Source organism: Microbacterium aurantiacum (genome assembly GCF_002872075.1).
Lineage (GTDB): Bacteria > Actinomycetota > Actinomycetes > Actinomycetales > Microbacteriaceae > Microbacterium > Microbacterium aurantiacum_A.
Genome location: NZ_PGGU01000016.1, coordinates 604,216 through 661,393, shown reverse-complemented (window position 1 = coordinate 661,393; position 57,178 = coordinate 604,216). Strand labels below are relative to the sequence as shown.

Here is a 57,178-nt window from a genome sequence, read left to right as displayed (position 1 = left end):
CAGACTTGCGGCGGCTGCCGTCGCCACGACCGCCCTGAGCGCCCTCGTGCTCGCCCCGCCGGCATGGGCTGCCGATACGCCCCCGAACCCGGTCGACAAGCCGGGCTTCACCCTGGACTTCAGCGAGGAGTTCAGCGGAACGACGCTCGACACCGACAAGTGGCTGCCCAACTACCTCCCGCACTGGGTACCGGCTTCCGACATCGCCGACACGGCGGCGCGGTACACGATCTCGAACGGCACCATCAAACTCCGCGTCGATCAAGATCAGCCGCCGTGGAACCCCGACCAGGACGGCACCGTCGTATCTTCGGCGATTCAGACGTACAACCAGAACAACTGGCATCCCTTCAACGGCAGTGCCGTGAACCGGAACAATCTTCCGACCTTCAACGGCTACTCGACGAAGTACGGATACTTCGAGGTCAGAGCGAAGAAGTCGAACGCGGGCGGCGGCGGCCATCAGGCCGTGTGGCTCGTGGGCACCAACACGACCGGCGGCCAGGCCGAGATCGACTTCATCGAGACGTTCTTCAGCACCCCGACCAATTGGCGCATCGCGGCCTACGGCTGGGGCGACCCGAACTTCCTGAGCTCGTGGCACCTGTCCAACGTGCCGGTCTCAGGCTCACCCACGACCGAGTTCCACATCTACTCGATGGACTGGACGCCCACCGAATTGAAGTTCTACTACGACGGCCAGCTGGTGAAGACGATCAACGACGCCCCGAACACGGCGATGGGCATCATCATGAACATCTACACCGGTGCCGGCTCCGGCCAGCCGAACGACGTGTGGCCGAAGCAGTGGGAGGTCGACTACCTGCGCGTCTACAAGAACAACGCCGGGTACACCGAGGCGGTTTCTCCTACTTGGAAGCTCATCAACAACCGGCACAGAGCAGGAGCCGTCAACGTCGAACCGAACGACGGCCTCGTCTGGTTCGGTGAAGTGCCCAGCACCTATTGGAGCGCGCAGTGGGTTCCGGAGACGACCGCATCCGGCGCGATCAAGTACCGCAACCGGTGGACCAACCAGTATCTCTACGTGAGCGGCACGACCGTGCGCCACGGCACCGCCGCCACCGCGGGAACGGCGGCCGAGTGGTCGGCGCCGTCCGCGGGCAGCGGCTACGTCCGCATCCAGAACGCGTCCGGCGCCCTGCATGTCGAGAACGGCAACGGCAAGGTCGAGTTCGGCAGCGTGCCGAGCACGTGGTGGTCCTCCCACTGGCAGCTGAACGCCGCACCCGCCAACTGACCGTCCACGAACCGGGAGGAGGGCTGACGGCCCTCCTCCCGTGAGGAGCACATCATGAAGAGCATCCGTTCGAGGAGAGCCGTCTCGATCACCATCGCCCTGGCGATCGCCTCGGTCAGCGCCGCAGGACTGTCGGGGTGCACCGACGCACCGCCGGCGGCATCCGCGTCCGCCGCGTCGAGTCCGATCCCGGAGTTCGATCCTGATGACACGCTGTGGACAGTCGATTCCACCGGTGAACAACTCGAACTCGAGGATGCGGACGTGCAGGCGCTGCAGCAGGTCGTCGCGCTCCACTCCGCCGCATCGGACAACCGCTCGCCGAGCACGATCGTCGACTCCGTCGATGCCGAACTGCGCAGCTTCTCCGAGCTGTTCACCGAGAAGCTCACGGCACAGGGATATCGCGAAGGCGTGATCGCACTCTACGTCGACAACGATCTCAGCATCGAACAGACGGGCGTCGCATGGTTGGTTTCGACGCTCGACGAGGAGCGCGAGCACGCGACCGTGGGATTCGAGTCGATCTTTCGCATCGTCGGAGCGTCGGAGGGCTATCTCCATCAGATCGGCGTCGCCGCCGGTGAGGAGCTCGCCCAGCCGCGCGAGTACTCCCTCACGAAGATCGACGGCACATGGCTGATCGACGACATCAAGAAGGGACCGCTCCGGAAGTCCGCGGCGCCCGGGAACGGTTAGAACAGCCGCACCCGGGCGCGGAGCGTCGACGCACTAGCGTTGTCGGCATGCGCATCCCCGCCACGATCCGAGCCTCGAAGCGGGCGCCGCTGCTGCAGGTGGTGAAATCCGCCGCGGCGACGATCGCCGCGTGGCTCATCGCAGGCTGGGCGTTCCCCGGGCAGCTTCCGGTCTTCGCAGCCATTGCCGCGCTCCTGGTCGTGCAGCCGAGCGTGAACCAGTCCCTCTCGAAGGCCCTGGAGCGCAGCGTCGGCGTCATCGCCGGCGTCGTGATCGCCGTCGCGCTCGGTCTGCTCCTGGGCTCGCCGAGCTGGATCGTGCTGCTCGCGATCGTCGTCTCGATGCTCGTCGCCTGGGTACTGCGGGCGACGCCCGGTACCGGAAACCAGGTCGCGATCTCGGCGATGCTCGTGCTGGCCCTGGGTTCGTCGAGCCCCGAGTACGCCGTCGCCCGCATCGCGGAGACGCTCATCGGCGTGGTCATCGGTATCGTCGTCAACGCCCTCATCGTGCCGCCGGTTCTCGTGGCGCCGGCGCGGCGCGACCTCGGCCTGCTCGGCGCCGAACTCGCCGCGAGCCTGGACCGTCTGGCCGCCGCGCTCCCCTCACCGCAGACCTCGGCGACGCTGCAGGAGCTCATGCTCGAGGTGCGGCTGCTACGTCCGATGAAGGATGCCGCCGAGGCATCCATCGCCGCCGGCGAGGAGTCCCTCACGCTGAACCCGCGACGCTCCACCCACCGTGCCGACCTGCAGGAGATGCGCTCCCTGCTCGAGAAGCTGTCGCCGATCGTCACGCAGGTGATCGGGATGACCCGCGCCTACTTCGATCACTATGACGACACGATCGGCGAGGAGGCGGCCGTCGCCGCCATCGCCGAGCAGCTGCGGCGCGCCGGGCACGACGTCCGCCTCGCCGTGCAGATCGCGGAAGTCTCCCCCGAGCCGGACACTCTGACCTCGGTGATCCCCGCACTGACGGCGCCGCTGGTGATCACGCCCCCGACGTCGGCGCACTGGATCCTCATCGGATCGCTGATGGAGGACCTGCGGCGCATTCGCGGCGTGCTCGTCGGCGAGGACTGATCGCCCGGTTCAGAGAGCGCAAACGGCTCGGTCTCGGGCCGAAATGGAGCCGTTTGCGCTCTCCGAACGCAAAGCCGGCGAAGGGCCGTCAGCCGAAGGAATCGCCCTCGGCGCGCTTGTCGTCGTACATCGCCTGATCCGCCCGGGCCAGCGCCGCATCGACGCTCTCATCGGGCTGCGCCTGAACGACTCCCCACGACCACGGGTGCGTCGCGAACGCGCGCAGACGGCGCATCAGCGCGCGCGCCTCATCGGCGTCGGTCTCCGGCAGCACCATCGCGAACTCGTCACCGCCGAGCCGGCCGACGACGTCGGTGTCGCGTGACAGCGACATCCACTGCGAGGAGAGCGATTTGAGCACGAAGTCGCCCGCAGCATGACCTGCTTCATCGTTGACCGCCTTGAACTTGTCGAGATCGAGTACGGCGATGCTGACCGGCCTGCCGTGCCGGGCTGCGCGCCGGAACTCCATGCCTGCCTTGGCGACGAACCCGCGCCGGTTCAGGGCGCCGGTGAGGACGTCGGTGTGCGACTCCAGCCGGATGCGGTGGCGCACGAACAGTCCGGCCTCCAGGCACAGCCAGGTGAACAGGGCCGCACCGAGCAGGTTGACGGGTCCCAGGAGAGCGCTGATGCCTGCTCCCGGCGTCGTGAAGGGGCCGAATGCGGTCGCGACGCCGACGGTCGCGAGGATGACCAGTTCGCCCAGCCTCGCTATCCGCGCCCCGTAGAACCAGGAGAAGTACATGGCCATCAGCGGCAACTCCTGCAGAGCGGCGATCGCGTTCTGCCGCTCATCCGAATATCCGAGGTAGTACGCCGAGACGCCGGCATGCGCGACCACCAGGGCCAGACCGGTCCAGCGCGCGAGCTCGACGCCGAACAGCGCGACCATCGCCACGACGGTCAGTGAGACGCCGAGGATGCCCCAGGAGAGCACGACCTCGAACACGGTGAGATCCTGCTCGAAGAGCTCGAACAACCCGAGAGCCGCGAAGAGCAGCATGATGCCGGCGGTCACGACGGAATAGGTCGAGGTGCGCTCCCGCACGCTCTTCAGCCAGCCGGCGCGCAACCAGCGCAGGTCCTCCGCGTCGGACGCGCGGATGTCCTGGACGACCATGCGGAACTCCCCCCTGGGGGAACGAGTCCCGGTGTGCGAACTCGCTCCGATCTACCAGGCTACGTCGTTCTGAGGGCACTTCCGGCGCGGAGCTACACTGAACCGTGATTATTCGCGGACCTATCGACGATGATGGCGGCGCGGGCACCGAGATCACCATCGTCTTCCAGCCGATCGTCGACCTGGAGACCTGGAGCGTCGTCGGGTTCGAAGCCCTGGCACGGTTCTCCGACGGCGAGCCGCCGCCCGTGCACCTGGCGCGTGCCGATGCCGCCGGCTCTCGCGAGGAGCTCGAACTCGACCTCATCCGCGACGCGATCGCCGAGTCGGCGTCGCTTCCCGACGGCATGTTCGTGACGCTCAACGCCTCCGGCTCGACGATCCTGCGCCCCGAGTTGGAGGACGTGCTCGGCGCCTGCATCCGGCCCTGGGGATTGGAGCTGTACGAAGGCGCGACCAGTGCCGACCTGGGAGCGGTCCGCGAGCGGGTCACCCGGCTCGGTGGCCAGCTCCTCGTCGACGACGCGGGGGCCGCGAGTGCCGACGAGTCGCGCATCACGACGCTGCGCCCCGACGTCGTCAAGATCGATCGCGCACTTTTCTGGCAGATCGCCGACGACGCCACAGCGCGTGCTCGCCTGAAACGGCTTCTCGATGCCGCCAGGGGAGCCGGTGCCACCGTGCTCGTCGAGGGCGTCTCGGACGATCTTCACCTCGAGCGTGCGCGCGGTCTGGGTGCGGACTTCGCCCAGGGATTCCACCTGGGCATGCCGACGGTCGCCGAGCACATGACGGCCGCGCTGTCCGAGCTACACCGGCGCGTCGGGGTGGATGCTCCGGGTCTCTGACCGCCGGCTCGCGCCGCTGTGCCTGCGCAGCCGCACCTTCGGCAGGACCTTGATGATGCCGAGCACGAGGTAGATGATCGTGTTGATCGCCACGAAGGTGGCCAGCACGCTGAACCAGTCGGACTGCAGCACCGACTCGGGCAGCAGGAACCCCGTGGGGGCGATCACGACGCGACCGCCTTCGCCGCGCCGTGGTCCACGTGCTTCCACGTGGCGCTGCGGCCGAATGCGATCTCGAACACCCCGCGCAGGAACGCGAGGTTCAGGAAGCAGTCGTAGACCAGCTCCGGGAAGACGAGCAGTGCGACGACGCGGGCACGCCAGCCGCCGCGCCAGACGGTGATCGTGCGCTCGATCGCGAAGAGAAGGCCGACGACGAGCCAGAACGGGAACCACACCCAGGTGTCCATCGAGACGATCATCAGGATGATCAGCGCGAAGTACGTGAACAGGGCGAGCACGCCGTAGCCGATGCCGATCTGCTGCGCCCAGTACCGCAGCGTCTGCGGCGTCACTCCGTAGGCGCCGAGGTTCTCGAGAGCACCGCGCTGCCAGCGCAGGCGCTGGGCCCACAGCATCCGCCAGCTCGGCATCAGCTCGGTCACCACCGAGCACGCCGTCGGTGAGATGGTCAGCCCGCCCAGCGACTTGATCGCGATGGTGAGCTCGTTGTCCTCGGTGAGCGCGAAGGTGTCGTACACCTCTCCGCGGGTGCCGGGAAGTTCCGAGCCGCGTGCGGCGGCGACGGCGCGGAGCGCCGCGGAGCGGAACACCGAGGCCGTACCGGTGAGGACGAAGACCCGCCCGTCACGACGACGGATCTCCCGCTGGTACCGCGTGTACTCGTTCCGCTGGAACTGTCCGAGCAGGCCGTGCCCTTCCTCGCCCTCGAACAGACCGCCGACGGCCATCAGCGCTCGGTCGACGGTGAAGCGGCGCACCGCCTCGGTGAGGAAGTCCTCGCCGATCTGACTGTCGGCATCCATCACCATCACCGTGTCGTTGTCGCCGAGCGTCGGGAGCAGATCCTCCAGCGCCTGGTTGAGCGCCCCGCCCTTCTTGTGCGTGTTCCCGACGGTCTCGAAGACGTCGGCTCCATGCGCCCTGGCGACCGCGACCGTGCGGTCGGTGCAGTTGTCGGCGACGACGAGCACCCTGGTCGGAGGCGAGCTCTGCGCCTTCAACGACTCGAGCGTCAACGGCAGCGAGGCCTCCTCGTTGTGCGCGGGGATCAGCACCGTCACCGTGACCGGACCGGCGAACTCTCCCCGGGTGCGAGCCATGACGACCCGCGGCGCGAGCGCGAGCTTCGTCACCTCGGCATCGGCTCGGCGGTAGCGCCAGGCGACCATCCGCTCGCTGATGATCACGAACAGTACGAGGAAGAGCGCGATGCCGAGCGCAGTGGCGAGCACGCCGAGGTGCGGCAGCTCGGTGCTGTAGAGCACGCGCCACACGCCGGCGAGAGTCACGTGCGCGGGTTCCCACAGGACCGGCGGGTCGGTCACCGCGATGCCCCACCAGAGCAGCCCGGCCGCGAGCAGCACGATGACGATCACCGCGAGCCCGACGGTTCGCTGGAAGAATCTGTTCACGTTCCGCACCCTCCTGTCGAGCGCATGCGCTCGCCCCCCTGGCCACCATGCCATGCTCCGCCGACCACCGCGAATCGCCCCGCGGAACTAGCCTTGTCCCATGACCCCTGCCGAAGCCCTCGCCGAGCTGGCCGCCCTCGAGGATCCGAAGATGCGCGCCGCGAACGAGAAGCGCGGCGACGACCACGGCATCAATCTGAGCCGCATGCGGGCACTCGCGAAACGCATCAAGACCGATCAGCCGCTCGCGCGGGAGCTCTGGGCGACCGGTGAGACGCCGGCCCAGCTCCTCGCCCTCCTGATCTGCAAGCCACGCGACTTCACCGCGGACGAACTCGACGGGATGCTGCGTGAGACCCGCGCGCCGAAGGTGAACGACTGGTTCGTGAACTACGTCGCCAAGAAGACGCCGCTCGCCGAAGAGCTCCGCCTGCGCTGGTTCGGCGACGCCGATCCGACCGTCGCGGCCGCCGCCTGGTCGCTCACCACAGAGCGCGTCATCAGGAACCCCGACGATCTCGACCTCGAACACCTGCTCGACCTCATCGAGCGCGATATGAAGGATGCTGCGAAGCGCCCGCAGTGGTCGATGAACGAGACGCTCGCCAACATCGGCATCCACCACCCGGCGTTGCGCGCCCGCGCGCTGGAGATCGGCGAACGCCTGCAGGTGCTCGCCGATTACCCGACCGCGCCCGGATGCACCTCGCCGTTCGCGCCGGCATGGATCGGCGAGATCGTGCGTCGCCGGGAGGGGTGAACCCCGGGGCCCGGCTCGGACGGATGCTGTGATCGTTGACTCGTCCGCGCCGACGCCCGCACAATGAGGATTATGACTTCTGCGGCGTCGACGACGATGACAACGACCGACGACCCGAGACTGCTCGACTACAACGCCTGGCTCTTCCCGTCCCAGGCGACCGATGAGCAGCGCGCCCGCCAGACGGAGCGGCACGCGGCGATCCTCGCCGGAGCCGACGGTGCAATCGGTGCGGACTGCTTCATCTCCGACCTGGCGATGGTCCAGCCCACTCGATTCCGGCTCGGCGACCGCAGCTACGTCGCGGCCCACGCCTACGTCACCGGCAACATCGAGATCGGCGCCGACTGCACCGTCAACGCCTTCACCGTCGTGCGCGGAACCGTGACGCTCGGCGACGCCGTGCGGATCGGCGCCCACACCTCGATCCTGGGCTTCAACCATTCGATGGCGCCCGACCGGCCGGTGCACAAGCAGCCGGGAACGGAGATCGGCATCACGATCGGCGACGACGTCTGGATCGGCTCCAACGTGGTCATCGTCGACGGCGCGACCATCGGCAGCCATGCCGTGATCGGCGCCGGATCCGTGGTGACCAAGGATGTCGCGGAATGGGCCGTCGTCGCAGGCAACCCGGCACGGTTCATCCGGGATCGCCGCCAGACGAAACCGGCCCGTGGAACGGCACGCCTGGAGACGGCCGGGCGGCTGGGCGAGTTCTCCGCGCGTGCTCGGGATCAGCGGGAGCGACTGCTCGAGCGCTACTGGCAACCCGAGGCGCTCGCTCCCGACGGCACCTCGACGGGCCGCTACCTCGACCCGCAGGCGGGCCAGCCGACACTGCGGGCGCACGCCGACGCGATCGAGATCTCCTTCCTGCTCGGCGATGCGCCGCCGTCTCAGCTCAGCGCGCGCGATCACGTCGCGCGTCTCCGGCAGAACCAGGATCCGCTGACCGGACTCATCCCGCTCCTCACCGACGACGGCCTGCACGGACCGGCCCCCACGGGCTGGGAGCAGGGGGAGGCGCACTATCACGTGCTCAGTCAGGGGTATGCCCTCGATCTGCTCGGCGCCGAGTTCGAGCATCCGATCCGCGTGGTCGAACTGCTGACCGCGGACGACGTGATCGAAGCGGCGAACGGCCTGCCGTGGCGCGATCAGGGGTGGAGCGCTGGGTCCACGATCGACGCCCTCGGCACGGCTGTTCTGCGCAACATCAGCCGCGACGGCCACCGTCCGGCGCAGAGCACAACCGCCTTGGACGCACTGATCGGCTGGCTGGTCACGCACGCTCACCGCGAGACCGGAATGTGGACGCGCGCCCGCGAGTCCGACGGGCTGCTGCAGTCGGTCAACGGCTACTACCGGGCCAGCCGCGGTACGTTCGCGCAGTTCGGCATTCCGGTGCCGCATCCCGACCGTGTCATCGACACGGTTCTCGCGCACTCCGCCGACAGACGTCATTTCGGACCGGGGCGGACGACGGCCTGCAACGTGCTCGACGTGGCGCACCCGCTCTGGCTGGCCGGTCGCCAGTCCGGGCATCGCCACGCCGAGGTCGAGGCCTGGGCTCTGGCTCAGATCGCGGTCGTCATCGACCAGTGGCACGACGGCGAGGGATTCGCGTTCGCCCACGCGCCGATCGGCGGCCCGTCCCGCCCGACGCACCGTCCCGGACTGCAGGGAACGGAGATGTGGCTGGCGACCCTCTGGTACCTCGCCGACCTGTGCGACCTGGCCGAATCCCTGGACTACCGTCCGCGCGGCGTGCACCGGCCGGAGCCGGCCGTCGACCTCTACGCCTGAGCGCGAGGACGAGCCGGATGCCGGGTCAGGGCGTGTCCCCCACAGCGTGCGGTCGCGGCAGCGCCATCACGCCGGTGTCGGTGAACTCCCGGGTGTCGGTGAACTCCTGCTGGATCTCGGCGTTGTGCTTGTAGGTGAGCAGGCTGACCACGTAGGCGGCGACGAACGCGAGCACGAAAGCGGGGAGCAGCTCGTACAGCCCGGTGTTCAGGGCCTTCCAGATGAAGACCGTGGCGGCTCCCACGAACATGCCGGCCAGTGCCCCCCAGTTGGTGAGCTTGCGCCAGAACAGGCTCAGCAGGATGATCGGCCCGAAGGCCGCCCCGAATCCCGCCCACGCGAACGAGACCAGTCCGAGGATCGAATCGTTGGGGCTGATCGCGAGGATGATCGCGACGATCGCCACGACCAGCACGGCGAGACGGCCCATCAGCACGAGCCTCTTCTGCGACGGCGGGGTCTTGCGTACGACCTTGTAGAGGTCCTCGACCAGCGCGGAGGAGCAGACCACGAGCTGGCTCGACACGGTGCTCATGATCGCCGCGAGCACCGCGGCCAGCACGAGCCCGGCGACGAACGGATGCAGCAGCGTCTGCGACATCAGGAGCACGACCGTCTCCGGGTTGTCCAGGGTGATGCCGCGCTGTGCCATGTACGCGATGCCGACCAGGCCCGAGACGACCGCCCCGAACATCGACAGGACCATCCACGAGATGCCGATGCGCCGGGCGCTCTTCGCCTCCTGCGGATTGCGCAGCGCCATGAAGCGCACGATGATGTGCGGCTGGCCGAAGTAGCCCAGCCCCCAGGCGAGCGCCGAGACGATCGCGAGGATCGTGCCGCCGGTGACGGCGGTGCCACCCAGCAGGGAGAGATGCCCCGCTCCGGCCGTCGCCGCGATCAGCGTGGAGGTCTCATCGAGGCCGCCGATGGCGATCACCGCGGCGACCGGCACGACGATGAGGGCGATGACCATCATCAGCCCCTGCACCACATCGGTCAGGGACGCGCCGAGGAAGCCGCCGAACAGCGTGTACAGCAGCGTGATGCCGCCGACCAGCAGCATCCCGAACATGTAGTCGCCGTTGAAGGAGCTCTCGAAGAAGACGCCGGCGGCGACCATGCCGGACGAGATGTACAGCGTGAAGAAGATGAGGATGATGAGGCCCGAGACCACCCGCAGCGAACGGCTCTTGTCACGGAGCCGGTTCTCGAAGTAGCTGGGGATCGTGATCGAGTTGCGCGACACCTCGGTGTAGGCCCGCAGCCTCGGCGCGACCAGCCGCCAGTTCAGGTAGGCGCCGATCGTCAGCCCGATCGCGATCCACGCCTCGATGAGACCGGCGGCGTAGATGGCGCCGGGAAGGCCCATCACCAGCCAGCCCGACATGTCGGCGGCTCCCGCGCTGATCGCCGCGACCCACGGCGGCAGGTTGCGGCCGCCGAGCATGTAGTCCTCATGGTCGTCGGTCCGTTTGAAGGCGATGTAGCCGATGAGGAGCATCCCGGCGAAGTACACCCCGAGCGCCACGTACATGAAGATCTGATCAGACATCATCGTCCTTCCCGGCGGTGTGGTTCACCGCATCCGGTCGCCTCCGATGATGTCAAAGACGTCTGCCGCCGCCAAATGCCGCTGCGGCGCGGCGGAGAGCCGCCCTCACTACGCTGGACGGATGAGCACCCACATCGCAGCCGCCCCCGGCGAGATCGCCCCGATCGTCCTGTTCCCGGGAGACCCGCTGCGGGCGAAGTGGATCGCCTCCGAGTTCCTCACCGACGCGGTCTGCTACTCGGAGGTGCGCGGGATGCTCGGCTTCACCGGAACCTGGGAGGGCCATCGCGTCTCGGTGCAGGGCTCCGGCATGGGGCAGCCGTCGATGTCGATCTACGCGAACGAGCTCTTCGAGTCGTACGACGTGCAGACGATCGTGCGGGTCGGGTCGTGCGGCGCCCTGACCGAGCGCGTCGGGATGCGCGACATCATCATCGCGAACGGCGCCTGCACGGACTCAGGCATCAACCGGGTGCGGTTCCACGGCCTGGACTACGCACCGGTCGCCGACTTCGGCCTGCTGCGCGCCGCCGTCGAGGCGAGCGAGCGGATGCCGCTGGAGAGCGCGGTGCACGTCGGCCTGCTGTTCTCCAGCGACCAGTTCTACAGCACCCGTCCGGAGCTCAACGATCCCTTCGTCCGGCATGGCGCGCTCGCCGTGGAGATGGAGACCAGCGCGCTGTACACGCTCGCCGCGTTCCACGGCCGCCGCGCGCTCAGCATCTGCACCGTCTCGGATCACCTCGTCACGCACGAGGAGACGACGGCGCTGGAGCGCGAGCAGACGTTCGGCGACATGGTGCGCATCGCGCTGGGCGCGGCGACCTCGGTCTGAGCCTCCGCCTGTTCACAACTCCGGAGAATCTGCCCCGAAAGGCCCCGATACGGCCGTGTGATCGTCATCACCGGCGATTCTTCCGGAGTTATGGACACCGGTGGTAGGGGATGATCGAAGGACCATGACTTCCCCTTCGCGGCTCGATCCCGCAGCCGTCCCCGATGCCGCCGACCCGGATGCCGTGTACCTGGCGTTCGCGGAATGGGTGGAGTCGACCGGCATCAGCATGTACCCGGCGCAGGACGAGGCGGTCATCGAGATCGTCTCGGGCAACAACCTGATCCTGAGCACGCCGACCGGCACCGGCAAGTCGCTCGTCGCCGTCGGCGCGCACTTCGCGGCCCTCGCGGCCGGACGCCGCAGCTACTACACGGCGCCGATCAAGGCGCTGGTGAGCGAGAAGTTCTTCTCCCTCGTCGACGTGTTCGGCGCCGAGAACGTCGGCATGGTCACGGGCGACTCCGCCGTCAACGCCGATGCCCCGATCATCTGCTGCACCGCCGAGATCCTCGCGAACCTCGCCCTGCGCCAGGGGCCGGCAGCAGATGTCGGCCAGGTCGTGATGGACGAGTTCCACTTCTATGCCGACCCCGACCGCGGCTGGGCGTGGCAGGTACCGCTGCTGACCCTCCCCCATGCGCAGTTCATCCTGATGTCGGCCACGCTCGGCGACGTGAGCACGCTGGCCGAGGACCTCACGCGGCGCACCGGCCGCGAGACGGCGACGGTCACCGGCGTGGAGCGGCCGGTGCCGCTGCACTTCTTCTACGAGATGACGCCGATCCACGAGACGATCGACGATCTGCTGAACACCGGCCAGGCCCCCGTCTACATCGTGCACTTCTCGCAGGCCGCCGCGATGGAGCGGGCGCAGTCCCTGTCGAGCACGAAGATCGCGACGCGGGAGCAGCGCGACGTGATCGCCGAGCTGATCGCCGGCTTCCGGTTCACGACGGCGTTCGGCAAGACGCTGTCGCGGTTCCTGCGCGCCGGCATCGGCGTGCACCACGCGGGGATGCTGCCGAAGTACCGCCGCCTCGTCGAGCAGCTCGCGCAGCGCGGACTGCTGCGCGTGATCTGCGGCACCGACACACTCGGCGTCGGGATCAACGTGCCGATCCGCACGGTGCTGCTCACGGCGCTGACGAAGTACGACGGCACCCGGATGCGGCAGCTCAACGCACGCGAGTTCCATCAGATCGCCGGCCGCGCCGGCCGCGCCGGGTACGACACCGCCGGCACCGTGGTCGCGCAGGCTCCGGAGCACGAGACCGAGAACGCCGCCGCGATCCGCAAGGCCGGCGACGATCCGAAGAAGAAGCGCAAGCTGATCCGCAAGAAGGCGCCGGACGGATTCGTGTCTTGGGGCGAGCCGTCGTTCCGCAAGCTGATCGACGCCACCCCCGAGACGCTGACCTCGCACATGCAGATCACCAGCAGCATGATCCTCAACGTGATCGGCCGAGGCGGCGACGTCTTCGCCAATATGCGCTCGCTGGTATACGACAACCACGAGCCGCGCTCCCGGCAGCGCGAACTCGCCATCCGCGCCATCGGCATCTACCGCACGCTCCGCGAATCCGGCATCGTCGAGCGCACCGCCGAGGGCGACATCCGCCTCACCGTCGACCTGCAGCCGAACTTCGCGCTGAACCAGCCGCTCTCCCCGTTCGCCCTGGCGGCGTTCGAGCTGCTGGATCCGGAATCACCCGGTTTCGCGCTCGACATGGTCTCGATCGTCGAGTCGACGCTGGATGACCCGCGCGCCGTGCTCAGCCAGCAGGAGTTCCTCGGCCGGGGCGAGGCCGTGGCCGAGATGAAGCGCGAGGGCATCGAGTACGACGAGCGCATGGAGCTGCTCGAGCAGATCACCTATCCGAAGCCTCTCGACGAGTTGCTGACCGCCGCCTTCGAGACCTTCAGCGCCGCGCAGCCGTGGATCCGCGACTTCGAACTGCACCCGAAGTCCGTGGTCCGCGACATGTACGAGCGTGCCATGTCGTTCGGGGAATATGTCGCGTACTACAAGATCGCCCGGTCCGAAGGCGTGGTGCTGCGCTACCTCTCCGACGCCTACCGCGCGGCATCGCAGACCATCCCGGAGGAGCTGAAGACCGAGGACCTGCGCGACCTCATCGAGTGGCTCGGCGAACTCGTGCGCCAGGTCGATTCGAGTCTGCTCGACGAGTGGGAGGAGCTCATCGCCGGGCACATCCCGCCGCACGGCTCCGACGAGCCGATCGTCCCACCGGCACCCAAGCGCCTCACGAGCAACACCCGGGCCTTCCGCATCCTCGTGCGCAACGAGCTGTTCCGCCGGGTGCAGCTGGCCGCGCGCGAGAACGTCGACGCGCTGGCCGAGCTGGACTCCGACTTCGGCGCAGACGGGTGGGATGCCGCCCTCGACGCCTACTTCGCCGAGCACGACGAGATCCTCACCGGCCCCGACGCCCGCAGCTCGAAACTGCTGCTGCTCGAGGAGGGCGCGACCGCCTGGACCGCCGTCCAGATCATCGACGACCCGGCCGGCGATCACGACTGGCGCATCACCGCCACCGTCGACCTCGCGGCGTCCGACGAAGCCGGCGAAGCGGTCGTCAGCGTCACCGGAGTCGAGCGGCTGTAGGCGACCGTCAGACCGGTCGCGACGCCTCCCACCGCTCGCGCGTGAGGAAGCCCAGCTGCCCGGTCTTCTCGGGGAGCTGCACCTGCGGGCCGAGCAAGAAACCGGACTTCTGCGCGCGGGCGACGGCTCGTGCATTGCGGATGTCCGGCTCGATCACCACGCGGTCGACCTCGGGGCGGGAGAACAGGAACTCGGCGATCACGTCGGAGAAGTACGTCGAGAATCCGGGCAACGGCGCGCCTCGATCGCCGAGGAGGAAGTGGATGCCGGCATCGCCGGGCTGCACCTCATAGACCTCGCCGAGCGGATCGTGCTCGGGCTCGTACGTCTGCAGCAGCACGATCGGCAGGCCGTCGCGGCGCACCAGGAACGCGTGGTGGCTCGGCAGGGAGTCGACGAACAGGTACACGTCACGCAGGTCGTCGCGGGAGAGTTCCCCCAGCCCCCAGAACCGTGACGTCGGACGCGTCACCCACTCGTGGATGAGGTCGAGATCCTGCACCGGATCGAGGACCGTGAACTCGATCCGCCCCAGCGCCGGGGAGTCGGTCGTGAACACGGTCGCGCCGGCTGCGCCGCTCACCAGCCGGGCGTTTCGGGTGGCTGTCATGCTGCTCCTGTCGGGCGATCGATCGTGAGGCGGCGCCAGTCGGTGACGACCGGCACAGGCCGAGCATCGACCCAGCCGCCGAACTGGTCCGCGAAGTGCGGGGAGTCCGGATCGCCGGAGGCACCGAAGGGTACGCTCCACAGGCTCGCGTCCCGGTCGGCGAGATCCCAGGCCCAGCGGGCGACCGATCCGCGCCAGCTGCGGTCGGTGAGGCCGGGCGTCGAACCGGTGCAGCGCACGGCGTCTCCGTCTCCGGAGAGCCCGGCGTCGAATCCCGCCCCGGGCGCAGTGACACCCGAGACGTCGGCGAGAACGTGCAGCGGCAGCATCCGGTGGCTCGCACCCCAGGAGATTGCCGTGGCCGCCTGCCCCAGCGCCGCCTCGATCATCTCGCCGGCATCCGTCCGCAGCAGCGGGTGGCGCAGCAGTCGCGGAAGTGCCGCGGCCACCTGCCCTTCGATGCCCATCCAGGGGTCGAAGACCGCCCCGAACCCGTGCGGTGCGTGCAGTGCGACGAGCGCCGGATGCGCCGAGACGGCCTGCACCAGGGCGTTGCGCCAGGCGGCGAGAACCCCGGCCTCGCGTGATCCCGCATCCATCCGGCCGTCCCATCCGGCGAGCAGATCCCGCGCCTCCGCCGCGGAGCCCGGGAGTTCTCCCAAGGGGAGCAGCGCCAGCAGCGCCGACGCGGAACCGCTCACGGCATCGCCCCAGATCTCGGGGAGATCGGTCGCGCGGCGCGGGCGCACCTCGTCGAGCAGCCGCGCGATCCGCTCGGCACGGTGGCCCGAGGGATACGCCCAGCCCAGGTCGATGTCCACCCGCGAGGGACGCTCATTGGCATCGACGGCGGCATCGGAGACGGCCACGGCCGGCACGGGGACACGGTCCGGAGCGACCGCTGCGGCCGAGGAATCCAGCGCACGGCGACGTTCCCTCCTGTCTCGCTGCGGCACGGCGCCGACCGTCGCCGACAGCACAGCGCCCGCGCGATCGGCGGCGAGGACGCGGTTCACCGGATCGACCCACGACGCGAACGCGGCCACCACATCGACGGCGGTGCGGGCGCGCAGCAGGGGGAGCAGAGTGGCGGCCCCGAGATCGGCGTTCGTCCGCGCGGGGTGGCGGATGCTCCATGCCCGCAGCTCGTCACCGTGCGGTCGCACGTCGGTGACGATGCATCCGCGTGCGGTCTCCAGCGCCTCGACCTCGACATCCACCCCGCCGCGCACCCGGACCACGGATCGCTGCACGTCGACGGGTTCCCATCCGTCGATGCCGAACGCCTCGTAGCCGTCGTCGCGCGCTCGAAGCCGCTCCCGGAACACGTCGACGCTGTGCGCGATCGCGTTCGTGATGCCCCACGCGGCCGATCCCGTGTGACCGAAATGCGGCACGCCCGGCACTCCGGGGAAGGCGAAGCCGATCACGTCGAACTCATCGCAGGCGAGGCGGATCTGCTGGTAGACGCCCGGCAGCTCGAAGATCCGGTGCGGGTCTCCCGCGAGCAGCGGCATGCCGCTCTCGGTCCGTGAGCCGTGCAGCGCCCACGCGTTGCTGCCCGCCGTGGGGGTAGTCTCGTCGCCGCCGGCGAAGACGTCGATCCAGTCGTCGCCGAGCGTCGCGGCGATGTGCTCCCGCCACAGCACGTTCGGGAACGACGAGAACAGGGCGTGCGCGACATGCAGCACACCGAGAGGATCGTGGTCCTCCCACGGGGTCAGCGGCCGGGTGTCGCCGAAGGCCTCGTCGAGCGCGCCGAACTCGGCGGCACGCTGCCCGACCGCATCCATCCCGCGCCGCACCCCGTCCGCGTAGTCACCGACGAACGTGCGCGTGGCATCGTCGAGGTGCGCGAAGGCACGGCGGGCGGTGTCGTCGAGCCGGGCGCGACGGGCGAACACATCCCAGACGATGCCCGCCTCGCCGATGAGTTCCGAAAGACGACCGGAGGACCGCAACCGGTCGACCTCGATCTGCCACCCGCGGTCACGGGCGGTGACCTCTCCCTGCGCGGCTGCCAGGTCGCGCACGTCCGTCGCGCGGATGTGGGGGATGCCGAGATGATCGCGGTGAACCTCTGCCATCCCGTCAGCCTCCCACGGGAGCGAGCTGCGGGATCCGTGCCCGCCCGATCGGGTTCGCCAGGGTGCCCGCGTACATCAGCGATGCCGACTGGTCGGCGAGGTCGACCATGCGCAGGGTGTTGCGCAGCTGGAGCCGGTTGAGGCACGAGTGCGCGAACGAGTCGGCCCGCAGATCGACGAGAGAGTCCAGGCCCGGGTGGTCGGCGGCATGCTCGTCGACGGTCTCGGCGACGATGCGCCAGAAGTCGGTCTCGGGCAGCGTCCCGTCGACGTGCAGGATGCCCGCGAGGTGGCGCAGCACGCCGTCGAAGACATCGGTGAAGATCGCGAGCGCCTTCTCCTGGTCATCGACCGGCGACACGGTCCGGCGGATGGCGTCGGGAACCGCCCGCTCGGCGAGCAGGGCGATCTCCTCGCCGATGTCCTTCATGAAGACACCGGTGGGCACATGGTCGTCGAGGATGAGGATGAGGTTCTCGCCGTGCGGCATGAACGCGAGGTCGTGCGCGAGCAGGCAGTGCACGATCGGGCGCAGGTACGCGCGGAGATAGGCCCGCACCCACTCCGCCGCCGGACGGCCGGATGCCCGGATGAGCGACGTGACCATGGAGGCGCCCTGGTGGTCGCGGTGCAGCAGCGCGGCCATCGTGGCCAGCTGCTGCGATCCGGTGATCAGCGGCATCGGGCTCTCCCGCCAGAGGGCCGCGAGCATCTTGCGGTGCGCCGACGGCTCCGGGGTGCGGTGATAGGCGTCGCCGGTGTAGCCGATCGACGCGCGCTCCCGCAGTACGCGGAACCCGGCGTCGCGCAGCGTCGCGTCGCCCGCGACGAGATCGGCGACCCAGTCGTTGATCGCCGGCGTCACCCGCATGTAGGCGGGCGACAGCCCGCGGAGGAACCCCATGTTCTGCACCGCGAGTGCGGTCTTCACATAGTGCCGCTTCAGATGCGTGGCGTTGAACATCGTCCGCACCGACTGCTGCGCGCGGTACTCGTCGTCGCTCTCGCCGATCAGCACGAGGTCGCGGCGCGCCAGGTCGGGAGCGAACGTGATCGCCACCCGGTTCTCCCACTGCCACGGATGCACCGGCAGCAGATGGAAGTCGCCCGGATCCTCGCCGACGTCGGCAAGCCGAGAGGCGAAACGCTCACGCTCGCCGGAGCTCAGCTCACCGGCGAGCAGCGTCTCCTCATCGAGCCCCGCACCGAGGGCCAGGTGCGAAGCCGACCGGCGCGCGGCGACCCAGACCAGACGGAACGGGCGACCCGCCTCGGGGGCGAACGCCGCATGGTCGGCGACGCCGAAGCCGATGCGGCCGTTGTTGGCGACGAAGCCCGGGTGCCCCTCGGTCATCGCCGCCTCGACGGTCTGGAAGTCGGCGTCGGCCAGAGCATCCGCCGTCGGCCCTCCCTGCGCGATCTTGAACATCGCGCCGGCCAGGGTCGAGGCGATCTCCTCGAGGTAGAGCGGCAGCAGCTCGTCGGACAGGCCGAGCAGCGGCTGGAGCTCGAGGATGAGCATCTGCGCGTCCAGAGCCGTGACACTCCCGCCGACGACGCGGCGGATGCTGTCCTCGTCGATGATCCAGTGCTCCAGCGCCGTGCGGACGGCCTCGAACCGGTACTCGACGTCTCCGGCGGGAACCGGCAGTCGCCATCCCCCGTCGTGCGCCTCCGGGGTGATCAGCCGCTCATGGCTGAACTCGGCGATGGCCTTGGCGACGAGATGGCGCTGCGCGCGCTCGAGCGCGTGGGGGGTCAGGTGGTCGGCGGGGGCGCTCATGCGCGGCCTCCTCTTTCGGGTCGTTCACGGTGTGCCGGCTGGAGGGAGCCGAGGTCGGATGCGGCGAAGGCGGCGCGCGTGCACACCGACAGCATCGCGGTCTTGGTGTGGCCGCCGTCGTCGACGGTCACCAGGCGCAGCTCGGTGAAACCGGCGCGCACGTTCTTCCGGCGGATGCGATCGTTGCGCGCATCCGGTTCCACGACCACTCGCTGCGCACCGAGCTCGTCGAAGCACCAGGCCATCACGGCCGCGAAGACGGCATCGGTGAGACCGTGCCGGGGTTCGCCCACCGGTGGTGAGATCAGCACGTGCATGCCGAGGTCGCCGGGGAGCGCATCGTGGACGTCGGTCAGCAGCACGCGGGACGGATCGTAGGTCTCGGCGTAGAAGGCGGAGATGCCGTCGACCAGGCCGAGCCAGGCGTCCTGTGCCGGATGCGCCAGGATGCCGTCGAGATAGGCGACGACCGCGACGGTGTCGAGGTCGGCCATGCCCCAGAACGCCGAGTGCGGATCGGCGAGCCATGCGCGCAGCACCGCCGCGTCGCGTCTCGGATCGGCGGCGATGAGCGCGACGGACAAATCCGTGGCGACGGTCATCGTGCCGCTTCCGCTTCCGGTCGTGCCGCGAGCGTCGCATCCTGGGGGATCCCGAACTCCTGGAACGCGATGCGCCGCTCGATCGGATAGACCTCACGCCCGATGATCGACGCGAGGATCGAGGAGTTGCGCCACGCCCCGAATCCGAGGTCCGGCGCGGTCAGACCGTGGGTGTGCTCCTCGCCGTTCTGCACGAAGATCCGGCCACGGCCGCCGTCGACGCTGTAGTCGCGGGCGACGTCGAGCCGGCCGAGTGCGTCCCAGTCGAGACGGTCGGCGACGCCGGCCAGGAACGGCGGCGTCTCGGCCGCATACCCGGTCGCGAGGATCAGCGATGCGGTCTCGCGCTCGTGATCCTGGCCGAGCTGGGCATGCCGCAGGCTGAGCCGGTAGCGACTGCCGTCCCACTCGGCAGCGGTCACCTCGGTGTCGGTCAGCAGCGTCGTCGGCACCGGGCCGTCGACACTGAGCCGGTACAGCGTGTCGTAGATGTCGTCGACGAGGTCGGCGGAGATGCCCTTGTACAGGCTCCGCTGCTCGCGGCCGAGGTGCTGACGCAGCCCGATCGGGAGTGCGTGGAAGTGGTCGGTGTACTCGGGAGAGGTCATCTCCAGCGTGAGCTTGGTGTACTCCATCGGGAAGAACCGCGGCGAGCGCGTGATCCAGTCGAGGCGGTAGCCGCCGTCGCGGGCCCCGTCGAGCAGGTCACGGTAGATCTCCGCCGCCGACTGCCCGCTGCCGACCACGGTGATCGAGTCCGTGGAGCGCAGCTCGTCGCGGCGCTCCATGTACTCCGAGCTGTGCACGGCGTGGCCTGCGACGTCGCGCAGCTCCTTGGGCACGGAGGGGCGGGTGCCGACTCCGACCACGACGTGCCGGGCGCGGAGCGTGCGCTCCTCGCCCGTGTCGGTGCGCATCGCGCGCACGGTGTACACGTCTTCGGTCTCATCGTGCTCGATCGCGACCACCTCGTGGTTCCACCACAGATCGGGCAGCCGGCTCGCGGCCCAGCGGCAATACGCGTCGTACTCGGCGCGCAGGGCGTAGAAGCTCTCGCGAATGTAGAAGGGGTAGAGCCGTCCGGTGTGCTTGAGCCAGTTGAGGAACGAGAACTCCGACGTCGGATCGGCCATCGTCACGAGATCGGCGAGGAACGGCACCTGGATGGTCGCACCCTCGATCATCATGCCGTGATGCCACCGGAATCCGTCTTCCCGGTCGAGGAACACAGCGTCGAGCCCGGTCGGATGCGCGAGGCACGCGAGTCCCAGGTTGAACGGACCGATGCCGACGCCGACGAGATCGTGGATGTGGCCGCTGTCGTGGACGTGGCCGCTCATGCGTCCGCTCCGACCAGCTCGAGTTCGTCGTCGATGCTCGCCAGCGTCGAGGCGGCATCCTTCACCATCGCGAGGATCGCACGCACGTCGTCGAGCGTGGTCTCGGGGTTGAGCAGCGTCAGCTTGAGGCACGGCCGCCCGTCGATGACCGTCTTCGCGACCAGCGCGCGCCCCGATTCGAAGAGCACGCGACGCACCCCGGCGACGAGGGCATCCTGTTCCGCAGGAGACGCGCCGTCGGGACGGACGCGGAACAGCACAGTGCTCAGCTGCGATCGGCCGATGAGCTCGAACTCCGGGTCGTCGTCGACGACGTCGCCGACCTCGGCCGCGAGATCGATGACGGTGTCGAACATCTCACCGATGCGGTCGGGCCCGATCGCGCGCAGCGACACCCACAGCTTCAGCGCGTCGAAGCGCCGAGTGGTCTGCAGCGACTTGTCGACCTGGTTCGGCTCGTCGTTCTCGAGCGGGTTGAGGTAGTCGGCGTGCCACGCCCCCGCCGCGAGGTCGCGGGGTTCACGCACCAGGAGCGCGCTCGAGGAGACCGGCTGGAAGAAGCTCTTGTGGAAGTCGACGGTCACCGACCTCGCCCGGTCGATCCCGGTGAGCAGGTGCCGGCGGCGCTGCGAGACGAGGAGCCCGCAGCCGTAGGCCGCGTCGACGTGGAGCCAGACGCCGTGCGCGTCGCACACCTCTGCGATCCGCGCGATCGGGTCGATAACTCCGCGGTCGGTCGTGCCGCCGGTGGCGACGACGGCCATCGGCACGCGCCCTTCCGCCGTGGCTGCGGCTATGGCGGCGTCGAGAGCTGTCGGGAGCATCCGTCCGTCGCCGTCGTCCGCGACCTCGATCACCGCATCGTCTGCGAGACCGAGCAGCAGCGCCGATTTGCCCACGCTGAAATGACTGGATGCGGTCGCGAACACGACCATGCGCGAGAGAGCGATCGATCGCGGCTCGTCGAGCTGAGCGACGGCCGCCTCACGGGCGAGGAACAGCGCGTGCATGTTCGACTGCGTGCCACCTGAGGTGAAGACCCCGTCGCCGGCGGCGAAGCCCACCCATCCGGCGGCCACCTCGATGAGCCGGCGCTCCATCAGGGTTCCGACGGTCGACTGGTCGTAGGTGTCGACGGAGGTGTTCACCGCCGCGAGGACGCTCTCGGCGGCCACCGCCGGCAGCGCCACGGGGCAGTTCAGGTGCGCCGCGTACGCGGGGTGATGGAACCACACCGCGTGGGCGAGGAACAGCTCGTCGATCTCCTCGATCGCCGATGAGCCGCCGACTCCGGACCCCGCCAGATCGACCGCGTCGACCAGGCGCTGCAGGTCGGCGCGAGACGCCCCCGAGGCCGGCTTTGCGGTCTCGGCGAACCGCGCGGCGACTCGAGACGACGTCTGTGCGATCAGCGATCGATACTGGTCGACGGTGGACGAGGTGAGCAACTCCGACATTCAGGCATCCCCTTAAGTTAGGTATGCCTACCCTATCCAGTGCGAAGTTCCGGTGCGAAACCGAGCGTCATGTTCGGCTCACGCGAGGTTCGGCGCGGCATCCCGCACCGGCACCACAGCACCGGCCACCAGCCGGGCCACGAGATCGGGGTACGCCACCCCGGCGGCCTGGAACATCCTCGGCACCTGAGACGCCGCAGTCATCCCCGGCATCGTGTTGACCTCGTTCAGCACCGGACCGTCGTCGGTGAGGAAGAAGTCCATCCGGGCGACTCCTGCGCACCCGAGCGCCTCGAACATCGTCAGAGCTGCCCCCGTCAGCGCGCGCCGATCCGCCTCGCCCAGCACCGCCGGCACCGTGAACCGCGCGGATCCGTCGTACTTCGCCGCGGTGTCGAACAGGCCCTCCGCGTGGATCTCCAGCGGGGGCGGCGCCCAGACCGTCCCGTCGGCGTCGCGCAGCACGGCGACGTCGATCTCCCGTCCGCGCATCACACGCTCCACGAGGATGCGCCGGTCGTACTCGGCCGCGGTGCGCAACGCAGGACGCAGGAGCGCGGCTTCGCGCACCAGGGTCACGCCGTAGCTGGAGCCGGCCGACACCGGCTTGACGACGACATCTTCGTCGAACTCGAGGTCGTCGATGTCGTCGGCCCGGATCAGGATCCCGGGTGCGGTGCTGATGCCTGCGGCTCCCGCCACCAGCTTCGTCACCCACTTGTCCATGCCGATCGCCCCCGTGCCCGGCCCTGACCCGACCACCGGCGTGTGTGCGAGCGCGCACAGCGAAGCGAGTGCGCCGTCTTCGCCGAGCGCGCCATGCACCGCGGGGAACACGACGTCCGCGCGGCCGATCAGCGCGACGGCGGCGGCGAGCGACCCGGCCGCCCCAGCGCCGAGCGCGATGCCTTCCTCGATCCAGGTGCCGTCGCGGGCGATCGTCACGGCGGTGACCTCGAAGCCGCGCGATCGCAGCGCGCTGCCGACCGCCGCCGCTGACGCGAGGGACACTTCATGCTCGGAGTTCTGTCCGCCTCCGATGACCAGGACGTTTTCGTTCATGCGATGCTCCTCTTCACTCGCGGCCCGATGCCGGTGACGATCGTGTGCGGGATGGTTGCGGCCCAGTCGGCCCATTCATGGATGCTCGGCACGGCTCCCCCGTCGGGGCCGAAAACGGTGGCGATCGTGCCGTGCGGAAAGGCCTCGGCGCCGGTGTCGATCACGATCTGGTCCATCGATACCCGGCCGACGATCCGGTGCCGCCGCCCGCCGATCTCGACGGCGGCATTCGCCGACAGCCCGCGCGGGATTCCGTCGGCGTAGCCGAGTCCGATCACGCTCAGATGGGTCTCGCGGTCGGTCACATGGATGCCGCCGTATCCGACCGGCGTGCCTTTCGGGGCCAACGAGGTGTGCACGATCGGCGCGGTCAGCCGCGATGCGCCGCTGAGGGCGACCGTCCCCGACGGGTCGATGCCGACCAGGCCCGCGCCGATCCGGACCAGACCGAAGTGCGTCGCCCGGTCGGTGAGCGCGCCGGAGGTCGCGGCGAGGTGCACGAGCAGCCTCCCGAAGCCGGCGGCGCGAGCTGCCGCGCGTGCGGCGTTCATCCGGGAGACAGCCGCCGCGTTGTGGACAGGGTCGGCATGGTCGGCCAGCGGCAGATGGCCCATGATGGCCACCACCTCGATCCGGCCGAGGCCATGACCGGCACGCGCCAGGCGGAAGAAGTCATCCCACTGCTCGCTCGGGCATCCGCCACGGGCCATTCCGGTGTCGACGCCGAGGTGCACCCGGATGCCGGGATCGCCGAGCGGCCCGGCATCCACGATCAGCTGCCGCAGCTCGTCGATCGAGCCCACAGCCACATCGATCCTGTCGGCCGCCGCACGCGCCGCGTCGATGCCGGAGGGATGCAGCCAGGCCAGGATCGGCACGGTCAATCCCGCGGCTCGCAGCGCCGAGCCCTCGGCGATGTCGGTGACGCCCAGCTGCTCGGCGCCGGCCGCGACGGCCGCCCGTGCCACGGTGACAGCGCCGTGTCCGTAGCCGTCGGCCTTGACGACAGCCATGATCCGCGCGTCTGTCCTCGCCTGCACTCGGCGGATGTTCGCGGCGACGGCGACGGGCAGCACCTGCAGAGTCGGCCCGTCCAGGCGGGATCCTGCCGCGGTCATCGCTGACGCGCTGCGGAAGAGCGTCATCGGCTCATCCTCGGGTCTTCGCTGGAATCGGCGTACATGGCTGGGCATCCTCCGTCGACCGCCTCGGGGCGCAACTCGTAGTGCCAGGACTCGTTCGCGTAGATCTGGCAGAGGCCGTAGTCCGCCCCGTGCTGCGCCAGCCAGTCGAGGGCGCTCAGCGGCCCCAGATCGACCGCTTCGCCGGACACATGCGCCGAGCCCGTGGGCGACGCCACCCAGCGCGCCGCTTCCTCCATGGATCCGTACTGGGCGACGGCGTCGGCCAGCAGCTTCTCCTGCAACGCGGTCGAACGCCATCCGCCGTTGACCTCGAACTCGACGCCGTCTCCTCTGGCATCCGTCGCCGCGCGCCGCAGCGCCTCGAGGAGAGCCGGATCGAGCTTGCTGACCGCCGGAAGGTGATCGTCGAAGACCGAGGGCCGAGCGTCGTCTCGGATCACGCCGTCGGCTTCGCTCGGAGCAAGGGTGGAATCGGTCGGTGCCAGCGCCGGCTCCCCGGTGACTGCGATGGTGCCGCCGGGGGTGCCGGGCGGAGCTTCGCCCAGCGCCTGCTGGGTGAAGAAGACTCCGGCACCGACGAGGCCGATCGCGATGCCGGCGGCGGCGATCCGCCGACGGGGGAATCGGGGGGCAGTGGTGTCGTTCATGTTCCCCAGTCAAGGCATCCGCGTGTTGCCCTGCCGTATGCGCTTTTCCATATGCTCCCGATATACCCGGGTGCGTAGGATCTGAGCCATGCGTGTGCTGATCGTCGAGGACGAGCTCTATCTCGCCGAGGCCATCCGCGACGGGCTGCGGCTCGAGGCGATCGCATCCGACATCGCCGGCGACGGCGACACCGCACTCGAGCAGCTGAGCATCAACGCGTACGACATCGCCGTGCTCGATCGCGACGTCCCCGGGCCCTCGGGCGACGAGGTGGCCCAGTGGATCGTCGCCTCGGGCAGCGGCATCCCGATCCTGATGCTCACGGCCGCCGATCGTCTCGATGACAAGGCGACCGGGTTCGAGCTGGGTGCCGACGACTACCTGACCAAGCCGTTCGAGATGCGCGAGCTCGTGCTGCGGCTGCGCGCGCTCGACCGCCGTCGGGTGCGCACGCGCCCGCCGGTCCACGAGATCGCGGGTCTCCGTCTCGATCCGTTCCGGCGCGAGGTGTTCCGCGACGGCCGGTATGTCGCGCTGACCCGCAAGCAGTTCGCCGTGCTGGAGGTGCTGGTCGATGCGGCCGGCGGCGTCGTCAGCGCGGAGGAGCTGCTGGAACGCGCGTGGGACGAGAACGCCGATCCGTTCACGAACGCCGTGCGCATCACGGTGTCGTCGCTGCGCAAGCGCCTGGGCGAGCCGTGGCTGATCCTCACGGTCCCGGGGGTCGGCTATCGGATCGCGACGGATGCCGGTGGGGCGGATGCCGGTGGGGCGGATGCCGGTGGGGCGGATGCCGGTGGGGCGGATGCCGGTGCCTAGGCGCCGCGGGATGAGCGCCCGGCTCAAGCTGACGCTGAGCTATGCTGCTGTCGTCGTGCTGTCGGGAGCGGCGCTCCTCAGCGTCGTGGGGCTCTTCCTGCTGCGATACGTGCCCGACGTGCAGATCCCGCAGATCCTTCCAGGTGAGTTCATCCCCAACCGCTCGGATCTGCTGCGTGCCTTCGCGCCCGTGGCCGTCGCGGTGATGGTGTTCCTGATCGTGACCGGATTCGCCGGCGGATGGTGGCTCGCCGGACGGATGCTCGCACCGCTCGAGCGGGTCGGCAGGGCGGCGCAGCTCGCCGCACAGGGTTCCCTGTCTCATCGCGTCGCGCTGGAGGGACCGAAGGACGAGTTCCGCGACCTCGCCGACGTGTTCGACGCCATGCTCGAGCGACTCGAGGCGCACGTCGGCGAGCAGCAGCGCTTCGCGGCGAACGCGTCGCACGAGCTGCGCACCCCTCTGGCGATCTCGCAGGCGCTGCTCGAGGTCGCCCGAAGCGATCCGGAACGCGATGTCGACGCACTCATCGACCGACTGCAGGAGGTCAACACCCGGGCGATCGAGCTGACCGAGGCGCTGCTGCTGCTCAGCCGCGCCGACGGCCGCGCGTTCGCCCGAGAGGTCGTCGACCTCTCGCTCCTCTCCGAAGAGGCGGTCGAGACGCTGGCGCCGCTCGCCGACCGACGTCGTGTCGCTCTCGACGTCGGCGGCGACGCCGCCCGCGCCCTGGGATCCCCGGCGCTCCTGCAGCAGCTGGTCGCGAACCTCGTGCACAACGCCATCGTGCACAACCTCTCGGAGGGGGGCACGGTCTCGGTGCGCACTCATGTGCACCCTGAGGCGGTCGCGCTCGTCGTTGAGAACACGGGGGCGGTGGTGCCGCCGCACCTGGTCGCGATCCTGGCCGAGCCGTTCCAGCGTGGCACCCAGCGCACCCGCGCCGACGATCACGCCGGGATCGGACTGGGCCTCGCCATCGCGCAGCGCATCGTCCAGGCCCACGACGGATCGCTCCACCTCACGGCCCGCCCCGACGGCGGACTCAACGTCACGGTGTGGCTGCCGCATCCGTATCCCGCGCCCTTGGTCTGACCGGTCCTGCCGCTCACCACATGTGCCGTCTGTCGGACGATGTTGCACCTGCAGGATGATTCCCCGGAATCGGCCCGACATCTGTGCATCGGTCCGACAAGTCGCACCACCCGAGGCGGAGTACCGACGCGTCAGCCGGCACCACGGGTGAACCTGGCCGCCATGTCGACGAGTGCGCGGCGGACGTCTTCCCCCTCGAGCAGCTCGAACTCGATCCCGGACATCCCGATGTACAGGGCGAACTCCTCCGGCGAGCGCGAGCCGGCGGTGAGGATGCTGGTGCCGTCGCCCTCGTCGACCACCTCGGCCACGGTGGCGTCGAAGTGCCGGGAGACGACCGCGGCCGGCGCGTGCATCCGAAGGCGGGCGCGGTACGGGTACGGCGCGGTGGTGATGCTCCGGGTCGTGAACTGCCTGAGGGCGACGTCGGGGATGGCGCGCTCCGGGAACTCGTCGCGGAGGATGACCGGATGCCGCATCCGATCGACGCGCAGGGTTCGCCACGCCTCGCGCTGCGGATCCCAGGCGACGAGGTACCAGCGTTCGGCAGTGTGCACGATCCGGTGCGGTTCGACGAGTCGTCGCACTTCGACGCCATCGTGCCGGGTGTAATCGATCTGCAACTGCCGCCGTTCGGCGATGGCGGTCGCGATCGCCGTCACCACGTCGAGGTCGACGTCGGCGCCGCCACGTGTCAGCGCCACCATCGCCTGCTCGATCTCGACGATCTGCCGACGGGTCGCCGTCGACAACGATTGCTCGAGCTTCGACAGGGCGCGTGCCGCGGCATCCTCGATCCCGGTGACGACACTGGTCGCGGCCGCACGCAATCCCACCGCGATCGCGACGGACTCATCGGCGGTGAGCGTCAGGGGAGGAACCGCGGCGCCGGCACCGAGCCGATAGCCGCCATGCCGGCCGCGGTTCGCCTCGATCCCGTAGCCGAGTTCGCGAAGATCGTCGATGTCGCGGCGCAGCGTGCGATCGCTCACCTCGAGGCGGTCGCGCAGTTCGGCGCCGCTCCATTCCCGCCGCGCCTGCAGGAGCGAGAGCAGTTCGAGGGTGCGTCCGGTCGTCCGTGTCATGCTCTGAGTCTCTTTCGTTATCAGGCCACATTATGACCGGTTATGGCCAGAGGCTGAAGACATGAAAACGAACCAGACCGACTTCCGCATCCGCCCCTTCCGCATCGAGATCCCCGACACCGAGATCGACGACCTCCGTTCCCGTCTGCAGAATGCCCGGTTCGCGCCGCCGCTCGGCGCCGACGACTGGAGCACCGGCATCCCCTCCGCCGAGCTGCGCGATCTCGTGATTCGATGGGCAGCGCACGACTGGCACGCCACCGAAGAGCGTCTCAACGCACTGCCGCAGTTCATCACCGAGATCGACGGGCAGCGCATCCATGCCGTGCACGTGAAGTCTCCGCACCCCGACGCGACTCCGCTGCTGCTGTTGCACGGGTGGCCGGGGTCCTTCCTCGAGTTCGAGGCTCTCATCGGACCGCTCACAGACCCGGTCGCGCACGGCGGCGACGCATCCGACGCCTTCGACATCGTCATTCCCTCGCATCCGGGGTTCGGGTTCTCGATGCCCCTCTCCGTCGGAGCGTGGCCCCTCCGACGTGTGGCCGCGGTGTATCTCGAGCTGATGACGCGACTCGGATACGAGCGTTTCGTCGTGCAGGGCGGCGACTACGGAGCGGGGGTGGCACCGGAGATCGCCCGATCCGCACCGGACCGCGTGATCGGCGTGCACGCCAACGGCTCGCTCGGGACGTTCGCCGGCGAGGCGGACGAGGAGATGATCGCGACGCTCAGCCCGCTGGATCAGGATCGTCTGCGCCGCATCGGCGAGTTCATGGAGCACGAGTTCGGCTACATCTCCATCCAGTCGACGCGTCCGGGGCTCATCGGGGCGATGACGGCGGACAGTCCCGTCGCGCAGCTCGCCTGGATCCTCGACAAGCTGCACGCCTGGACGCACCCTGCAGAAGCGTCGGCCATCGACGTCCTCGGGGAACAGTTCGTGTTCGACAACGTGTCGCTGTACTGGTTCACGGCGAGTGGCGGGTCGGCGGCATCCCTGGTCTACGCTCAGCCCGAAGCCTGGGGCGTCGAGGAGCAGAGCTCAGGGGTGCCCTCGGCTGTCATCGCCTTCGCGCACGACGTCGGCCTGCGCTTCGCCGAGGAGAAGACGAACAACATCGTCCGCTGGACGGATGTTGAAGACCGCGGTGGCCACTTCGCGGCTCTCGAGGAGCCGGAGATGCTCCTCGCCGACGTCCGGGAGTTCTTCCGGACGCTGCGCTGAGCTCCGGCGCCGCGGGGCTGTGTCACTTGTCGGACGATGTCGCACCTGCAGGACGAATCCGCCGGATCGGTCCGACATCTGTGCATCGATCCGACAAGTGGCACACCGTACCCCGTCGGGTGCACCTCGCCGGGTCACTTCCCCCGCAAGACCTCTGCGAGGTAGCGGCCGGTGACGCTGTCCCGAGCGTCGGCGATCTGCTCAGGCGTGCCGGTGGCCACGATCCGCCCGCCTGCGGAACCGCCTCCCGGCCCGAGGTCGATGACGTAGTCGGCGTTCGCGATCATGTCGAGGTCGTGCTCGATCACGATGACGGTCGCGCCGCGGGCCCTGAGCCGCTCGAGCACGCCCAGGAGCACGCGGATGTCGAGGGGATGAAGGCCGACGCTGGGCTCGTCGAGCACGAAGAGGGTGTCGGTCTGGTCGCGTCCGAGTTCGGTCGCGAGCTTGAGACGCTGCGCTTCGCCGCCGGAGAGCGCGGGTGTGTCCTCACCGAGGGCGAGGTAGCCCAGCCCCAGATCCAGCAGCGTCTGCAGCCGACGCCGCACCTTCGGCAGATCCGGGATCTCCTCGATGGCCTGCCGCACGGTCAGCGCGAGGAGGCCCGGCAGGGAGATGCTCCGGTCCGTACCGGCCGGCCGCATGATCTCGTGCCCGGCCGGGGCGTATCGGGTGCCGTCGCAATCGGGGCAGGGGATGTCGACGTCGGGCAGGAACTGCACGTCGAGGACGACCTGGCCGGTGCCCTCGCATCGCGGGCACCGCAGCGAACCGGTGTTGTACGAGAAGTCCGCGGCGGTGAGACCCCGGGACCGCGCTTCGTCGGTGGCGGCGTAGGCGCGGCGAAGATCATCGAGGACCCCGCTGTAGGTGGCGACCGTGGAGCGGACATTGGTCCCGATGGGGGTGGCGTCGACGATGTCGACCCTCGTGATGCCGGATGCATCGAGCCCGCTGACGTGCGACGGACGTTGCCCGCTGCCGGCGAGCGCGCGGAGGCCGGGGACCAGGCTGTCCAGGACGAGCGTCGTCTTGCCGGAGCCCGACATCCCGGTGACGGCCGTCAGCCGCCCGATCGGGATGTCGGCCTCGAGAGCGTGCACGGTGTGGATCGGCGTCGTCGTGATGTGGACGGTGCCGCGCTCGAATACCTCCGAGACGCCCGCGCGCTCGCGGACGATGATCGACTCCCGCCCTGTCAGGAATCCGCCGATGAGGGATTCCGGGTTCTCAGAGATGTCGGAGATGCTCCCCGTCGCGAGGACGGTGCCTCCCTCGGCTCCGGAACCCGGACCGATCTCGATCATCCAGTCCGCCTCCCGGAGCACCTGCACATCGTGATCGACGAGGACGACGGAGTTGCCGTCCGCGAGCAGATCGCGCATGACGCCGACGAGCCCGTCGACGTTGGCCGGGTGCAGACCGATGGACGGTTCGTCGAGGACGTAGAGGACGCCGGTCGTCCTGTTGCGCACGGCACGGGCGAGCTGGACGCGCTGGCGCTCCCCCGTCGACAGCGACGAGCTCGCCCTGTCCAAGCCCAGGTAGCCGAGACCGAGCTCGATGAGGCGCTCCGCCATCTCTGTGAACTGGCGGACGATCAGGTGCGCCATCTGGTGCATCTCGGCCGGCAGCTCGTCGACGACGGTGGGCACCCAGCCGACGACCTCGTCGAGGGTCATCGCGGTGGCCGCGGCGAGGCCGATCCCCGCGACGTGGGTGCCCCTGGCTGTCTCGTTGAGGCGGGTGCCGCCGCACACCTGGCAGGTCTGCGCGGTGATGAACCTGTTGACCCGGGCGAGGCCCTTCTCGGTGGTCGCGTTGGTCAGCGCCTCCTGCACCGCGAGGCGGGCGTTGCGATACGTGAAGTCCAGTTCGAACAGCTTGCCGCTCTTCGAGCGGACGGCGATGTGACGCTTCTCCTCGGTACCGTCGAGAACGATGCGTCGTTCCTCTTCATCGAGGTCGGTGAAGGGCACGTCGGTGCGCACGCCGAACTCGGCGACGACCTGCGGCATGACGGTGAGGCCGAACATCTTCCACGGCGCGACCGCTCCCTCGGCGATCGTCAGCGTTGGGTCCGGAACGAGCGCCGCGTCATCGATCTCACGGACGGTGCCGGTCCCCGAGCAGGTGGGACAGGCTCCGTCCGAGTTGAACGCGAAGGTCTCAGCACCGGGCGGGTAGAACACCGCGCCGCAGACCGGACACGTGAGATCGAGGTTCGCCGCGACGTCGATCGTCGGATCGAGGCGGTGACCGTTGGGGCACAGGTGCGAACCGAGACGGGAGAACATGACACGCAGCACATTGAGCAGCTCGGTCGCGGTGCCGAATGTCGATCGCACGCCGGGAACGCTCGGACGCTGTCGCAGCGCGAGCGCTGCGGGAACGTGCAGCACCGAATCGACCTTCGCCCGTGTCGCATGGGTCATCCGGCGCCGCGTGTACGTGGAGAGCGCCTCGACATAGCGCCGCGACCCCTCGGCATAGAGCACACCCATCGCGAGCGAGGACTTGCCCGAGCCCGACACTCCTGCGATCGCCACCAGCTTCCCCAGGGGCACGTCGACGTCGACGTTCTTGAGGTTGTGCACTCGTGCGCCGCGCACCTGCGTGACCAGGGGCGCGTCCACGCTCACCCGTCCTTCGCGATCGTCGGTCATGCTGCTCCTGCCGGTTGCGAGAATGCCTGAAGTTGTTTCCATGGAAACTATATCGCCTAGACTGGCCACCCGCCATCCATGAGTGAGGCGGTTCGCAACGAAGACCCGCAAGGGCGATTGGAGAGACGATCATGAATGCTCCGGCCATCGGTTCGGTGTCCTGGTTCGAGATCGGCAGCGACAAGCCAGAGGATGTGAAGAAGTTCTTCGGCGAGCTGTTCGGCTGGCAGTTCAAGCTGAACACGGATCTGCCGGGCGTCGACTACCACGCGGCGATCACCCCAGGGGCTCCCGGCCCCGGGGGCGGCATCTTCGACCACGCAGGTCGCTTCGAGGACTACGCGATCTTCTACGTCCTGGTGGAGGATGTCCCCGCCACGATCGAGAAGGCGGAGAGCCTCGGCGCAGAAGTCACCATGGAGCCCGTCGTCGACGCTGCAGGCGTGAGCTTCGCGCGCCTGCGGGATGCCGGCGGTCACCACTTCGGCGTGTACTCGATGCCTCAGGCCGCGGCCTGACCTCCGCACCGAACGGGACGGGCGCATGCCCGCCCCGGTCGGTGTTCACGCCCGGGAGACGGCGGATGCTGTCAGGCGATGAGCTTCTCATCGCCGGCGAACGCGCTCGCGCGCAGCAGCTTCAGGCCGGCGGCCATGCGGTCGAGTTCACCCGCACCGAGCGTCGAGCGGAACCGAAGCGCGAGTTCATCCTCGAAGATCGGGACCGCCCGGTCGAGCGCCTCCTGGCCCGCCGCGGTGAGCGCCAGTAGCGCGGAGCGGCGGTCGTTCGGGTTGGGCATCCGCCGGCAGAAGCCACCCTTCTCGATCCGGTCGATGACCTTGCTCGTGCCGCCCACCGAAATGACGAACTCGTTCGCGACATCCTGCACGCGAAGGCCGGACCGGCGACCGAGCAGCTGCATGATCTCGAACCACGTGAGCTGGAGGTCGCAGTCCCGGCGCAGCCGCGCATCCACCGCCGCCCAGAGCTCCGTCTCGAACCGCACCAGATCGTGGTACAGCTCCTTCAGATCCGTCATTCTCACCTCGTCGCCCCTGAGGCATCCGCTGTCCGGCGCCCGTCATCTGTATTCCGAGGATGAATCTTCCTCTGACATATGTTATCCGACCGCGGACGGATCGTCAGGCTCACCACGCCCGAGCCTGTACTCGCGGCGGGCAGCCGCCTAGGCTGCCGCGGTGACCGAAACACTCGACGACGGCCCGTTCTTCCACGGCACCAAAGCCGATCTCGCGCCGGGCGACCTGCTGACGGCGGGGTTCCGCTCGAACTACCGCCCCGAGATCGTGATGAACCACATCTACTTCACGGCACTGCGCGACGGGGCGGGGCTGGCGGCAGAACTCGCGGCCGGCGACGGCGCTCCGCGGGTCTATCTCGTCGAGCCGACCGGCGCCTTCGAGAACGACCCGAACGTGACGGACAAGAAGTTCCCCGGCAACCCCACCCGGTCGTACCGGAGCAACGCCCCGCTGCGGGTCGTCGAAGAGGTGACCGACTGGCAGCGGCTCGCGCCCGAGGCGCTGCAGATGTGGCGTGACCGCCTCGCGGCCATCCGCGACGACGAGCACGGCGAGATCATCAACTGACCAGCAGAAGCAGGATCTCGGTGACCGATGCGTTGGGCGCTGTCACGGCGGGATCGGTGAGATACGCCTCGAACACCGGGTGATCACGGGGCTCTTCCCCTGATGAGGGCAACCACTGGCCGTACAGCCAGAGGTACGCCCGGTGCATCGAGGAATAGGGGCCGACGTAGCGCAGCACCGCGTGCCGCCCCGCGGGGATCGTTCGCCGCTCCAGGGGCGCCGGCACCGCCGCATCCCCTGTGAGCACGGCTCCCGCCCACGAACGCAGTGCCGCCGCCGGAACGGCGTCGGGGTCGTCTTCGTAGACGGCGACCATCCGTCCGGCGTCGCCCATTCGGTCCCGCACGCGCGCGAACGCCTGACCGATGTCGATGAACGCGCCTCGGTGCGGTGAGACGGCGAGGACGAGCTCGTCCGTTTCCCGGATCTCCACCGGAAACGCGTCGAGTCGCTCGGCCTGCCCTCCTCGGAAGGCCGCATGCGCGCCGCCCTCCCGGAATCGGCCGGGCGGCATGCCGTAGCCGCGCGCCAGGGCGCGACTGAACGTCTCGACGCCGGAGAAGCCGGCACGCCGGGCGATCTGCGAGATCGACAGGTCCGTCTCGACCAGCATCGAGGCCGCGCGCTCGAGGCGAAGGCGTTGCACCGCTTGGGCCGCCGTCTCACCGCGCACCGCGCGGTAGACGCGATGCCAGTGATACGGCGAGAAACGCGCCACATCCGCCAGGATCCCGAGGTCGAGTGCGTCATCGAGATGCTCGTAGATGTACGCGGTCACGTCATCGAGCTGCTGCTGGTACTGCGCGGCCTTCACGATGCCGAGCGTAGCCCCGGCGAGATCTCGATGCCGCCGTCCGCGGCGTACCGTTCGAAGTCGGCGAGGTAGCTCAGGTCGAGGTCCTCCCGCGCCCAGATCCGCTGCCATGCCTCGCCCACGAGGTCAGGGCGGCCCGGTTCCAGTTCGACTATTTCGCGGTCGGATCGTGGCACGACCACGGCGGCCAGTCCCTCCGGCGGGACGGTCCCGTCGGGAACCCGGTGACCGATGACGAGCGTGTAGTCGCCGAGGTTGTCGACGCCGGCATGCTCGTGATCGGCGTACACGGCATAGACGTCGCCCCCGGCGCCCGTGCTCCCCGCGACATCGGCCTGCACGAACGACTCCCAGTGCGGCGGGATGGCCGACGCCGCCTCCCGGTTGTTCGTCCTTAGGGGAAGGCCGACGATGGTGAACTGCTCCTGTGTGATTCTCATGACTTCAGCCTGCCCGCCGCGGCATGACGATTCTTGCGGGATCGGGATCGGGATCGGGATCGGGATCGGGATCGTGATCGCTTGCGGGATCGGTCTCAGCGTCGCACGGCCGTCGTCGACGCGCGCGGGATGAGCGTGGGAAGCGCGCGGGTCACGCTGCCGGCCGGGCTGCCCAGCATGTCGAGCGCGCTGACGGCGATCTGGTCGAACGGGGTGCGCACCGACGTCAGCGGCACGGGGAGCATCGCCGCCAGCGGGATGTCGTTGTAGCCGATGATCGAGAGATCGGCTCCGACGCCGAGTCCCGCTGCGGTCGCGGCGGCGACCACTCCGATCGCCTGGTTGTCGTTCGCCGCGAAGACCGCGGTGGGCCGCGATGCCGCATTCGCGAGAAGCGCCCGACCGGCGAGATTCCCCGATTCGATCCCGTAGCCCGTCGAGATGACGCGATCTTCAGGGAGCACCAGGCCCGCTTCATCGAGAGCGCGACGGGCACCGGCCAGCCGATCCCGGGCGCTGGATGTGAACGAGGGGCCTGTGATGATCGCGATCTCGCGATGCCCGAGGTCGATCAGGTGGCGAGCGGCGAAGTACCCGCCGGCCTCATCGTCGCCGAGTGCGGAAGGGCTCACACCATCGGTGCGCAGCACCAGCGCGTGCGGGATGCCCCGTTCGCGGAGGGAGGCAGGCAGGTCGTCGTCCAGCCGTGCTGTGGCGAGGACGAGGCCGTCGACGTTGCGATCGAGCAGGGTCTCCGTCGCGCGTCGCTCCTCGGCGGGGTCATCGCCGCATGTCGCGACAACGGCGAACGAACCGCGGCTCCGCGCTGTGCGCTCGATCGCCTCGTACATCAGCGCCATGACGTGATCGGTGAGTCGCGGCACGAGAACGCCGATGGTCCCGGTGGCCCCTCGCCGCAGACCGGAGGCGAACATGTTGCGGCGGTAGCCGAGCTCGTCGGCGATCCGGCGGACCTTCTCGGCGGTGGAGGACCGCGACGGGGGCGTCCGGTCGTCGAGCACGCGGCTGACCGTGGAGATGCTGACGCCGGATGCCGCGGCGACATCCTTCAGGGTGACGACGTGTCGCTCCTGCTGCTCGTCCACGGCATCCTCCTCGACGCGATCCTGATCGGGTGTTGACAACCCCGGCATCCCCGATCATACTTGCAATCGTTCCTGCAAACGTTCCCGCGAACGTTCCCAGAACTCGAAGACGAGTAGAAACAGCGACGAAGCTCCAAGGAAAGGACCGATCATGACCCTCGACCTCCGCGGCCTCAACCCCGCCCCCGTCACGCCGTTCACCGAGGACGGCGCCGTCGACTACGAGGCCATCCAGCGCCTCGGCTCCTGGCTCGGCTCGATCGACGGCGTCAAGAGCCTGGTCGTGCTCGGGCACGCGGGCGAAGGCACCTTCCTCACCGACGAGGAGCAGCTCGACGTCATCCGCGCGTTCGTCGCCTCGACCGACGGTCGTGTGCCCGTGATCGCCGGCATCACCAAGGAAGGCAACAGGACAGCCGCCCTCGAGGCGAAGGCCGCCGTCGACGCGGGTGCCGCCGCGGGGCTCGTCTATCCCTCCCACGGCTGGCTGCGCTTCGGCTACCAGCAGGGCGCCCCGCAGTCGCGTTACCGCGAGATCCACGAGGAGTCCGGCCTGCCGCTGATCCTCTTCCAGTACCCCGACAACACCAAGGCGACCTACGACCTCGACACGCAGCTCGAGATCGCCGGCCAGGACGGCGTGTTCGCCACCAAGAACGGCGTCCGCAACATGCGTCGCTGGTACACCGAGATCCCTGCGCTCCGTGCGGCCTACCCCGAGCTGCAGATCCTCTCCTGCCACGACGAGTACCTGCTGCCGACGATGTTCGACGTCGATGGACTGCTCGTCGGCTACGGGAACGTCGCGCCCGAGCCGCTCATCGAGCTCATCGCCGCAGGCAAGGCACGCGACTACGAAGCCGCCCACGCCATCCACGAGCGCCTGCTCCCGGTGACCCAGAACGTCTATCACCGCGGCTCCCACATGGAGGGCACCGTCGCTCTGAAGTGGGGCCTCGTGCAGCGCGGCATCCTCGAGCACGCCACGGTCCGCACACCGCTGCTCCCCCTTCCGGACGGAGCGGATGCGGAGATCGCTGCCGCCTTCGCACTGGCGGGGCTCGGCAGGGTCACCGTCTCCGCGTGATCCCCCGGGTGGGGCGGCCACCCGAGGCCGCCCCACCCCCCTCTCCTTCCGCCCCCGGCGGGCGAGACCCTGCAGTCAACGACGACTCGAAGGACAAGATCATGAACGAACGCACGAAGACGCGTCACGCCTCGACCACACCCGGCACTGGCTACGGGCGGGTCTCCACTGAGACGATGAAGAACATCGTCTCCTCACGCAAGCAACGGCGCCCCTTCTGGCAGCACCTGGCCCTCATCGGCCCGGCGTTCGTCGCGGGCGCCTGGCAGTTCGGCCCCGGCAACCTGACGACCGCGGTACAGGCGGGCAGCGGCTACCAGTACGCCCTCATCTGGGTGATCGTGGTGTCGACGATCCTGATGATCTTCCTCACCGACATGGCGGTACGGCTCGGCATCAAGTCGCCCCTGTCGCTGATCTCCTCCATCAAGGAGCACCTGGGCGGCTGGGTCGGCGTCCTCGCCGGCATCGGCGTCTTCCTCATCACTCTGTGCTTCTCGGTCGGCAACGCCGTCGGATCCGGCCTCGGCCTGTCGATGCTCTTCGGCGGAAGCCCGATCATGTGGACGGTGATCTGCACCGCCGCGGTCGCCGCGCTCCTTCTGCTGCGCAACGTGTACCGGGTCGTGGAGAAGGTGCTCATCGTCATCGTGGCGCTGATGGCGATCGCCTTCGTCGCCTCGGCGTTCATCTCGAACCCCGACTGGGCGGCTGCAGGTTCAGGCCTGCTTCCGACCTTCCCCGGCGGTGCCTGGCTGCTCATCGTGGCCCTCGTCGGCACGAACTTCTCGATCAACGCGGCGTTCTACACCGCCTACGGCACGAAGGAACGCGGCCGCACCGAGGCCGAGTACCGTGACGTCACGATCGTCGACACCATTCCGGGCATCGTGGCTCCCGGCATCATGACCGCTCTGGTGATCGTGGTCGCGGCATCCGTTCTGGGCAAGACCGGAGAGGCGGCGCCGACGGTCGTGGCCCTCGCCGGCATCTTCGAGCCCCTCGCTGGCCCCGTGGGATCGACCGTGTTCGCGCTCGGATTCTTCGGCGCCGCGTTCTCGTCGATGATCGCGAACGCGACGGCCGGCGGCACGATGCTGTCCGACGGACTCGGCAAGGGTGCGTCATCGAGTTCGCTGACCGCAAAGCTCGTCAGCGCCGGCATCCTCGTGTTCGGCATCGCCGTGACGGTGATCTTCCAGCAGTCGCCCGTGCAGCTGATTGTGATCGCGCAGGCCCTGACGGTGTTCGTCGCCCCGGTGCTCGCCGCACTGATCATCATCATGGCGAACCGCGTGACGCTGATGGGCGACATGCGCAACACCTGGTGGCAGAACACAGCCGGCGTCATCGGCCTGCTGGCCGTGCTCGCCCTGTCGGTGCGGCTGTTCCTGACCCTGATCGGCTAGATCGCCGATCACCCGACGGATGCAGGGCCGGACGCGCGTTCCGGCCCTGCATCCGTGCGTGCTGCACGCGAGAGAATCCGCGGGTCAGGCGACCTGCGCCCCCCGCAGCGCCGCAACCTCGCGGCCGTAGGCGACGGCATCCGTCTCGGCCGCCGCCTTGAGCTCCTGCGCGGTGTCGGCGAAGGCGTCGAGTGCCGGGTTCACGCCCACGAGGGTGAACGGACGCTGCACGACGCGCAGATCGAGGCCCCAGACGTCTTCGAGCACGCGGCGCAGCCAGCCGGTCGAGTGGTCCCAGCCGTGCTTCGGCGTACCGGGCGCGTAGTTGCCGCCGAGCACGGTGACCAGTGTCGCGGGCTTGCCCCGCAGCGCCGTGCCCGCCGGATCGATGCGCGAGTCGGTGTAGGCGAGGTCGAACCAGGTCTTGAAATGCTGCGAGACGCCGTAGTTGTACAGCGGCACGGCGAACAGCAGCGCATCGGCGCCGATCAGCTCGTCGGCGAAGCTCGTCGCGAGGGCGCGCGCTTCGTTCTGCGCGGGCGTGCGCTGGTCCGCATCGACGAAGCCACCGGTGACGGCCTCGGCCCAGGCGGTCGCGGGGACCGGGTCGGCAGCCAGGTCACGACGGGTCACCGTCGAGTCTGGGTGGGATGCCGTCCACTCGGCCTCGACGAGGTCGGCGAGCGCACGACTGGCGGACGACGCGGGAAGGATGCTGGCATCCAGACGGAACAGGGACATGACAAGCCTCTCGTTTTTCGTAGTCGCTTCGTTTTTCTTAGCGACATCGGTTAACGTAGCACAGGTAGGATGGAGTCATGCCCGAGACCGGGGAAGAGCTTCATGTGTGCGACGCCGCCGTCACACTGGCCTTCAGCGTGCTCGGCAAACGCTGGAACGGCATGATCATCGCCTCGCTCGGCGGAGGTCCCTCGACGTTCGTCGCCCTGCGCCGCGCGGTCGTCGGCATCAGCGACACGGTGCTCTCCGACCGGCTCGCCGAGCTCGCCGAGGCCGGGCTCGTCGCTCGCACGGTCGACGCCGGCCCACCCATCACCGTGTCTTATGCGCTGACCGCGAGCGGTCAGGGCCTGCTGCCGATCCTCGACCAGCTCGGCACCTGGGCCTCGGCGAACCTCGAGGCCCGCGCGCGCTGACCCGCGGCTTCCGGCTACCCCGCGATCACCAGGGGCTGGGCTCGTAGTCCTTGAGGAACACGCCGTGGATGTCGTCGCCGGCCTCGCCGCGCACGATCGGGTCGTACACCCGAGCCGCGCCGTCGACGAGGTCGAGCGGGGCGTGGAAGCCCTCCTCGGCCAGGCGCACCTTCGTGTAGTGCGGACGCTCGTCGGTGATCCAGCCGGTGTCGACGGCGGTCATCAGGATGCCGTCGGTCTCGAGCATCTCGCCGGCGCTGGTGCGGGTGAGCATGTTCAGCGCGGCCTTCGCCATGTTCGTGTGCGGATGCCCCGGCCCCTTGTACCGCCGGGAGAACTGACCCTCCATCGCCGAGACGTTGACCACGTACTTGCGATGGGAATCGGATGCCGCCATCGAGGGCCGCAGCCGGCTGATGAGCAGGAAAGGCGCCGTGGTGTTGCACAGCTGCACCTCGAGCATCTCGAGCGGATCGACCTGATCGATCGACTGCACCCAGCTGTTCACGCGGTTGACGTCGGGCACGAGGCCGCCGGCGTCGATCGCGGTGCCGTCGGCGTGCTTCTCCAGCGACGACGATCCCGGTGCCATCGCGAGTCGCGCGAGGTCCTCCGCGGTGAGCGCCTGACCGCCCTGCTCGGCGATGGTGCCGCCGAGAGCTGCGACGGAGAGCAGCGGATGCGCATCGACCGAGGCCTGCAGCGCCTGCGGGTGCGGATCCGCAGTGTGCCCGAACGTCTCCATCTCGGGCAGCGGTCCGTCGGGAAGCGGCTGCAGCTCGGCATCCGCCAGCAGCGAGTACGAGCCGGGCGAACGCCGCACGGTCTGCGCGGCGTTGTTGATGAGGATGTCGAGCGGACCTTGAGCTGCGACGGAGTCCGCGAGACCGATCACCTGAGCCGGGTCGCGCAGGTCGATGCCGACGACGCGCAGCCGGTGCAGCCACTCTCCCGAATCCGGAAGCGCCGAGAACCGGCGGACCGCGTCGCGGGGGAAGCGCGTCGTGATCGTGGTGTGCGCGCCGTCACGGAGCAGCCGTAGCGCGATGTGCATGCCGATCTTCGCGCGGCCGCCGGTGAGCAGCGCGCGCTTGCCGCTGAGGTCGGTGCGCGCGTTGCGCTTGCCATGGCTGAAGCGCGCGCAGTCGGGGCAGAGCTGGTGGTAGAAGGCATCGACGAGCGTGTACGGCTGCTTGCAGATGTAGCAGTTGCGCGGCTTGAGCAGCTCGCCTGCGATCGGGGCGTCGACGACGCTGGTCGCGAGGTCGTTGCCGCGGGTCTCGTCGTCGATGCGGTCCGGAGCACCGGTCGCCGTGCGGGCCACGACCGCTCTGTCGGCGTCGGCGATGGCATCCCGGATCTGCTTGCGACGAACGCGCTTGACCGCCTTGAACATCGCTGCCGTCGCGCGGCGGACGGTGACGAAGTCCGGATGCTCCTCGTCGAGCTGGTCCATCTGCTTCAGGACGCGCAACGCGGTGGCGAGGTCTTCGGGGTCGATGCCGGCACCCAGGTCGGGGTTCACGGATGCGGCATCGGTCATTGTGCCGATTTTACGCGAGTGTCCTGGGTGTTCGGTTCGCGTGGGGACCGCCCGCCTGCGCGCGAATCCCGGAGATCTGCAGCTTCTTCGGACGATCTGGCCGAATTCGTCCGAAGAACGCGCAGATCTCCGAGGAACGCGCACGCCCGAAGCGCTCAGCAGGCCCCCTCAGACCAGAGTGCCCTGCCGCAGCAGCGCCGTCAGCACGGTGCCGTTGGCGCCGGCCCACTCGCCGAGCGTGGCCGGAACGATCGGCGGGATGCGGTGGAACGTCGCCCGCTCCGCCACGAAGCGCGCGGCGAGGGTCACCAGATGATGCGGCGCCTGGGCGAGGCCGCCGCCGATGACGATGCACCCGGGGTCCACGAGAGCGCAGAGGGTGAGGATCGCCTCCGCCAGTGCCGACGCCGCATGCTCCACGACCCTCTTCGCGGCCGCGTGTCCGTCCGTGTGCGCGGCGAAGAGCGACTCCGTCCCGCCGGATCCGCCCGCTTCGGCCCACGCCGCACGCAGAGCGGGGGCGCCGATGATCGTCTCCAGGCAGCCCCGGCGGCCGCACGAGCAGACGCTTCCCGATGGATCGATCGTGATGTGCCCGAGTTCGCCGGCTGATCCGTGCGCCCCCGGGACGACGCGACCTCCGACGACGTGGGCGCCGGCGATGCCGGTGCCGAGCGCGAGGACGAAGACGTCATCGACGCCGGCGCCCGCGCCCCACGACGCCTCGGCGACCGCGGCGGCATGGCCGTCGTTGATGACGTCGACCGGGATCCCGAGTTCTGCTTCGAGCCGATCGCCGAGAGCGCAGCCGTCGAGGGCGGGGATGTTCGTGGAGCGCACGACGATGCCGCGGGCCTCGTCGACGATGCCGGGGATCGACAGTACGAGACGGGTCAGTCTCCGATCCCCGCGTACGGCTTCCACGATCGCGGCCAGCCCGTCCACCGGGGCGGACTTCGGAGTCGCGTTCCGACCCCGTGCCAGTGGCTCCGGAGGCCGGGCGGTGGAGGCATCCGCTCTGGCGAGCAGATGCTTCACGCTCGATCCCCCGACGTCGATTCCGAGCACGGCGATGGCATCCGCCGCGACGATCGTCGCGGCGGCCTCCGTGTCGGTCACGAGGCCGCCAGGGCGATCGCCCTGGCCTCCCGCCGAAGAGCCTGCTTGTCCGGGTCGGGGACGGGGACGGAGGCGAGCAACCGGCGGCTGTACGGATGCTGCGGGGCGAGCAGCACCTCGTCGGCGGAACCCGTCTCGACGATCTCGCCCTTCAGCATCACCGCGACGCGATCGGAGATCTCGTGCACGACGGCGAGGTCATGACTGATGAAGAGGCAGGCGAAGTGCATCCGCTCCTGCAGCCTGCGCAGCACCTCGAGCACCGCGGCCTGCACCGAGACGTCGAGGGCAGAGGTCGGCTCGTCGGCGATGATGAGCTCCGGCTCCAGGGCGATCGCCCGGGCGAGCCCGATGCGCTGGCGCTGACCACCGGAGAGCTCGTGCGGGTACCGGGTCGCGTAGTTCGCGGGCAGTTCGACGGCGTCGAGCAGCTCGGCCACCCGGCTCCGACGCTGGGCCGCAGAGGTGGGAACCTTCCGCCGCTGCACGAGCATCGGTTCGGCGATGGCCTCGCCGACCGTCATCCGCGGGTCCAGGCTGGAGCCTGGATCCTGGAAGATCGCACCGATGCGCCCGCGCAGTTCGCGTTCGCGCCGTCGCGACACCCCGCCGAGGCCGATCCGCTCGCCGAACAGCGTGATCTCTCCACCCGACAACGGCAGCAGGCCGAGGGCCGCGCGGCCGAGCGTCGACTTGCCCGAACCCGACTCGCCGACGAGTCCGAGGATCTCCCCCGGCTGGATGCTCAGGCTCACGCCGTCGAGCGCGAGGAACGGGTGCCCGGCGCGGCGATACGTCACGCTCGCTCCGGTCAGCTCGAGAACGGCCGCCTCACGCGGCACATCGGCGCTCCGCTCGACGACCGAGGCCAGATCGGGGAGCGACGGCACCGCGCTCAGCAGTTTCTTCGTGTACTCCTCGCGCGGGGCGGTGAGCACGCCGCGAGTGTCGCCGACTTCGACCATCGTGCCGCGGAACATCACCGCGACCCGATCGGCGATGTCGGCCACGACGCCCATGTTGTGGGTGACGAGGAGGAATGCCGTGCCCGACTCCGCCGCCAGTCGGCGGATGAGGTCGAGGATCTCGGCCTGCACGGTGACGTCGAGGGCGGTCGTCGGCTCGTCGGCGATGATCAGCTGCGGCTCCCCGGCGAGTGCGATCGCGATCACCACCCGCTGACGCTGACCGCCGGACAGCTCGTGCGGGTAGCTGCTCGCCCGGCGAGCGGGCTCGGGGATGCCGACGCGCTGAAGCAGTTCGATGGCGCGCTCCCAGGCGGCGGCCTTCGTCTCGGCACCGTGGTTGAGGATCGCCTCGGTGATCTGATCGCCGATCCGCATGCTCGGGTTGAGCGCTGTCATCGGCTCCTGGAAGACCATCGAGATCGCGGCGCCGCGCACGGAGTTCATCTCGGCCTCGCCGAGCGGCAGCAGCTCGCGCCCGTCGAGGCGGATCGAGCCGGTCACCGTCGCGGAGCGCGGCAGCAGTTTCAGTACGGCCATGGCCGTGACGGACTTGCCCGAACCCGACTCGCCGACGAGTGCGAGCACCTCGCCGGGACGCACCTCGAGGTCGATCCCCTTCACGGCCTGGACAGGTCCGTCCTCGGTGCGGAAGGTGACCTCGAGGCCGGAGATGGAAAGCAGTGCGTCGGTCATGCGGCACGCCCCTTCACGTCGAAGAAGTCACGGAGGCCGTCGCCGATGCTGTTGAACGCGCACACCGTCAGGACGATGCAGAAGCCGGCCGGGAAGATGAGCCACCAGGCCCCGGCGTACGTGTAGGTGATGCCGCTGGTGAGCATGGCCCCCCAGTCGGTGGCCGGCTTCTGCAGCCCCATGCCGAGGAACGAGATGTACGCGACGAGCAGGATCGCGTCCGCGACCTGGAACGTCGCATTCACCACGATCGTGCCGACGGTGTTCGGGACGACGTGCTTCAGAACGGCGCGGGAATGCGTGCCGCCCATCGCCCGCAGCGCCAGCACGTACTCGCGCGACTTCAGCGAGATCGACTCGGCACGCACGAGACGGGCGGGCACGAGCCAGGACACCAGCCCGATGACGCAGATCATCAGCGGCACGCTCGGCCGCAGGATCGCGGAGAGGATCAGCAGCAGGAACGTCGCCGGGATCGCGATCCCGGCATCCACCACCCGCATCATCACCGTGTCGACAGCGCCGCCGACGTAGCCGGCGATGGCGCCCCACAGCGTTCCGATCACGGTTGCCAGCACGCCTGCGGCGAGTCCGATGAGGATCGACACCTGGCCGCCCATCATCAGCCGGCCCAGCACGTCGTAACCGACATCGTCGGTTCCGAGCGGATGACCCGGGCTGCCCGGCGGCAGCATGGTGCTGCGCAGGTCGGTGTGGATCTGGTCCGTGGGATGCAGCAGCGGACCCAGGAAGCAGAACAGCAGGAAGAGGACGATGGTCGCGATGCCGAAGACCGCGAGCCTGTTCTGCAGGAAACGGCGGGCGCCGCGCTGACGCGGAGTCAGCGTGCGCGTCGCGAGGGTCATCGTGCTCACGACAGCTCCTCTCGGGTGCGTGGATCGAGCAGGGCCTGGATGATGTCGGCCAGGAGCGAGCCGATGACGGTCGCGAGCGCGATGACCAGGATGCAACCGAGCAGGACGGGATAGTCGGATGTCTGCGCCGAGGTCCAGAACAGCAGTCCCATCCCCGGATAGTTGAAGAGCGATTCGACGACGATCATTCCGCCGAACATGACCGGCAGGTAGTAGCCGAGCATGGCGATGACCGGTGTCAGCGAGTTGCGGACGACGTGCCGCATGATCACGACCGGAACGGGCGTACCCTTCGCGCGCGCCGTGCGGACGTAGTCCTCGGAGAGGTTGTCGATCGTCGCCGAGCGCATGTAGCGCGAGAACGTCGCGATGATGCCGAGGGCCGCGGTGAGCACGGGGAGGACGAGGCCGGCCGGGTTCGCGAGCACGTCGCCCACCGATTCTCCCTGCGGCGCCTGCGCGGGGACGAGACGCAGCCACTGCGCGAACACGATCACGAGGATGAGGCCGAGGAAGAACGACGGCGTCGAGTAGACGATGAAGTTGACGGTGGTGAGGACATAGTCGGCCGCCTTGCCTCGGCGCACCGCCTGGAAGATGCCCATCGGGATGGCGACGATCAGCGCGACCAGCATCGAGATGACGGCGAGGACCAGGGTCTTCGGGAGACGCTGGCCGATCGCATCCGCCACGGGCCGGTTGAGCTTGAACGAATCGCCGAGATCTCCTTGGACCAGCTGCCCCAGGAAGTGGAAGTACTGCTGCCAGACCGGCAGATCGAACCCGTTCTCGCGGTTGAAGGCGTCGATCTGCTCCTGCGTCGCCTGCATGCCGAGGATGCCGGCGGCAGGACCTTGCGGCATGGCGAGGTGGAGCAGCGCGAACACGATCAGCGTCACGATGAGGATGACGATCCCGCCCTGGCCGCCCCGTCGCAACAGGTACCACCAGAACCGGGAGCCGCCGGCCCTCTCCGTCTTCTGCGCGCTCTGCGCTGCTTCCACCACGCTCATGCTCACCTGCCTGTTACTTGGTCCAGGACCAGCGCTGCGGAAGGAACGATGCGCCCGGGTCCTGGTGGGCGATGTCGAGTCCGTCGCGGACGACCGAGACCTGGTACACCGGGTTGGGCATCCACATCACCGGAAGATCGGTGGCGAGGTACTCCGAGTACTTCTTGGCGATCTCCGGGTCCGTCGAGAAGGCCATCGCCTGGACGAGCGCCTCCGCCTCCGGGTTGTCGTACTGCCCGGCGTTCCACTTGGTGTCCTTCGCGAAGACGCGCTCGCCGGTCGCGTACGGCGGGAAGTACCAGCTGCCGGCGGTGCCGAAGAAGACGAGTTCCCACGTGCACGTGGTGCCGGTCTTGCACTCCTGCGCCTGCGTGAGCACGCTGTCCAGCGGCTTCGAGTCGATCGTCATCTTGACGCCGATCTTGGCCAGCGACGACTGGATCTCGGCCATCGTGTTGTCGGTCTCCTGCGAGCCGCTCTGCGTGGTGACGACGATCTCGGCCTTCTGCCCCGCGGCGATGCCCTCGCCGCACTGACCGGCGCCGGCGCCCGCGTCCACGCATTCGAGCGTGTCGTCGGAGCCCTTCTTCCAGCCGTTGTCGGTGAAGAGCTTCTCGGCGGTCTTCAGATCGAAGGGGTAGGGGTTGTCCTTCTGCACGTCGGACAGCCCGATGGAGTCTGCCGTCTGCGGGATGGGCCCGTAGTCGGGTGTCGCCGCGCCGTGCCAGACGACCTCGGAGATGGTCTCCTGGTCGATGGCGTGCTGCAGCGCCTGGCGCACGTAGAGCTGCTTGTAGAACGCGCCCTTCTCGGGGTTCGCGAAGTTGTACGGCATGTACGTGATCGACCAGCCGGCCCACGGCTCGATGCTGTAGCCGAGGTCGGTGAACTGCTTCTCGTTGGTGAGCTGCGAGCTGGTGACGTAGCCGTAGTCGACCTCGCCCGAGCGGACGACGTTCATCTCGGCGTCGGCGGAGGTGAACGGAAGAAACTTGACGTTCGGGATGCTCGGCTTGTCCTCGCCCGTGTACTTCTCGTTCGCGGTGAGCTCCACCAGGCCGGAATCCGACCAGCTCTTCACCGTGTACGGGCCGGAGACGACCTTCCACAGCTCGTTGGTGGCGTAGGTCTTCATGTCCTCGGCCTCGCTGAAGAGGTAGTCGAGCACCTGGGTCGACCCCGCCGCCTCGCGATCGTGGTCGCCGATCTCGCCGTCCGCGCTCGTCTTGTCCCAGACGTGCTGCGGCATCGGGTAGATGAGGCTGAGCTGGTTCCCGAGCAGGAACTCCTCGTTGTAGACCTTGTCCATCGTCAGCGAGAACGTCTTGTCGTCGATGATCGTGAAGGCGGTGATGTTGTCGGGCATGAGGCCCGCGGAGTAGCCGCCGGTCTTCTCGCCGTTGAAGCGCACGAGGTTGTACCAGAACTCCACGTCGCGCGACGTGACGGGCTCACCGTCGGACCAGTCGAGGTCGTTCAGGGTGATGGTGATGGTCTTGAGGTCTTCGGAGAACTCGTAGGACTTCGCTGCGGATGCCTTCTCGTCCCAGCCCATCTCCCCGTCGACGCCGTTGTACTCGAACAGGCGCGGCCACATCGTCGCCTTGATGGCGCTGTTGTGGGTGGCCATCTTGTCCGGGGAAGAGATCGGCAGGATCCAGTTCGGGCCGGTGCCCACCTGGAGCGCGAAGCTGACGGTGTCCTTCTCGGCATCCGCTCCGTTGCCGCCCTGCGCGCCCGCCTGGCAGGCGGTCAGGGCGAGGGTTGCGACGGCCAGGGCGCCCAGCGGGGCGAGTATCCGGCGACGCAGCGACTGAGTTCGCATGAAAACTTCCTTGTTCCAACGCTCCACCCAGGAAGCGTTCGTCCGAAATATGACGCACTTTGCATCATGCCCGAACTAAGTATCGGGAAACAGCGACTCTTGTTACGTTTGGGTAACTTACTTAGTTCGGTATCGCATTAAGCCACGACGGCTCGGGAACCCACGATCTCGGCGCTGAGGTCAGGAGCATCCGAGAACTCGTCGAAGGGATGCATCGGTCGCTGGATGCGGTGGTGCCCGAGTCGCTCGAGATCCTGATCCACCCCGCCGGGGGTCAGCGCGAGCGTCCAGCCGCGCATGATGGCGTAGAGCTCAGGCTCGAGGTAGCCGATCTTCGTGACGACGATCTGGGCCGAAGCCGGATCCAGACCGATCGAACTGAAGTCGGAGACGGCGTGGTACGCCTTGCGGAACTCCGTGACGATCACGTGCAGGCCGCCGACGCGGATGACGGCGATGCCGCCGGCATCCACATCCCCCTCATGCAGGCTGTGCAGGATGCCCTCGACGAGCACCGGTCCGTGCGGTCCGCTGTCGACGCGCGCGCCGACCTCGACGGACACCCGGTCCCCAACGGCGTGACGGCGCAGGACATCGAGGGCGCCCCTGTCGAACACCGAGGCGCAGAGCGTGGTCGGCGCGTCGTCGGAGGTGAGTTCCGGCTTCGTCAGCAGCTGCGCCAGCGTCCACGTGACATCACCGGTGCCCCCGGCGCCGGGATTGTCACCCGAGTCGCTGATGAAGTACGGAGTGTCGGATGCCGTGAGACCGGCGGCGACGCCCTCGTCGAGGGTCCCGGGAGGGCCGACGAACTCGAAGTCGTCGCGCACGTCCCAGAACACCCGCCCGAGTTCCTCGGCGGCGCTCGCGGTGGCACTCTCATCGGTGCCGGTGACCACCACGGTGGCGTGGCAACGCGGCTCGTCCGCCCAGGCATAGCCGATCCAGATCGCCGCATCCGTGATTCCGGGGCGGGCCTCGATCTCCGGGATGCGCGCATACAGGCTCTTAGCCGGCTCGACGCGGGTGCTGGTCTTCTCGCCGGGCAGCAGGATCGGCACGCGCACCCAGGCGCGATGCGGAGTGACGCCGTCCTCCAGCGCGCGGACGAGGTTCCGGATCGCCCTGTCGCGGGTCTCCCAGGTGTCCTCGTGCGGGGCTAGGCGGTAACAGGTGATGATGTCGACGTTCTCGACGAGGGCACGCGAGACGTTGCCGTGGAGGTCCATCGAGGCGGAGACGACGACATCCGGGCCGATCACGCCGCGGATCGCGGTGATGAGGTCCCCCTCGGCATCATCCAGGCCGACGACACTCATGGCACCGTGGATGTCGAAGAACAGTCCGTCGAGCGTTGCGCCGTCGGCGACGAGCGCGGCGAGGCCCTCGCAGATGCGCGCCTTGATGCTCTCGTAGACCTCGGGCAGCACCGCACCGCCGGGGATCGAACGCGCGTAGTACACCGGCAGCCATTCGGCGCGGTCCGTGAGCTCGCCGTTGCGCAGCGCGTCGTAGCGCTCGACCAACTCAGCGCCCTCGACGCGTTGGAAATCGCGCTCGCCGGCTCGATGCGGCGAGAAGGTGCTGGACTCGATCGCCATGCCGGCGATCGCGATGCGAGGACGCGAGGAGGGTTCCGTCATGCCTCGAGTTTATGCCTCATATCGAAGCTTGATAAATCACTTGTTCCGAAATGGTGACAACTTTTGTCGACTACCGCACTTGGATGGGAACCCGCAGATCCTCATCGATGCGCGCCGGATCGAGCATCCGCTCCAGCAGTTCCCAGCCGACTCCGCGCGCACCGGCCAGTGCGCCCGCCCGGCTCACGCCGATCTCGAGGGAATCGGTCGACATCGGCAGGCAGAGCGTGAACAGCGCCTGCCGGACACCCGCCACGAACGCGTCTGCAGTCGCGAGTCGTCCGCCGAGGGCGAGTGCCTGCGGGTTGAAGAAGTTGATGATGGTGGCCAGCACCTCCCCCGTCCTGGCGCCGGCTTCACGCAGAAGCGACGTGGCCTTGGGGTGCGCATCCTGCGCGAGGGCGAGGACGTCGTCGAGCGTCTCCACCGACACTCCCGCCTCTTTCAGGGCGTCGACGATCGCCGCTCCGCTCGCGACCACGTCGAGGCATCCGACGCGTCCGCAGGAGCAGATCACCGGCGGTGCGTTGTGCAGTGCCACGTGGCTGATGTCTCCGGCGACCCCACGGAAGCCCCGGTATACGGAGCCGTTGAGGATGATCCCGCATCCGATTCCGCTGCCGGCCTTCACGAAGACCAGTTGTTCCTCGTCACCACCGCGTTCGATGTACTCCCCGACGGCCATGGCGTTGGCGTCATTGTCGATGAGGTACGGCAGCCCGGTGACGGATCCGAGGACCTCGCCGACGTCGACGCCGTTCCAGCCCGGCATCCGCATGGGAGCGAGCAGGCGCGAGGTGCGGGCGTCGACCGGTCCGGGCAGGCTCATCGCGATCCCGTCGATGTGCAGGCCGTCCTCCTGGCCCACCAGCTGCTGGGCCGCCTCCCACACCTGGCCGACGACGCTCTCGACGCCGTCGAGCAGCGACACCTGCACGACGGTGGATGCGACGATGTCGGCACGGCGGTCCAGCAGGGCGATCGTCGCGTGGCTCTCGCCGAGGTCGACGCCGGCGACGACGCTGCCGCCCGACTTCACCGCGAGCACTCGCGGACGTCGCCCTCCTCGCGATTCGCCCTGGCCGTTCTCCTCGATGAAGCCGTGGGCGGTGAGCTCGTCGACGCGGAGCGCGACCGTCGACGCGGACAGCCCGGTCAGGCGCGCGAGGTCGGCGCGGGAGTGGGCGCGGCCGGTGCGTACGAGCCGAAAGAGTTCGCCCGCGGAGTGCACGGTCTGTGTCGCCGGGGTCACGGTGTCCTCGAATCATCTTGTTCCGGTAGTCAAACAAAGATACCCGCGGAACTGGATTAATGTCACGCTCGTTCGGCGCTCAGGTTTCGCTCCTCCTCCTGGCATCGGCGCGCGCCACCGAACGGACGCTGACGAGATGCGCCAGCAGAGTGATGCCGACGATTCCGGTGGACAGCAGGGGAAGCGTGTCGGGAGCGACGCCGAGGGTCAGCGCCAGACCACCCAGGGCACTGCCGAGCGCGGTGCCCACCCACATCGCGCTGCCGTTGAGTGCCAGCACGAAGGCCGCCGACTCCGGTGCCATCGCTCCGAGCCGCGCCTGCAACGGCACGCCGGATCCGCCGTTGAAGAACGCGCAGCCGACGAACCACAGCACAGCGGCCGTCGCCCCCAGCGCACCGGGCAGCAGGAGGCCGGCCGAGCCGAAGGCGGCGACGACGATGAGCGACCCGATGATGATCGTGATCACCCGCGACGGCGGGATGCGGTCCGTGAGGCGCCCCGAGATGATGTTGCCGACGAGGCTCACGATGCCGTAGCCGAACATCACGGCGATCATCCCGAATCCGTCGCCGACCCGCGGGATGAAGATCAGCGTCGCGTACGTGAAGCAGAAATAGCTCGCGCACATGAGACCCGCCGGGGTCAGCAGCGCGAAGAGGATGTTCCCCTGCGTCAGCGGGCGCAGCGACTCACGCAGACTGAGGGGCGGGAGGTGAAGGGTCGGCACCTTCAGGACGATTCCGATGAGCGCGACGGATCCGGCGCCGACGACCATGAACATCGGGATGCGCCAGTCCTGCTGCCCCGCGACGAGTCCGATCGGCACGCCCAGAGCGGTCGCCGCAAGCCACCCTCCCAAGACGAGCGACAGGGCGCGCCCACGGCGTTCGGGCGGCGACTTCGCGATCACGTAGGCGGCGATGACGGCGTTCAGCAGCCCGCCGCCGAGGGCGGAGACCACCCGGCCGGTCATCGCCCAGGCGAAGGTGGGCGCGACGGCCACGATGAGATTGCCGACGACGAAAACGGCCAGCGACCCGAGGATGATGGCCTTGCGCTCCCAGCGGCCGGTCAGTGCCCCGAGCAGGGGCCCCGCGAGCGCGACGGTGACCGCGAACGCGGTCATCAGCTGTCCCGCCGCGGCCTCGGTCACCGCGAAGTCGTCGGCGATCTGCGGCAGGAGCCCCGCGAGCACGTAGCCGTCGATTCCCATGGAGAAGGTCGCAACGGCAAGCCACAGAAGGGCGCCGAGGTCGGCGCTCCGCGTCTCATCCAGCTTCTGCATCCGCTCATCTAAGCAGAGGCGGGGGACACGCGGGCCGGTTTCGTACACCCGCCTCTCATATCCGTCGCCCCGCTGCGGCCGACGTCGGCGGTGGCGCAGAATGTGTCCATGAGAGCATCCGACCCGCACGTGATCGGCCCTGGCCTCCTGCCCACCCCGTTCACCGCGGCCGAGATCCGCGAGGCCACCGGCACGGGGAAGACGATCAGGATCCGCGTCGAGTCGCCGGACGGGTCTGCGTTCGAACGGGTGAACCGCTTCCGGGAGACGGATGCCGAGGGCGCGACGCTCGACCGATGGAACGGCGATTCGCCCGACGACATCACCTCCGGTCGCGTGACCTGGGTCGAGCTCCAGAGCCATGCGGCGTTCCCCGCCGAGCGCACGACGGTGTCGACCGAGACTCTCGAGCTGCCCATCGGGCGGGTGGAGTGCCTCCGCTACGACACGAAGGATGCTCCGGATGCCGAGGCGGCGACGTTCTGGTTCTCGACGGCGCATCCCGGGATGCCGGTGCGCTTCGACGCGGTCGACGGCGGCGGGGTGATCCGCACCACCGTGGTGAGCATCGAACGGGACTGACGGCAGCGGCACTCCTCCCTCCACATGTCGGCCTCCACATGCCGGCCGATTCGGATGCGAGCCGGGCGACTCGCGCGCAACCCGTGCGCCACGTCGGATGCCGGGCGTAGGGTCGCAGCATGAGCAGCAGCACATCATCCCCCGAGCGTCACGGTGTCGTGCCGTCCTACCTGCTCGCGCGACTCGCCGAGTCCGGCCGCTTCCCCCGCGCGGCCGCCGCAGCGCGACAGACGTTGACGAGTGGCCGTCCTCCTTTCCGGGCACGCATCGACCTGTCGATCGACGAGAACGGCGACCTCGTCGCGCAGCTCTCCGATGCCCCGAACCGCACGATCAGCGATGCCGGCAACACGCAGCAGCTGCCGGGCGCGGTCGTGCGCGGCGAAGACGACCCTCCCGTGGCCGACGCCTCCGTGAACGAGGCGTTCGACGGGCTCGGCGCGACGTTCGAGATGCTGCTCTCGGCATTCGGCCGCAACTCCCTCAACGACGCGGGCGCCCCGCTCGACGCCACCGTGCACTACGGCGTCGACTACGACAACGCCTTCTGGGACGGCGAGCGCATGGTCTTCGGCGACGGCGACGGCGAGGTGTTCCGCGGATTCACCGGCTCGATCACGGTCATCGGTCACGAACTGGCGCACGGCGTCATCCAGCACACCGCGAACCTCGAGTACCAGGGCCAGCCCGGCGCCCTCAACGAGTCGATCGCCGATGTCCTCGGCGCACTGACCGAGCAGTTCCTCCTGGATCAGACAGCCGATGCCGCCACCTGGCTGATCGGCGCCGAGATCTTCACCGACGCTGTCGAGGGCAAGGCCCTGCGTTCGATGCTCGATCCCGGCACCGCCTATGACGACGACGAGCTCGGTAAAGACCCGCAGCCCGCGCACATGCGCGATTTCGTGAAGACCACGGAAGACAACGGCGGCGTGCACATCAACTCCGGCATCCCGAATCGAGCCTTCGCTCTGTTCGCGCGCGACCTCGGCGGCAACGCCTGGGAGCGAGCGGGTGTCGCCTGGTATCAGGCGCTGACCGGAGGGCTGTCGAGCACGGCGACCTTCACGGAGTTCGCCGACGCCACGGTCGCGGCCGCCGCCGAGCTCGGCGACGAGATCGCCGATGCCGCTCGACGCGCGTGGCGCGCCGTGGGAGTGTATGAGGATGAGCGAGTCCCCTCAACAGAATGAGGAGCCTGAGCCGGCGCAGTCGCCGGAGCCGAGCGAGTCGCCGGAGGCTTCCGAAACCTCGCCAGGCGGCGCCCTCCGGCGCGACGCGCGAGTCGTGATCGCCGTGGTGCGCACCGGCGGGATCGCCGGCATCTCTCGTCGCTGGCGGGTCGAACCAGAACCGGCCGAAGCTCCCCAGTGGATCGCCCTCATCGAACGCTGCCCGTGGGATGAGACCTCGGGCGACCAGCCCGGCGCCGACCGGTTCGTGTGGAGCATCCGCGCCCGCACCCCGTCGGAGCGCAGGGAACGGGAGGTCCCGGACTCGGAGCTCTCCGGTCCGTGGCGCGAACTCGTCGACGCGGTGCGCAAGGCGCGCGGCTGAGCCGCTTACGCTGTTCCTGGAATCCATGACGGACCCCCAGGGAAGAGAGACCGGATGCTCACCGCCGACGAAGCCGCCCGACTGCTGCAACATGCGGGCGACGCCCGCACGCGCGGTGACCTGCTCCTGCACCTTCAGGTCGAGGTCAGTCGCCTCACCGGCGAGGCGTCGTCGTGGGGATCAGCCGAGAACGCGCTCGCGAGCAACGAGAGCATCGGATACTTCCTCAGCCAGGTCGAGGGCGTCGGCTGGCGTCTCGAGCACACCGGATACACCTTCGTCGAAGCAGGGGCCACGACATCGGCCCGGATGCTGAGCACAGGCACCGGCGTGGTCAACCATGGAGCGGTCGCGGGCTACTTCACGTTCCGCCGCGTCTGACGCCGGCGCCCGCGGCTCCGCTCTCAACTCCCGGCGCAGTTCGTGCCGCCTCGACAGCCGGTCGACCGTTCCGGGGCGTAGACATTTCGGTTAATGATCAGTAATCTAAATTGCGTCCGATCATTGCCGATGGAGGGTCACCGTGCCGAACTCGTCCGCCTCCTACCGTGAGCTCGTCGCCGAGCTCCGCGAACGGACGGCCGAGGCTCGCCTCGGCGGGCCCGAGAAGTCCCGCGAGAAGCACGTCGCCCGCGGCAAGCTGCTCGCCCGCGACCGGGTCGACCAGTTGCTCGACGTGGGAAGCCCCTTCCTCGAGGTCGCCCCGCTCGCCGGCTACGAGCTCTACGGCGGCGACTGCCCGGCCGGCGGTGTGGTCGCCGGCATCGGGCTGATCCACGGCCGTCACGTCATGGTGGTCGCGAACGACGCCACGGTCAAGGGCGGCACCTACTACCCCATCACGGTCAAGAAGCACCTGCGTGCCCAGGAGATCGCCGCCGAGAATCGGCTGCCGTGCATCTACCTGGTCGATTCGGGCGGCGCCTTCCTGCCGATGCAGGACGAGGTCTTCCCCGACCGCGACCACTTCGGGCGCATCTTCTACAACCAGGCACGGATGTCCCGCGACGGCATCCCGCAGATCGCGGCCGTCCTCGGCTCGAGCACCGCCGGCGGCGCCTACGTGCCCGCGATGAGCGACGAGACGGTGATCGTGCGCGGACAGGGCACGATCTTCCTCGGCGGACCGCCACTGGTGAAGGCTGCGACCGGTGAGGTCGTCACTGCCGAGGAGCTCGGAGGCGGCGAGGTGCACACCCGCGTCTCCGGCGTCGCCGACCACCTCGCCGAGAACGATGCGCACGCGCTGCAGATCGTCCGCGACATCGTCGAGACTTTCCCGCCATCGCCCGCGTACGTGGTCCCTCCCGAAGAAGAGGTCACTGAGCCGGCATCCGTCGACCTGCTCGATGTGGTGCCGGTCGAGCTGACCGTTCCCTACGACGCGCGCGAGATCATCCGCGCCGTCGTCGACGGCGGCGAGTTCGCGGAGTTCAAGCGCGAGTACGGCACCACCCTGATCACGGCCTTCGCGCGGATCCACGGCCATCGCGTCGGCATCGTCGCGAACAACGGCGTGCTGTTCGGCGAATCGGCCCAGAAGGGCGCGCACTTCATCCAGCTGTGCGATCAGCGGCGCATCCCCCTGGTGTTCCTGCAGAACATCACCGGCTTCATGGTCGGCCGCGAATACGAGGCCGGCGGGATCGCCAAGGACGGCGCCAAGATGGTGAACGCCGTCGCCTGTGCGACCGTGCCCAAGCTCACCGTCGTCGTCGGCGGATCCTTCGGCGCCGGCACCTACTCGATGTGCGGCCGCGCGTACTCGCCGCGCTTCCTCTGGCTCTGGCCGGGCGCGCGCGTCTCGGTGATGGGCGGACCGCAGGCGGCATCCGTGCTCTCCACCGTGCGCCGCGACCAGATCGAGGCCGCGGGCGGCACCTGGTCGGCCGAGGAGGAAGCCGAGTTCCAGGCCCCGATCCGCGCCGCCTACGACACGCAGGGCAGCCCGTACTACTCCACCGCGCGCCTCTGGGACGACGGGATCATCGAGCCCGGCCAGACCCGAGACGTGCTCGGCCTCGCGCTCGACGTCATCATGCGGGCCCCCTTCGACCAGCCGGGCTACGGCGTCTTCAGGATGTGAGCGAGATGTTCGATACCGTCCTCATCGCCAACCGCGGCGAGATCGCCTGCCGCATCATCGCGACGCTGCAGCGGCTCGGCATCCGCTCGGTCGCCGTCTACAGCGACGCGGATGCCGGTGCCCGCCATGTCGCACTCGCCGACGTCTCCATCAGGATCGGACCGGCGCCCGCAGCACAGAGCTACCTGAGCATCGACGCCGTGATCGCCGCCGCCCGCGAGACCGGGGCGCAGGCGATCCACCCGGGCTACGGGTTCCTCGCCGAGAACGCCGACTTCGCACAGGCGTGCGCAGACGCCGGCATCGTCTTCATCGGGCCGACACCCGAGGCGATCCGCACCATGGGCGACAAGATCACCGCGAAGAACACGGTCGCGGCCCGCGACGTGCCGACGGTCCCCGGTGTCGCCAGGGACGGGCTGACGGATGCCGCACTCATCGACGCGGCTCCCGGCATCGGCTTTCCGCTGCTCATCAAGCCCTCAGCCGGCGGCGGCGGAAAGGGCATGCACGTCGTCTCGGAGGAAGCGGAGCTGGCATCGGCGATCGCCGCCGCCCGCCGTGAGGCGCAGGCGAGCTTCGGCGACGATTCGCTGTTCCTCGAGCGCTACCTCACGACGCCCCGCCACATCGAGGTGCAGGTGCTCGCCGACCGGCACGGCAACGTCATCCATCTCGGCGAGCGCGAGTGCTCGCTGCAGCGCCGTCACCAGAAGGTCATCGAGGAGGCACCGTCGCCACTGCTCGATGAGGCCACGCGCGCCCGGATCGGCGAGGCCGCCTGCGAGACCGCCCGCAGCGTCGCATACGAGGGCGCCGGAACGGTCGAGTTCATCGTCGAGGCGACGCGCCCGGATGAGTTCTTCTTCATGGAGATGAACACCCGGCTGCAGGTGGAGCATCCCGTCACCGAACAGGTCACCGGCATCGACCTGGTCGAGCAGCAGCTGCGCATCGCGGCCGGCGAGGTACTGGCCATCACGCAGTCCGACATCGTGCTGACCGGGCACAGCATCGAGGCACGGGTCTACGCCGAAGACCCGTCGGCGGGATTCCTGCCGACCGGCGGCCACGTCGACCTGGTCACGCATCCCTCCGGTCCCGGCATCCGCGTGGACACCGCGATCGACTCAGGTCTCGACGTCTCGATCGACTACGACCCGATGCTCGCCAAGGTCATCGCCTGGGGCTCGACCCGCGACGAGGCACGACGCCGGCTGGTCCGCGCCCTCGACGAGACCGCCGTGTTCGGATTCCCCGTGAACGTCGAGTTCATGCGCCGGC

General features: G+C 68.9%; 51 protein-coding genes (2 of these 51 running past the window's edge). 22 read left to right on the top strand and 29 right to left on the bottom strand.

The window, feature by feature from the left end:
* The 3 genes in view from CUR96_RS13930 to CUR96_RS13920 are tightly spaced (at most 54 nt apart) and all read left to right on the top strand, a layout consistent with a single transcriptional unit that may run on beyond the window.
* Nucleotides 1–1,261, top strand: partial view of a glycoside hydrolase family 16 protein gene (locus CUR96_RS13930; RefSeq protein ID WP_102193870.1) — the 3' portion only. Its footprint begins 23 nt before the window's first position; 1,261 of the gene's 1,284 nt are visible here — the last part of the coding sequence; the start codon falls outside the window, past its left edge; the stop codon is at nt 1,259–1,261.
* Between the two features lie 54 nt (nt 1,262–1,315).
* Nucleotides 1,316–1,960 (top strand): hypothetical protein, encoded by a 645-nt coding sequence (locus CUR96_RS13925; RefSeq protein WP_102193869.1) that lies wholly within the window; start codon nt 1,316–1,318, stop codon nt 1,958–1,960.
* A gap of 47 nt (nt 1,961–2,007) precedes the next feature.
* Nucleotides 2,008–3,045, top strand: a complete 1,038-nt coding sequence (locus CUR96_RS13920) for an FUSC family protein (RefSeq protein WP_102193868.1) — start codon at nt 2,008–2,010, stop codon at nt 3,043–3,045.
* Nucleotides 3,046–3,133: 88 nt separating this feature from the next.
* On the opposite strand, the gene CUR96_RS13915 is transcribed toward CUR96_RS13920, so the two are convergent.
* Complete coding sequence (locus CUR96_RS13915; protein ID WP_102193867.1) at nt 3,134–4,168, bottom strand: GGDEF domain-containing protein; 1,035 nt, start codon at nt 4,166–4,168, stop codon at nt 3,134–3,136.
* Nucleotides 4,169–4,272: 104 nt separating this feature from the next.
* On the opposite strand from CUR96_RS13915, the gene CUR96_RS13910 reads away from it, so the two are divergent.
* Entirely contained in the window at nt 4,273–5,016 is a 744-nt protein-coding gene (locus CUR96_RS13910) for an EAL domain-containing protein (RefSeq protein ID WP_102193866.1), read from the top strand.
* Here CUR96_RS13910 and CUR96_RS13905 read toward each other — a convergent pair.
* Together CUR96_RS13905 and CUR96_RS13900 are read right to left on the bottom strand one after the other, a co-directional pair.
* The gene (locus tag CUR96_RS13905) at nt 4,978–5,184 is read right to left on the bottom strand and encodes a hypothetical protein (RefSeq protein WP_245861279.1); all 207 of its coding nucleotides are present in this window, start codon (nt 5,182–5,184) and stop codon (nt 4,978–4,980) included. The two genes, CUR96_RS13910 and CUR96_RS13905, sit on opposite strands and share 39 nt — an antisense overlap.
* Nucleotides 5,181–6,611 (bottom strand): glycosyltransferase family 2 protein, encoded by a 1,431-nt coding sequence (locus tag CUR96_RS13900; RefSeq protein ID WP_245861278.1) that lies wholly within the window; start codon nt 6,609–6,611, stop codon nt 5,181–5,183. The genes CUR96_RS13905 and CUR96_RS13900 overlap by 4 nt, the downstream gene beginning before the upstream one ends.
* Before the next feature lie 100 nt (nt 6,612–6,711).
* On the opposite strand from CUR96_RS13900, the gene CUR96_RS13895 reads away from it, so the two are divergent.
* Both CUR96_RS13895 and CUR96_RS13890 read left to right on the top strand, forming a co-directional pair.
* The gene (locus tag CUR96_RS13895; RefSeq protein WP_102193864.1) at nt 6,712–7,371 is read left to right on the top strand and encodes a DNA alkylation repair protein; all 660 of its coding nucleotides are present in this window, start codon (nt 6,712–6,714) and stop codon (nt 7,369–7,371) included.
* 72 nt (nt 7,372–7,443) lie between these two features.
* Nucleotides 7,444–9,180, top strand: a complete 1,737-nt coding sequence (locus CUR96_RS13890; protein WP_245861276.1) for an acyltransferase — start codon at nt 7,444–7,446, stop codon at nt 9,178–9,180.
* 25 nt (nt 9,181–9,205) lie between these two features.
* Here CUR96_RS13890 and putP read toward each other — a convergent pair whose 3' ends face one another.
* Nucleotides 9,206–10,735, bottom strand: a complete 1,530-nt coding sequence (gene putP, locus CUR96_RS13885) for a sodium/proline symporter PutP (RefSeq protein ID WP_102194029.1) — start codon at nt 10,733–10,735, stop codon at nt 9,206–9,208.
* Nucleotides 10,736–10,856: 121 nt separating this feature from the next.
* On the opposite strand from putP, the gene deoD reads away from it, so the two are divergent.
* Nucleotides 10,857–11,570 (top strand): purine-nucleoside phosphorylase, encoded by a 714-nt coding sequence (deoD, locus tag CUR96_RS13880; RefSeq protein ID WP_102193863.1) that lies wholly within the window; start codon nt 10,857–10,859, stop codon nt 11,568–11,570.
* Between the two features lie 124 nt (nt 11,571–11,694).
* A complete protein-coding gene (locus CUR96_RS13875; protein ID WP_102193862.1) occupies nt 11,695–14,199 on the top strand; it encodes a DEAD/DEAH box helicase in 2,505 nt (834 codons plus the stop codon).
* Between the two features lie 7 nt (nt 14,200–14,206).
* On the opposite strand, the gene CUR96_RS13870 is transcribed toward CUR96_RS13875, so the two are convergent.
* The 9 genes from CUR96_RS13870 to CUR96_RS13830 form a co-directional block, all read right to left on the bottom strand.
* Complete coding sequence (locus tag CUR96_RS13870) at nt 14,207–14,809, bottom strand: GNAT family N-acetyltransferase (protein ID WP_102193861.1); 603 nt, start codon at nt 14,807–14,809, stop codon at nt 14,207–14,209.
* Complete coding sequence (locus CUR96_RS13865; RefSeq protein WP_102193860.1) at nt 14,806–16,896, bottom strand: penicillin acylase family protein; 2,091 nt, start codon at nt 16,894–16,896, stop codon at nt 14,806–14,808. Before CUR96_RS13865 ends, CUR96_RS13870 begins: the two co-directional genes overlap by 4 nt.
* A gap of 4 nt (nt 16,897–16,900) precedes the next feature.
* Nucleotides 16,901–18,679, bottom strand: coding sequence for an IucA/IucC family protein (locus tag CUR96_RS13860; RefSeq protein ID WP_102193859.1), 1,779 nt, complete (start codon nt 18,677–18,679; stop codon nt 16,901–16,903).
* Nucleotides 18,676–19,281, bottom strand: coding sequence for a GNAT family N-acetyltransferase (locus tag CUR96_RS13855; protein WP_102193858.1), 606 nt, complete (start codon nt 19,279–19,281; stop codon nt 18,676–18,678). Before CUR96_RS13855 ends, CUR96_RS13860 begins: the two co-directional genes overlap by 4 nt.
* Complete coding sequence (locus tag CUR96_RS13850; RefSeq protein WP_102193857.1) at nt 19,278–20,621, bottom strand: lysine N(6)-hydroxylase/L-ornithine N(5)-oxygenase family protein; 1,344 nt, start codon at nt 20,619–20,621, stop codon at nt 19,278–19,280. The genes CUR96_RS13855 and CUR96_RS13850 overlap by 4 nt, the downstream gene beginning before the upstream one ends.
* Complete coding sequence (locus CUR96_RS13845) at nt 20,618–22,078, bottom strand: pyridoxal phosphate-dependent decarboxylase family protein (protein ID WP_102193856.1); 1,461 nt, start codon at nt 22,076–22,078, stop codon at nt 20,618–20,620. The genes CUR96_RS13850 and CUR96_RS13845 overlap by 4 nt, the downstream gene beginning before the upstream one ends.
* A gap of 78 nt (nt 22,079–22,156) precedes the next feature.
* A complete protein-coding gene (locus tag CUR96_RS13840) occupies nt 22,157–23,140 on the bottom strand; it encodes a D-alanine--D-alanine ligase family protein (protein WP_102193855.1) in 984 nt (327 codons plus the stop codon).
* Nucleotides 23,137–24,285 (bottom strand): alanine racemase, encoded by a 1,149-nt coding sequence (alr, locus tag CUR96_RS13835; RefSeq protein WP_245861273.1) that lies wholly within the window; start codon nt 24,283–24,285, stop codon nt 23,137–23,139. The genes CUR96_RS13840 and alr overlap by 4 nt, the downstream gene beginning before the upstream one ends.
* Nucleotides 24,282–24,932 carry a M15 family metallopeptidase gene (locus tag CUR96_RS13830; RefSeq protein ID WP_102193854.1) on the bottom strand — a complete coding sequence of 217 codons (651 nt, stop codon included), beginning with the start codon at nt 24,930–24,932 and terminating at the stop codon, nt 24,282–24,284. The genes alr and CUR96_RS13830 overlap by 4 nt, the downstream gene beginning before the upstream one ends.
* 88 nt (nt 24,933–25,020) lie before the next feature.
* Here CUR96_RS13830 and CUR96_RS13825 point away from each other — a divergent pair, with 88 nt between their 5' ends.
* Together CUR96_RS13825 and CUR96_RS13820 are read left to right on the top strand one after the other, a co-directional pair.
* The gene (locus CUR96_RS13825; RefSeq protein ID WP_102193853.1) at nt 25,021–25,752 is read left to right on the top strand and encodes a response regulator transcription factor; all 732 of its coding nucleotides are present in this window, start codon (nt 25,021–25,023) and stop codon (nt 25,750–25,752) included.
* Between the two features lie 10 nt (nt 25,753–25,762).
* The gene (locus CUR96_RS13820) at nt 25,763–26,848 is read left to right on the top strand and encodes a sensor histidine kinase (RefSeq protein ID WP_102193852.1); all 1,086 of its coding nucleotides are present in this window, start codon (nt 25,763–25,765) and stop codon (nt 26,846–26,848) included.
* A 131-nt stretch (nt 26,849–26,979) separates the two neighbouring features.
* On the opposite strand, the gene CUR96_RS13815 is transcribed toward CUR96_RS13820, so the two are convergent.
* Nucleotides 26,980–27,933: a helix-turn-helix transcriptional regulator gene (locus CUR96_RS13815; protein WP_102193851.1), complete on the bottom strand. Its 954-nt coding sequence runs from the start codon at nt 27,931–27,933 to the stop codon at nt 26,980–26,982.
* A 61-nt stretch (nt 27,934–27,994) separates the two neighbouring features.
* Here CUR96_RS13815 and CUR96_RS13810 point away from each other — a divergent pair, with 61 nt between their 5' ends.
* The gene (locus tag CUR96_RS13810) at nt 27,995–29,161 is read left to right on the top strand and encodes an epoxide hydrolase family protein (RefSeq protein ID WP_102193850.1); all 1,167 of its coding nucleotides are present in this window, start codon (nt 27,995–27,997) and stop codon (nt 29,159–29,161) included.
* A gap of 134 nt (nt 29,162–29,295) precedes the next feature.
* Here the strand turns inward: CUR96_RS13810 and CUR96_RS13805 are convergent, their stop codons facing one another.
* On the bottom strand, nt 29,296–31,827 hold the full coding sequence (locus tag CUR96_RS13805) for an excinuclease ABC subunit A (protein ID WP_102193849.1): 2,532 nt from the start codon (nt 31,825–31,827) through the stop codon (nt 29,296–29,298).
* 131 nt (nt 31,828–31,958) lie between these two features.
* Here CUR96_RS13805 and CUR96_RS13800 point away from each other — a divergent pair, with 131 nt between their 5' ends.
* Entirely contained in the window at nt 31,959–32,345 is a 387-nt protein-coding gene (locus CUR96_RS13800; RefSeq protein ID WP_102193848.1) for a VOC family protein, read from the top strand.
* A gap of 71 nt (nt 32,346–32,416) precedes the next feature.
* Here the strand turns inward: CUR96_RS13800 and CUR96_RS13795 are convergent, their stop codons facing one another.
* Entirely contained in the window at nt 32,417–32,866 is a 450-nt protein-coding gene (locus CUR96_RS13795; protein WP_102193847.1) for a MarR family winged helix-turn-helix transcriptional regulator, read from the bottom strand.
* Between the two features lie 160 nt (nt 32,867–33,026).
* Between CUR96_RS13795 and arr the strand changes: the two genes are divergently transcribed.
* Nucleotides 33,027–33,437 (top strand): NAD(+)--rifampin ADP-ribosyltransferase, encoded by a 411-nt coding sequence (arr, locus tag CUR96_RS13790; protein WP_102193846.1) that lies wholly within the window; start codon nt 33,027–33,029, stop codon nt 33,435–33,437.
* Here arr and CUR96_RS13785 read toward each other — a convergent pair.
* From CUR96_RS13785 to CUR96_RS13775, 3 genes are all read right to left on the bottom strand, one after another.
* On the bottom strand, nt 33,430–34,251 hold the full coding sequence (locus tag CUR96_RS13785; protein ID WP_102193845.1) for an AraC family transcriptional regulator: 822 nt from the start codon (nt 34,249–34,251) through the stop codon (nt 33,430–33,432). The two genes, arr and CUR96_RS13785, sit on opposite strands and share 8 nt — an antisense overlap.
* Nucleotides 34,248–34,691 carry a GyrI-like domain-containing protein gene (locus CUR96_RS13780; protein WP_102193844.1) on the bottom strand — a complete coding sequence of 148 codons (444 nt, stop codon included), beginning with the start codon at nt 34,689–34,691 and terminating at the stop codon, nt 34,248–34,250. The genes CUR96_RS13785 and CUR96_RS13780 overlap by 4 nt, the downstream gene beginning before the upstream one ends.
* Nucleotides 34,692–34,786: 95 nt before the next feature.
* Complete coding sequence (locus tag CUR96_RS13775) at nt 34,787–35,797, bottom strand: LacI family DNA-binding transcriptional regulator (protein WP_245861320.1); 1,011 nt, start codon at nt 35,795–35,797, stop codon at nt 34,787–34,789.
* Between the two features lie 151 nt (nt 35,798–35,948).
* Here CUR96_RS13775 and CUR96_RS13770 point away from each other — a divergent pair, with 151 nt between their 5' ends.
* Complete coding sequence (locus CUR96_RS13770) at nt 35,949–36,884, top strand: dihydrodipicolinate synthase family protein (RefSeq protein ID WP_180969039.1); 936 nt, start codon at nt 35,949–35,951, stop codon at nt 36,882–36,884.
* 101 nt (nt 36,885–36,985) lie between these two features.
* Nucleotides 36,986–38,293, top strand: a complete 1,308-nt coding sequence (locus CUR96_RS13765) for an Nramp family divalent metal transporter (protein ID WP_102193841.1) — start codon at nt 36,986–36,988, stop codon at nt 38,291–38,293.
* A gap of 84 nt (nt 38,294–38,377) precedes the next feature.
* On the opposite strand, the gene CUR96_RS13760 is transcribed toward CUR96_RS13765, so the two are convergent.
* Nucleotides 38,378–39,034 (bottom strand): FMN-dependent NADH-azoreductase, encoded by a 657-nt coding sequence (locus tag CUR96_RS13760; protein ID WP_102193840.1) that lies wholly within the window; start codon nt 39,032–39,034, stop codon nt 38,378–38,380.
* A gap of 77 nt (nt 39,035–39,111) precedes the next feature.
* On the opposite strand from CUR96_RS13760, the gene CUR96_RS13755 reads away from it, so the two are divergent.
* Complete coding sequence (locus tag CUR96_RS13755; protein WP_102193839.1) at nt 39,112–39,450, top strand: winged helix-turn-helix transcriptional regulator; 339 nt, start codon at nt 39,112–39,114, stop codon at nt 39,448–39,450.
* A gap of 25 nt (nt 39,451–39,475) precedes the next feature.
* On the opposite strand, the gene CUR96_RS13750 is transcribed toward CUR96_RS13755, so the two are convergent.
* From CUR96_RS13750 to CUR96_RS13710, 9 genes are all read right to left on the bottom strand, one after another.
* On the bottom strand, nt 39,476–40,993 hold the full coding sequence (locus CUR96_RS13750; RefSeq protein WP_102193838.1) for an SDR family oxidoreductase: 1,518 nt from the start codon (nt 40,991–40,993) through the stop codon (nt 39,476–39,478).
* A 168-nt stretch (nt 40,994–41,161) separates the two neighbouring features.
* Entirely contained in the window at nt 41,162–42,112 is a 951-nt protein-coding gene (locus tag CUR96_RS13745) for an ROK family protein (RefSeq protein ID WP_102193837.1), read from the bottom strand.
* Nucleotides 42,109–43,773, bottom strand: coding sequence for an ABC transporter ATP-binding protein (locus CUR96_RS13740; protein WP_102193836.1), 1,665 nt, complete (start codon nt 43,771–43,773; stop codon nt 42,109–42,111). The genes CUR96_RS13745 and CUR96_RS13740 overlap by 4 nt, the downstream gene beginning before the upstream one ends.
* A complete protein-coding gene (locus tag CUR96_RS13735) occupies nt 43,770–44,639 on the bottom strand; it encodes an ABC transporter permease (RefSeq protein WP_102194027.1) in 870 nt (289 codons plus the stop codon). The genes CUR96_RS13740 and CUR96_RS13735 overlap by 4 nt, the downstream gene beginning before the upstream one ends.
* Nucleotides 44,640–44,644: 5 nt before the next feature.
* A complete protein-coding gene (locus tag CUR96_RS13730) occupies nt 44,645–45,661 on the bottom strand; it encodes an ABC transporter permease (protein ID WP_102193835.1) in 1,017 nt (338 codons plus the stop codon).
* Between the two features lie 13 nt (nt 45,662–45,674).
* Nucleotides 45,675–47,486, bottom strand: a complete 1,812-nt coding sequence (locus tag CUR96_RS13725; protein ID WP_102193834.1) for a peptide ABC transporter substrate-binding protein — start codon at nt 47,484–47,486, stop codon at nt 45,675–45,677.
* Nucleotides 47,487–47,623: 137 nt separating this feature from the next.
* A complete protein-coding gene (locus tag CUR96_RS13720; RefSeq protein WP_102193833.1) occupies nt 47,624–49,129 on the bottom strand; it encodes a M81 family metallopeptidase in 1,506 nt (501 codons plus the stop codon).
* 70 nt (nt 49,130–49,199) lie between these two features.
* Nucleotides 49,200–50,381 (bottom strand): ROK family transcriptional regulator, encoded by a 1,182-nt coding sequence (locus CUR96_RS13715; protein ID WP_245861272.1) that lies wholly within the window; start codon nt 50,379–50,381, stop codon nt 49,200–49,202.
* A 79-nt stretch (nt 50,382–50,460) separates the two neighbouring features.
* Nucleotides 50,461–51,669 carry an MFS transporter gene (locus CUR96_RS13710; RefSeq protein WP_102193832.1) on the bottom strand — a complete coding sequence of 403 codons (1,209 nt, stop codon included), beginning with the start codon at nt 51,667–51,669 and terminating at the stop codon, nt 50,461–50,463.
* 108 nt (nt 51,670–51,777) lie between these two features.
* On the opposite strand from CUR96_RS13710, the gene CUR96_RS13705 reads away from it, so the two are divergent.
* From CUR96_RS13705 to CUR96_RS13680, 6 genes are all read left to right on the top strand, one after another.
* Complete coding sequence (locus CUR96_RS13705) at nt 51,778–52,251, top strand: hypothetical protein (RefSeq protein ID WP_102193831.1); 474 nt, start codon at nt 51,778–51,780, stop codon at nt 52,249–52,251.
* A 119-nt stretch (nt 52,252–52,370) separates the two neighbouring features.
* Nucleotides 52,371–53,444 carry a M4 family metallopeptidase gene (locus tag CUR96_RS13700; protein WP_102193830.1) on the top strand — a complete coding sequence of 358 codons (1,074 nt, stop codon included), beginning with the start codon at nt 52,371–52,373 and terminating at the stop codon, nt 53,442–53,444.
* A complete protein-coding gene (locus tag CUR96_RS13695) occupies nt 53,419–53,808 on the top strand; it encodes a protealysin inhibitor emfourin (RefSeq protein ID WP_245861270.1) in 390 nt (129 codons plus the stop codon). The genes CUR96_RS13700 and CUR96_RS13695 overlap by 26 nt, the downstream gene beginning before the upstream one ends.
* Nucleotides 53,809–53,862: 54 nt before the next feature.
* Nucleotides 53,863–54,189 carry a hypothetical protein gene (locus tag CUR96_RS13690; protein WP_102193829.1) on the top strand — a complete coding sequence of 109 codons (327 nt, stop codon included), beginning with the start codon at nt 53,863–53,865 and terminating at the stop codon, nt 54,187–54,189.
* A gap of 142 nt (nt 54,190–54,331) precedes the next feature.
* The gene (locus CUR96_RS13685) at nt 54,332–55,894 is read left to right on the top strand and encodes a carboxyl transferase domain-containing protein (protein WP_102193828.1); all 1,563 of its coding nucleotides are present in this window, start codon (nt 54,332–54,334) and stop codon (nt 55,892–55,894) included.
* A 5-nt stretch (nt 55,895–55,899) separates the two neighbouring features.
* A protein-coding gene (locus CUR96_RS13680; RefSeq protein WP_102193827.1) for an acetyl-CoA carboxylase biotin carboxylase subunit crosses the window boundary here: on the top strand, nt 55,900–57,178 show its 5' portion. 812 nt of this gene lie beyond the right edge of the window; the window shows 1,279 of its 2,091 coding nt (coding positions 1–1,279); it begins with the start codon at nt 55,900–55,902; the stop codon falls past the right edge of the window.

Bases quoted from the DNA above. Each gene is read 5' to 3' on its own strand.
- CUR96_RS13925 (WP_102193869.1), top strand. From the start codon at position 1,316: ATGAAGAGCATCCGTTCGAGGAGAGCCGTCTCGATCACCATCGCCCTG.
- CUR96_RS13920 (WP_102193868.1), top strand. From the start codon at position 2,008: ATGCGCATCCCCGCCACGATCCGAGCCTCGAAGCGGGCGCCGCTGCTG.
- CUR96_RS13915 (WP_102193867.1), bottom strand. From the start codon at position 4,168: ATGGTCGTCCAGGACATCCGCGCGTCCGACGCGGAGGACCTGCGCTGG.
- CUR96_RS13895 (WP_102193864.1), top strand. From the start codon at position 6,712: ATGACCCCTGCCGAAGCCCTCGCCGAGCTGGCCGCCCTCGAGGATCCG.
- CUR96_RS13890 (WP_245861276.1), top strand. From the start codon at position 7,444: ATGACTTCTGCGGCGTCGACGACGATGACAACGACCGACGACCCGAGA.
- putP (WP_102194029.1), bottom strand. From the start codon at position 10,735: ATGTCTGATCAGATCTTCATGTACGTGGCGCTCGGGGTGTACTTCGCC.
- deoD (WP_102193863.1), top strand. From the start codon at position 10,857: ATGAGCACCCACATCGCAGCCGCCCCCGGCGAGATCGCCCCGATCGTC.
- CUR96_RS13875 (WP_102193862.1), top strand. From the start codon at position 11,695: ATGACTTCCCCTTCGCGGCTCGATCCCGCAGCCGTCCCCGATGCCGCC.
- CUR96_RS13870 (WP_102193861.1), bottom strand. From the start codon at position 14,809: ATGACAGCCACCCGAAACGCCCGGCTGGTGAGCGGCGCAGCCGGCGCG.
- CUR96_RS13865 (WP_102193860.1), bottom strand. From the start codon at position 16,896: ATGGCAGAGGTTCACCGCGATCATCTCGGCATCCCCCACATCCGCGCG.
- CUR96_RS13860 (WP_102193859.1), bottom strand. From the start codon at position 18,679: ATGAGCGCCCCCGCCGACCACCTGACCCCCCACGCGCTCGAGCGCGCG.
- CUR96_RS13855 (WP_102193858.1), bottom strand. From the start codon at position 19,281: ATGACCGTCGCCACGGATTTGTCCGTCGCGCTCATCGCCGCCGATCCG.
- CUR96_RS13850 (WP_102193857.1), bottom strand. From the start codon at position 20,621: ATGAGCGGCCACGTCCACGACAGCGGCCACATCCACGATCTCGTCGGC.
- CUR96_RS13845 (WP_102193856.1), bottom strand. From the start codon at position 22,078: ATGTCGGAGTTGCTCACCTCGTCCACCGTCGACCAGTATCGATCGCTG.
- CUR96_RS13840 (WP_102193855.1), bottom strand. From the start codon at position 23,140: ATGAACGAAAACGTCCTGGTCATCGGAGGCGGACAGAACTCCGAGCAT.
- alr (WP_245861273.1), bottom strand. From the start codon at position 24,285: ATGACGCTCTTCCGCAGCGCGTCAGCGATGACCGCGGCAGGATCCCGC.
- CUR96_RS13830 (WP_102193854.1), bottom strand. From the start codon at position 24,932: ATGAACGACACCACTGCCCCCCGATTCCCCCGTCGGCGGATCGCCGCC.
- CUR96_RS13825 (WP_102193853.1), top strand. From the start codon at position 25,021: ATGCGTGTGCTGATCGTCGAGGACGAGCTCTATCTCGCCGAGGCCATC.
- CUR96_RS13820 (WP_102193852.1), top strand. From the start codon at position 25,763: ATGAGCGCCCGGCTCAAGCTGACGCTGAGCTATGCTGCTGTCGTCGTG.
- CUR96_RS13815 (WP_102193851.1), bottom strand. From the start codon at position 27,933: ATGACACGGACGACCGGACGCACCCTCGAACTGCTCTCGCTCCTGCAG.
- CUR96_RS13810 (WP_102193850.1), top strand. From the start codon at position 27,995: ATGAAAACGAACCAGACCGACTTCCGCATCCGCCCCTTCCGCATCGAG.
- CUR96_RS13805 (WP_102193849.1), bottom strand. From the start codon at position 31,827: ATGACCGACGATCGCGAAGGACGGGTGAGCGTGGACGCGCCCCTGGTC.
- CUR96_RS13800 (WP_102193848.1), top strand. From the start codon at position 31,959: ATGAATGCTCCGGCCATCGGTTCGGTGTCCTGGTTCGAGATCGGCAGC.
- CUR96_RS13795 (WP_102193847.1), bottom strand. From the start codon at position 32,866: ATGACGGATCTGAAGGAGCTGTACCACGATCTGGTGCGGTTCGAGACG.
- CUR96_RS13780 (WP_102193844.1), bottom strand. From the start codon at position 34,691: ATGAGAATCACACAGGAGCAGTTCACCATCGTCGGCCTTCCCCTAAGG.
- CUR96_RS13770 (WP_180969039.1), top strand. From the start codon at position 35,949: ATGACCCTCGACCTCCGCGGCCTCAACCCCGCCCCCGTCACGCCGTTC.
- CUR96_RS13765 (WP_102193841.1), top strand. From the start codon at position 36,986: ATGAACGAACGCACGAAGACGCGTCACGCCTCGACCACACCCGGCACT.
- CUR96_RS13760 (WP_102193840.1), bottom strand. From the start codon at position 39,034: ATGTCCCTGTTCCGTCTGGATGCCAGCATCCTTCCCGCGTCGTCCGCC.
- CUR96_RS13755 (WP_102193839.1), top strand. From the start codon at position 39,112: ATGCCCGAGACCGGGGAAGAGCTTCATGTGTGCGACGCCGCCGTCACA.
- CUR96_RS13750 (WP_102193838.1), bottom strand. From the start codon at position 40,993: ATGACCGATGCCGCATCCGTGAACCCCGACCTGGGTGCCGGCATCGAC.
- CUR96_RS13740 (WP_102193836.1), bottom strand. From the start codon at position 43,773: ATGACCGACGCACTGCTTTCCATCTCCGGCCTCGAGGTCACCTTCCGC.
- CUR96_RS13735 (WP_102194027.1), bottom strand. From the start codon at position 44,639: ATGACCCTCGCGACGCGCACGCTGACTCCGCGTCAGCGCGGCGCCCGC.
- CUR96_RS13730 (WP_102193835.1), bottom strand. From the start codon at position 45,661: ATGAGCGTGGTGGAAGCAGCGCAGAGCGCGCAGAAGACGGAGAGGGCC.
- CUR96_RS13725 (WP_102193834.1), bottom strand. From the start codon at position 47,486: ATGCGAACTCAGTCGCTGCGTCGCCGGATACTCGCCCCGCTGGGCGCC.
- CUR96_RS13720 (WP_102193833.1), bottom strand. From the start codon at position 49,129: ATGACGGAACCCTCCTCGCGTCCTCGCATCGCGATCGCCGGCATGGCG.
- CUR96_RS13710 (WP_102193832.1), bottom strand. From the start codon at position 51,669: ATGCAGAAGCTGGATGAGACGCGGAGCGCCGACCTCGGCGCCCTTCTG.
- CUR96_RS13705 (WP_102193831.1), top strand. From the start codon at position 51,778: ATGAGAGCATCCGACCCGCACGTGATCGGCCCTGGCCTCCTGCCCACC.
- CUR96_RS13700 (WP_102193830.1), top strand. From the start codon at position 52,371: ATGAGCAGCAGCACATCATCCCCCGAGCGTCACGGTGTCGTGCCGTCC.
- CUR96_RS13695 (WP_245861270.1), top strand. From the start codon at position 53,419: ATGAGCGAGTCCCCTCAACAGAATGAGGAGCCTGAGCCGGCGCAGTCG.
- CUR96_RS13690 (WP_102193829.1), top strand. From the start codon at position 53,863: ATGCTCACCGCCGACGAAGCCGCCCGACTGCTGCAACATGCGGGCGAC.